General features: G+C 63.2%; 55 protein-coding genes, 7 pseudogenes and 1 riboswitch (2 of these 63 only partly in view). Of the genes and pseudogenes, 21 read left to right on the forward strand and 41 right to left on the reverse strand.

What is annotated here, in order from left to right; translation table 11 throughout:
- Both AC0V8S_RS30170 and AC0V8S_RS30175 read left to right on the forward strand, forming a co-directional pair.
- Positions 1-549 carry the 3' portion of a GNAT family N-acetyltransferase gene (locus tag AC0V8S_RS30170; protein WP_475435108.1) on the forward strand. Its footprint begins 48 nt before the window's first position, so 549 of the gene's 597 nt are visible here — the last part of the coding sequence; its start codon lies off the left edge, out of view; its stop codon occupies positions 547-549.
- Between the two features lie 3 nt (positions 550-552).
- On the forward strand, positions 553-3,441 hold the full coding sequence (locus AC0V8S_RS30175) for an EAL domain-containing protein (RefSeq protein WP_475435109.1): 2,889 nt from the start codon (positions 553-555) through the stop codon (positions 3,439-3,441).
- 21 nt (positions 3,442-3,462) lie between these two features.
- Here the strand turns inward: AC0V8S_RS30175 and AC0V8S_RS30180 are convergent, their stop codons facing one another.
- Positions 3,463-4,071, reverse strand: a complete 609-nt coding sequence (locus AC0V8S_RS30180; protein WP_027046619.1) for a YqgE/AlgH family protein — start codon at positions 4,069-4,071, stop codon at positions 3,463-3,465.
- A gap of 171 nt (positions 4,072-4,242) precedes the next feature.
- Here AC0V8S_RS30180 and AC0V8S_RS30185 point away from each other — a divergent pair.
- The 3 genes and pseudogenes from AC0V8S_RS30185 to AC0V8S_RS30195 all read left to right on the forward strand — a co-directional run bounded on the left by AC0V8S_RS30185 (position 4,243) and on the right by AC0V8S_RS30195 (position 6,183).
- Positions 4,243-5,048 (forward strand): annotated as a pseudogene (locus AC0V8S_RS30185) (protein-disulfide reductase DsbD domain-containing protein).
- An 83-nt stretch (positions 5,049-5,131) separates the two neighbouring features.
- A complete protein-coding gene (locus AC0V8S_RS30190; protein WP_183457475.1) occupies positions 5,132-5,614 on the forward strand; it encodes a peroxiredoxin in 483 nt (160 codons plus the stop codon).
- Between the two features lie 92 nt (positions 5,615-5,706).
- The gene (locus AC0V8S_RS30195) at positions 5,707-6,183 is read left to right on the forward strand and encodes a DUF2938 domain-containing protein (RefSeq protein ID WP_475435112.1); all 477 of its coding nucleotides are present in this window, start codon (positions 5,707-5,709) and stop codon (positions 6,181-6,183) included.
- Positions 6,184-6,290: 107 nt separating this feature from the next.
- Here the strand turns inward: AC0V8S_RS30195 and AC0V8S_RS30200 are convergent, their stop codons facing one another.
- The 15 genes from AC0V8S_RS30200 to coxB all read right to left on the reverse strand — a co-directional run bounded on the left by AC0V8S_RS30200 (position 6,291) and on the right by coxB (position 17,244).
- A complete protein-coding gene (locus AC0V8S_RS30200; protein ID WP_183457471.1) occupies positions 6,291-6,602 on the reverse strand; it encodes a type II toxin-antitoxin system RelE/ParE family toxin in 312 nt (103 codons plus the stop codon).
- Complete coding sequence (locus AC0V8S_RS30205; protein ID WP_183457469.1) at positions 6,592-6,873, reverse strand: ribbon-helix-helix domain-containing protein; 282 nt, start codon at positions 6,871-6,873, stop codon at positions 6,592-6,594. The genes AC0V8S_RS30200 and AC0V8S_RS30205 overlap by 11 nt, the downstream gene beginning before the upstream one ends.
- A 107-nt stretch (positions 6,874-6,980) precedes the next feature.
- Entirely contained in the window at positions 6,981-7,559 is a 579-nt protein-coding gene (locus tag AC0V8S_RS30210) for a histidine phosphatase family protein (protein ID WP_183457467.1), read from the reverse strand.
- 40 nt (positions 7,560-7,599) lie between these two features.
- The gene (gene rnhA / locus AC0V8S_RS30215) at positions 7,600-8,133 is read right to left on the reverse strand and encodes a ribonuclease HI (protein ID WP_475435115.1); all 534 of its coding nucleotides are present in this window, start codon (positions 8,131-8,133) and stop codon (positions 7,600-7,602) included.
- On the reverse strand, positions 8,130-9,107 hold the full coding sequence (locus AC0V8S_RS30220; protein ID WP_475435117.1) for a homoserine kinase: 978 nt from the start codon (positions 9,105-9,107) through the stop codon (positions 8,130-8,132). The genes rnhA and AC0V8S_RS30220 overlap by 4 nt, the downstream gene beginning before the upstream one ends.
- A 5-nt stretch (positions 9,108-9,112) precedes the next feature.
- A complete protein-coding gene (ispH, locus tag AC0V8S_RS30225; RefSeq protein ID WP_475435119.1) occupies positions 9,113-10,123 on the reverse strand; it encodes a 4-hydroxy-3-methylbut-2-enyl diphosphate reductase in 1,011 nt (336 codons plus the stop codon).
- Between the two features lie 104 nt (positions 10,124-10,227).
- Positions 10,228-10,983, reverse strand: coding sequence for an SURF1 family protein (locus AC0V8S_RS30230; RefSeq protein ID WP_475435121.1), 756 nt, complete (start codon positions 10,981-10,983; stop codon positions 10,228-10,230).
- Complete coding sequence (locus AC0V8S_RS30235; protein WP_183457457.1) at positions 10,980-11,366, reverse strand: DUF983 domain-containing protein; 387 nt, start codon at positions 11,364-11,366, stop codon at positions 10,980-10,982. The genes AC0V8S_RS30230 and AC0V8S_RS30235 overlap by 4 nt, the downstream gene beginning before the upstream one ends.
- Before the next feature lie 21 nt (positions 11,367-11,387).
- Positions 11,388-11,879 (reverse strand): L,D-transpeptidase family protein, encoded by a 492-nt coding sequence (locus tag AC0V8S_RS30240; RefSeq protein WP_183465203.1) that lies wholly within the window; start codon positions 11,877-11,879, stop codon positions 11,388-11,390.
- Between the two features lie 94 nt (positions 11,880-11,973).
- The gene (locus AC0V8S_RS30245) at positions 11,974-12,855 is read right to left on the reverse strand and encodes a cytochrome c oxidase subunit 3 (RefSeq protein ID WP_183457455.1); all 882 of its coding nucleotides are present in this window, start codon (positions 12,853-12,855) and stop codon (positions 11,974-11,976) included.
- 1 nt (position 12,856) lies between these two features.
- Positions 12,857-13,489, reverse strand: a complete 633-nt coding sequence (locus AC0V8S_RS30250; protein ID WP_475435123.1) for a cytochrome c oxidase assembly protein — start codon at positions 13,487-13,489, stop codon at positions 12,857-12,859.
- Complete coding sequence (locus AC0V8S_RS30255; RefSeq protein ID WP_096458982.1) at positions 13,489-13,647, reverse strand: hypothetical protein; 159 nt, start codon at positions 13,645-13,647, stop codon at positions 13,489-13,491. The genes AC0V8S_RS30250 and AC0V8S_RS30255 overlap by 1 nt, the downstream gene beginning before the upstream one ends.
- A 2-nt stretch (positions 13,648-13,649) precedes the next feature.
- A complete protein-coding gene (locus AC0V8S_RS30260; protein ID WP_475435125.1) occupies positions 13,650-14,594 on the reverse strand; it encodes a heme o synthase in 945 nt (314 codons plus the stop codon).
- 74 nt (positions 14,595-14,668) lie between these two features.
- Positions 14,669-16,321: a cytochrome c oxidase subunit I gene (gene ctaD, locus AC0V8S_RS30265; RefSeq protein WP_475435127.1), complete on the reverse strand. Its 1,653-nt coding sequence runs from the start codon at positions 16,319-16,321 to the stop codon at positions 14,669-14,671.
- A gap of 38 nt (positions 16,322-16,359) precedes the next feature.
- Positions 16,360-17,244: a cytochrome c oxidase subunit II gene (coxB, locus tag AC0V8S_RS30270; RefSeq protein WP_475435129.1), complete on the reverse strand. Its 885-nt coding sequence runs from the start codon at positions 17,242-17,244 to the stop codon at positions 16,360-16,362.
- 375 nt (positions 17,245-17,619) lie between these two features.
- Here coxB and AC0V8S_RS30275 point away from each other — a divergent pair, with 375 nt between their 5' ends.
- The 6 genes and pseudogenes from AC0V8S_RS30275 (at position 17,620) to AC0V8S_RS30300 (ending at position 22,119) form a co-directional block, all read left to right on the forward strand.
- Positions 17,620-18,180, forward strand: coding sequence for an invasion associated locus B family protein (locus AC0V8S_RS30275; protein ID WP_183457447.1), 561 nt, complete (start codon positions 17,620-17,622; stop codon positions 18,178-18,180).
- A gap of 162 nt (positions 18,181-18,342) precedes the next feature.
- Positions 18,343-19,754, forward strand: a pseudogene (tldD, locus tag AC0V8S_RS30280) (metalloprotease TldD).
- Positions 19,755-19,819: 65 nt separating this feature from the next.
- Positions 19,820-20,527, forward strand: coding sequence for an NAD-dependent deacylase (locus AC0V8S_RS30285; protein WP_475435131.1), 708 nt, complete (start codon positions 19,820-19,822; stop codon positions 20,525-20,527).
- An 84-nt stretch (positions 20,528-20,611) separates the two neighbouring features.
- Positions 20,612-20,887 (forward strand): AbrB/MazE/SpoVT family DNA-binding domain-containing protein, encoded by a 276-nt coding sequence (locus AC0V8S_RS30290; RefSeq protein WP_183457443.1) that lies wholly within the window; start codon positions 20,612-20,614, stop codon positions 20,885-20,887.
- Positions 20,874-21,263 (forward strand): type II toxin-antitoxin system VapC family toxin, encoded by a 390-nt coding sequence (locus tag AC0V8S_RS30295; protein WP_475438726.1) that lies wholly within the window; start codon positions 20,874-20,876, stop codon positions 21,261-21,263. The genes AC0V8S_RS30290 and AC0V8S_RS30295 overlap by 14 nt, the downstream gene beginning before the upstream one ends.
- Before the next feature lie 151 nt (positions 21,264-21,414).
- Complete coding sequence (locus tag AC0V8S_RS30300) at positions 21,415-22,119, forward strand: transglutaminase-like cysteine peptidase (RefSeq protein ID WP_475435133.1); 705 nt, start codon at positions 21,415-21,417, stop codon at positions 22,117-22,119.
- Between the two features lie 207 nt (positions 22,120-22,326).
- On the opposite strand, the gene AC0V8S_RS30305 is transcribed toward AC0V8S_RS30300, so the two are convergent.
- The 4 genes from AC0V8S_RS30305 to AC0V8S_RS30320 form a co-directional block, all read right to left on the reverse strand.
- Positions 22,327-22,596, reverse strand: coding sequence for a PsiF family protein (locus AC0V8S_RS30305; protein WP_475435135.1), 270 nt, complete (start codon positions 22,594-22,596; stop codon positions 22,327-22,329).
- Positions 22,597-22,834: 238 nt separating this feature from the next.
- Positions 22,835-25,309, reverse strand: coding sequence for a caspase family protein (locus tag AC0V8S_RS30310; RefSeq protein ID WP_475435137.1), 2,475 nt, complete (start codon positions 25,307-25,309; stop codon positions 22,835-22,837).
- A 191-nt stretch (positions 25,310-25,500) separates the two neighbouring features.
- On the reverse strand, positions 25,501-26,736 hold the full coding sequence (locus AC0V8S_RS30315) for a class I SAM-dependent RNA methyltransferase (protein ID WP_183457440.1): 1,236 nt from the start codon (positions 26,734-26,736) through the stop codon (positions 25,501-25,503).
- Positions 26,733-27,497 carry a TlyA family RNA methyltransferase gene (locus AC0V8S_RS30320; protein ID WP_183457438.1) on the reverse strand — a complete coding sequence of 255 codons (765 nt, stop codon included), beginning with the start codon at positions 27,495-27,497 and terminating at the stop codon, positions 26,733-26,735. Before AC0V8S_RS30320 ends, AC0V8S_RS30315 begins: the two co-directional genes overlap by 4 nt.
- A gap of 162 nt (positions 27,498-27,659) precedes the next feature.
- Here AC0V8S_RS30320 and AC0V8S_RS30325 point away from each other — a divergent pair, with 162 nt between their 5' ends.
- Positions 27,660-28,061 carry a GFA family protein gene (locus AC0V8S_RS30325; protein ID WP_183457436.1) on the forward strand — a complete coding sequence of 134 codons (402 nt, stop codon included), beginning with the start codon at positions 27,660-27,662 and terminating at the stop codon, positions 28,059-28,061.
- On the opposite strand, the gene AC0V8S_RS30330 is transcribed toward AC0V8S_RS30325, so the two are convergent.
- The 6 genes from AC0V8S_RS30330 to AC0V8S_RS30355 form a co-directional block, all read right to left on the reverse strand.
- A complete protein-coding gene (locus AC0V8S_RS30330; protein WP_183457434.1) occupies positions 28,058-28,345 on the reverse strand; it encodes a hypothetical protein in 288 nt (95 codons plus the stop codon). The genes AC0V8S_RS30325 and AC0V8S_RS30330 overlap by 4 nt on opposite strands.
- 149 nt (positions 28,346-28,494) lie before the next feature.
- Complete coding sequence (gene dxs / locus AC0V8S_RS30335) at positions 28,495-30,408, reverse strand: 1-deoxy-D-xylulose-5-phosphate synthase (protein WP_183457432.1); 1,914 nt, start codon at positions 30,406-30,408, stop codon at positions 28,495-28,497.
- Between the two features lie 184 nt (positions 30,409-30,592).
- A complete protein-coding gene (locus tag AC0V8S_RS30340; RefSeq protein WP_475435139.1) occupies positions 30,593-31,513 on the reverse strand; it encodes a pirin family protein in 921 nt (306 codons plus the stop codon).
- 40 nt (positions 31,514-31,553) lie between these two features.
- Positions 31,554-31,820 (reverse strand): DUF2277 domain-containing protein, encoded by a 267-nt coding sequence (locus AC0V8S_RS30345; RefSeq protein ID WP_027035955.1) that lies wholly within the window; start codon positions 31,818-31,820, stop codon positions 31,554-31,556.
- Between the two features lie 98 nt (positions 31,821-31,918).
- On the reverse strand, positions 31,919-32,170 hold the full coding sequence (locus tag AC0V8S_RS30350; RefSeq protein WP_183457428.1) for an exodeoxyribonuclease VII small subunit: 252 nt from the start codon (positions 32,168-32,170) through the stop codon (positions 31,919-31,921).
- Between the two features lie 3 nt (positions 32,171-32,173).
- Entirely contained in the window at positions 32,174-33,100 is a 927-nt protein-coding gene (locus AC0V8S_RS30355; RefSeq protein ID WP_475435141.1) for a histone deacetylase family protein, read from the reverse strand.
- 121 nt (positions 33,101-33,221) lie between these two features.
- Positions 33,222-33,401: riboswitch (cobalamin riboswitch) on the forward strand.
- A 120-nt stretch (positions 33,402-33,521) separates the two neighbouring features.
- Between AC0V8S_RS30355 and bluB the strand changes: the two are divergent.
- A pseudogene (gene bluB, locus AC0V8S_RS30360) lies at positions 33,522-34,031 on the forward strand (5,6-dimethylbenzimidazole synthase); the annotation flags it as partial.
- A 155-nt stretch (positions 34,032-34,186) separates the two neighbouring features.
- On the opposite strand, the gene AC0V8S_RS30365 reads toward bluB, so the two are convergent.
- Both AC0V8S_RS30365 and AC0V8S_RS30370 read right to left on the reverse strand, forming a co-directional pair.
- Positions 34,187-35,170 carry a hypothetical protein gene (locus AC0V8S_RS30365; protein ID WP_475435143.1) on the reverse strand — a complete coding sequence of 328 codons (984 nt, stop codon included), beginning with the start codon at positions 35,168-35,170 and terminating at the stop codon, positions 34,187-34,189.
- Positions 35,171-35,266: 96 nt separating this feature from the next.
- Positions 35,267-35,876: pseudogene (locus AC0V8S_RS30370) on the reverse strand (TetR/AcrR family transcriptional regulator).
- 120 nt (positions 35,877-35,996) lie between these two features.
- Between AC0V8S_RS30370 and AC0V8S_RS30375 the strand changes: the two are divergent.
- Positions 35,997-37,219, forward strand: a pseudogene (locus AC0V8S_RS30375) (MFS transporter).
- A gap of 25 nt (positions 37,220-37,244) precedes the next feature.
- On the opposite strand, the gene AC0V8S_RS30380 reads toward AC0V8S_RS30375, so the two are convergent.
- From AC0V8S_RS30380 to aroC, 3 genes are all read right to left on the reverse strand, one after another.
- Complete coding sequence (locus tag AC0V8S_RS30380; protein ID WP_475435145.1) at positions 37,245-37,787, reverse strand: GNAT family N-acetyltransferase; 543 nt, start codon at positions 37,785-37,787, stop codon at positions 37,245-37,247.
- Positions 37,788-37,821: 34 nt separating this feature from the next.
- Complete coding sequence (gene ribB / locus AC0V8S_RS30385) at positions 37,822-38,922, reverse strand: 3,4-dihydroxy-2-butanone-4-phosphate synthase (protein WP_475435147.1); 1,101 nt, start codon at positions 38,920-38,922, stop codon at positions 37,822-37,824.
- 110 nt (positions 38,923-39,032) lie between these two features.
- The gene (aroC, locus tag AC0V8S_RS30390) at positions 39,033-40,142 is read right to left on the reverse strand and encodes a chorismate synthase (protein ID WP_475435149.1); all 1,110 of its coding nucleotides are present in this window, start codon (positions 40,140-40,142) and stop codon (positions 39,033-39,035) included.
- A 184-nt stretch (positions 40,143-40,326) separates the two neighbouring features.
- Here aroC and AC0V8S_RS30395 point away from each other — a divergent pair, with 184 nt between their 5' ends.
- Entirely contained in the window at positions 40,327-40,587 is a 261-nt protein-coding gene (locus AC0V8S_RS30395; RefSeq protein ID WP_183457410.1) for a DUF1344 domain-containing protein, read from the forward strand.
- 120 nt (positions 40,588-40,707) lie between these two features.
- Here the strand turns inward: AC0V8S_RS30395 and AC0V8S_RS30400 are convergent, their stop codons facing one another.
- From AC0V8S_RS30400 to AC0V8S_RS30415, 4 genes are all read right to left on the reverse strand, one after another.
- Positions 40,708-41,295: a histidine phosphatase family protein gene (locus AC0V8S_RS30400; RefSeq protein WP_475435151.1), complete on the reverse strand. Its 588-nt coding sequence runs from the start codon at positions 41,293-41,295 to the stop codon at positions 40,708-40,710.
- 52 nt (positions 41,296-41,347) lie between these two features.
- Positions 41,348-42,169 (reverse strand): enoyl-ACP reductase FabI, encoded by an 822-nt coding sequence (gene fabI / locus AC0V8S_RS30405; protein WP_140768940.1) that lies wholly within the window; start codon positions 42,167-42,169, stop codon positions 41,348-41,350.
- A gap of 105 nt (positions 42,170-42,274) precedes the next feature.
- Positions 42,275-43,201, reverse strand: coding sequence for a DnaJ C-terminal domain-containing protein (locus tag AC0V8S_RS30410; protein WP_095198702.1), 927 nt, complete (start codon positions 43,199-43,201; stop codon positions 42,275-42,277).
- A 106-nt stretch (positions 43,202-43,307) separates the two neighbouring features.
- The gene (locus AC0V8S_RS30415; RefSeq protein ID WP_475435154.1) at positions 43,308-43,769 is read right to left on the reverse strand and encodes an RT0821/Lpp0805 family surface protein; all 462 of its coding nucleotides are present in this window, start codon (positions 43,767-43,769) and stop codon (positions 43,308-43,310) included.
- A 40-nt stretch (positions 43,770-43,809) separates the two neighbouring features.
- Here AC0V8S_RS30415 and pdxH point away from each other — a divergent pair, with 40 nt between their 5' ends.
- Positions 43,810-44,427 (forward strand): pyridoxamine 5'-phosphate oxidase, encoded by a 618-nt coding sequence (pdxH, locus tag AC0V8S_RS30420; RefSeq protein ID WP_475435156.1) that lies wholly within the window; start codon positions 43,810-43,812, stop codon positions 44,425-44,427.
- A gap of 12 nt (positions 44,428-44,439) precedes the next feature.
- Here the strand turns inward: pdxH and AC0V8S_RS30425 are convergent, their stop codons facing one another.
- Together AC0V8S_RS30425 and AC0V8S_RS30430 are read right to left on the reverse strand one after the other, a co-directional pair.
- Positions 44,440-45,192, reverse strand: a complete 753-nt coding sequence (locus tag AC0V8S_RS30425; RefSeq protein WP_475435158.1) for a crotonase/enoyl-CoA hydratase family protein — start codon at positions 45,190-45,192, stop codon at positions 44,440-44,442.
- Positions 45,193-45,223: 31 nt separating this feature from the next.
- Positions 45,224-46,993, reverse strand: a complete 1,770-nt coding sequence (locus AC0V8S_RS30430; RefSeq protein WP_475435160.1) for an acyl-CoA dehydrogenase — start codon at positions 46,991-46,993, stop codon at positions 45,224-45,226.
- A 214-nt stretch (positions 46,994-47,207) separates the two neighbouring features.
- Between AC0V8S_RS30430 and AC0V8S_RS30435 the strand changes: the two are divergent.
- From AC0V8S_RS30435 to AC0V8S_RS30445, 3 genes and pseudogenes are all read left to right on the forward strand, one after another.
- Positions 47,208-47,444: pseudogene (locus AC0V8S_RS30435) on the forward strand (hypothetical protein).
- Positions 47,445-47,448: 4 nt separating this feature from the next.
- Positions 47,449-47,655, forward strand: a complete 207-nt coding sequence (locus tag AC0V8S_RS30440) for a type II toxin -antitoxin system TacA 1-like antitoxin (protein ID WP_475435162.1) — start codon at positions 47,449-47,451, stop codon at positions 47,653-47,655.
- 165 nt (positions 47,656-47,820) lie between these two features.
- A complete protein-coding gene (locus tag AC0V8S_RS30445) occupies positions 47,821-48,933 on the forward strand; it encodes a glycoside hydrolase family 25 protein (protein WP_475438727.1) in 1,113 nt (370 codons plus the stop codon).
- A gap of 16 nt (positions 48,934-48,949) precedes the next feature.
- On the opposite strand, the gene purD is transcribed toward AC0V8S_RS30445, so the two are convergent.
- Together purD and AC0V8S_RS30455 are read right to left on the reverse strand one after the other, a co-directional pair.
- Positions 48,950-50,227 (reverse strand): phosphoribosylamine--glycine ligase, encoded by a 1,278-nt coding sequence (gene purD / locus AC0V8S_RS30450; RefSeq protein ID WP_475435164.1) that lies wholly within the window; start codon positions 50,225-50,227, stop codon positions 48,950-48,952.
- A gap of 307 nt (positions 50,228-50,534) precedes the next feature.
- On the reverse strand, positions 50,535-51,356 hold the full coding sequence (locus AC0V8S_RS30455; RefSeq protein ID WP_475435166.1) for a phytanoyl-CoA dioxygenase family protein: 822 nt from the start codon (positions 51,354-51,356) through the stop codon (positions 50,535-50,537).
- A gap of 90 nt (positions 51,357-51,446) precedes the next feature.
- On the opposite strand from AC0V8S_RS30455, the gene AC0V8S_RS30460 reads away from it, so the two are divergent.
- Complete coding sequence (locus tag AC0V8S_RS30460; protein WP_475435168.1) at positions 51,447-52,358, forward strand: LysR family transcriptional regulator; 912 nt, start codon at positions 51,447-51,449, stop codon at positions 52,356-52,358.
- Between the two features lie 68 nt (positions 52,359-52,426).
- On the forward strand, positions 52,427-53,410 hold the full coding sequence (gene ubiA, locus AC0V8S_RS30465) for a 4-hydroxybenzoate octaprenyltransferase (protein WP_183465199.1): 984 nt from the start codon (positions 52,427-52,429) through the stop codon (positions 53,408-53,410).
- A 261-nt stretch (positions 53,411-53,671) separates the two neighbouring features.
- Here the strand turns inward: ubiA and AC0V8S_RS30470 are convergent.
- Together AC0V8S_RS30470 and AC0V8S_RS30475 are read right to left on the reverse strand one after the other, a co-directional pair.
- Positions 53,672-54,237 (reverse strand): annotated as a pseudogene (locus tag AC0V8S_RS30470) (DUF6101 family protein).
- Positions 54,238-54,421: 184 nt separating this feature from the next.
- Positions 54,422-55,109, reverse strand: the end of a protein-coding gene (locus AC0V8S_RS30475; protein WP_475435170.1) for an FAD-binding oxidoreductase. The gene runs 743 nt beyond the window's last position; only the last 688 of its 1,431 coding nucleotides appear in the window; its start codon lies off the right edge, out of view — the gene reads right to left on this strand; its stop codon occupies positions 54,422-54,424.

Here is a 55,109-nt window from a genome sequence, read left to right on the forward strand (position 1 = left end):
GATCTCGTCACGCTGCGCGTGCCATTCACCAATGACTTCCGGGAATGGTCGATATTGCGCGGTGAAAGCCGCGCCTTTCTGGAGCCGTGGGAGCCACGCTGGACTCCCGACGAGCTCGACCGCGCGGCATGGCGCCTGCGCATCAGCCGCTACCGCGAGGACTATGCGCAGGGAACGGCGATCGCCTTCTTCATCTTCGAGAAGTCGAGCGGCAAGCTGGCCGGCGGTATCACGCTCGGCAACATACGCCACGGCGTCTCGCAAAGCGGCCATGTCGGCTACTGGATCGGCGAGCGCTTCGGCGGGCGCGGGCTGATGACCGACGCGGTCAAGGTCGTGGTGCGCTTCGCCTTCGATACGCTGAGGTTGCACCGGATCGAGGCGGCCTGTATTCCCGACAATATCCGGTCGATCCGCGTGCTTGAAAAAGCCGGATTCCGGCGCGAAGGACTGTTAAGATCCTATCTGAGGATCAACGGCATCTGGCAGGACCACTACCTCTACGCGCGGATCGCGGACGATCCGCTGGCCGCAGGAACGAAGGACTGATTTTTGACGAATTTCCTGCGAAACGGGCCGCTGTTCGCCTTTGTCCTCGCGGCAATCCTGACGCTGTGCGCGGCTTCGTCGGCCTTTGCCGTCGAACCGATCAAGATTGCCCGCGACGATGTCGCGCTCGACCTGTCGCGCGCCTTCGAAATCTACCGCAACCAGGGCGAAAACTTCCAGGTGTCGACCGCGCCGGGGCCGGACGGCATTGTGCGGCGCATCGAGGTCGAGGCCAAAGACGCCCGCTCGACCGGCGACTGGGCGGTGTTCGCGCTGGCCAACAGCACCGACCAGCAGATCGACAGGCTGATCGTGGCGCCGCATTTCCGATTGGTCAATTCCGGCATCTTCTGGCCCGATCTCGGCGCCACCCGCATTGCCGCGATCACGCCCAGCGAGGGCTTTGCGCTCGACCGCCAGACCAGCCCTGACGCTGATGTGTTCCGGGTGACGCTGAACCCGGGAACGGTGATCACCTTCATCGCCGAGCTCGCCTCGCCCAAGCTGCCACAGGTCTATCTCTGGGAGCCGGAGGCCTACAAGGACTCGGTCAATTCCTACACGCTGTTTCGCGGCATCGTTATCGGCATCGCAGGCCTTCTGGCGCTGTTCCTGACCATCCTTTTCGTGGTCAAGGGGACCTCGATGTTCCCGGCGACCGCGGCACTTGCCTGGGCGGTGCTTTCCTATATCTGCGTCGATTTCGGCTTCCTCAACAAGGTCATCGAGATCTCGCCCGGCAATGAGCAGATGTGGCGGGCGGGAACGGAGGTGGCGCTTGCGGCGACCTTCGTCGTCTTCCTGTTCGCCTACCTCAACCTCAACCGATGGCACGGCCATTTCAGCTATGGCGCGCTGGTCTGGATTCTCGGGCTGGTGCTGATTGCGGGCGTCGCCATCGTCGATCCGGCGGTCGCCGCCGGCATCGCCCGCATCTCCTTTGCCGCCACCGCGCTGACCGGGCTCGGCCTGATCATCTTCCTCGGGATTCGTGGTTATGACCGCGCCATCATGCTGGTGCCCAGTTGGGTCATGGTGCTGTTGTGGCTATGCGGGTCATGGATGGCGATCACCGGCATGCTCGACAATGACATCGCCCAGCCGGCGCTCGGCGGCGGGCTGATCCTGATCATCCTGTTGATCGGCTTCACCGTCATGCAGCACGCCTTTGCCGGGGGCGCGCTGCATCAGGGGCTGTTCTCCGACCTCGAACGCCAGGCGCTGGCGGTTGCCGGGTCGGGCGACACGGTGTGGGACTGGGACGTGCTGCGCGACCGCGTCGTCACCAAGCCCGACGTCAGCATCCAGCTCGGCCTCGCGCCCAACAGCCTTGGGGGTGCTGCACGCAACTGGCTGCCCGTGCTGCATGCCGACGACCGCGACACGTTCCGCACGACGCTCGACGTGGTGCTTGAACACAGGCGCGGCCGGGTGTCTCAGAACTTCCGCCTGCGCGGCGCCGATGGGCATTATCACTGGTTCAACTTGCGGGCGCGGCCGGTTATCGGATCGGACGGCGAGGTCATCCGCTGCGTCGGCACCATGGTCGACGTCACCGAGCAGAAGAAGTCCGAGGAGCGGCTGCTGCACGACGCCGTGCACGACAATCTGACAGGGTTGCCGAACCGCGAACTGTTCATGAACCGGCTGGAAGCGATCATCTCGATCGCCCGCACCGAAGAGAAGGTGCGCCCGACCGTCTTCGTCATCGACATCGACCGCTTCAAGCAGGTCAATGACGGGCTCGGCATCTCAGCCGGCGACACCATCCTGCTGACTATAGCGCGCCGCCTGCACCGGCTGTTGAAGCCGAAGGATCCGCTGTCGCGCTTTGCCGGCGACCAGTTCGCGCTGATGCTTTTGTCCGAACAGGACCCTGCCCGCATTGCCGGCGTGGCTGACGCCATCAAGCATGCGATCAACAATCCGATCACCTTTGCCAAGCGCGAGATCGTGCTGACCGCCTCGATCGGCCTGATCACCTGGACCTCGGCGCAGACCTCGGCCGAGGACATGGTCAAGGACGCCGAGCTTGCCATGCATCAGGCCAAGCGCTTTGGTGGCGACCGGATCGAGCCGTTCCGCCCGGCCTTCCGCACCGTCGGCACCGACCGGCTGCAGTTCGAATCCGACCTGCGGCGCGCCATCGAGCGGCGCGAATTCACCCTTGCCTACCAGCCGATCGTGCGGCTGGAAGACGGCAGCGTTGCCGGCTTCGAAGCCTTGCTGCGCTGGGACCATCCGCGCCGCGGCATGATCCCCCCGGCCGACTTCATCCCGGTCGCCGAAAGCTGCGGGCTGATCGTGCAGCTTGGGCTGTTTGCCATGCAGCAGGCGGCCGAGGACCTGGCCGGATGGCAAAAGCAGATCGGCGACGCACCGCTGTCGGTCTCGGTCAACCTGTCCAGCCGCCAGCTCATCCGCCGCGACCTGGTCAGCGATGTCCGCTCCGTCATAGCAAGGGCCAATCTGAAGCCGCGCTGCTTCCGGCTCGAACTCACCGAGTCCCTGGTGATGGATAACCCCGAGCAGACGGCGCATGTGCTGACCAAGCTGAAGCAGCTCGGCATCGGCCTGTCGCTGGACGATTTCGGCACCGGCTATTCCTCGCTCGCCTATCTGACGCGGTTCCCGTTCGACACGATCAAGATCGACAAGAGCTTTGTCGACGACAGCACGCCCAAACGCGCCGTGCTGCTCAAATCCATGGTCAACATGGCGCATGAGCTCGGCCTGTCGGTGGTCGCCGAAGGCATTTCGGACGAACGCGATGCGCTGGAATTGCGCCAGATGGGCTGCGAATATGTGCAGAGCTTCATGTTCGGCGCGCCGATGCCGGGCGACCAGGTGCTGAAGACGCTGAAGGAGCAGTATCCGCTGACGCAGGCTTAGAGGCTGTGTCGGCCTGATAGGTCAGGCGTGTCCGGCGGCCAGGCTGAGATGCGCCAGATCGATGCCGATCGAGGCGAGGATGCGATCGTATTTGCGCTCGATGTCGGCGTCGAACAGAAGCTCGGGGCTGGCCGGGCAGGTCAGCCAGCCATTTTCGGCGATTTCGGTTTCCAGCTGGCCGGCACCCCAGCCCGAATAGCCCAGCGCCATCAGCGCGTGACGCGGGCCGCGGCCCGACGATATGGCGCGCAGTATGTCGACCGTCGCGGTCAGGCAGATATCGTCGGAAACGGTCAGCGACGATTCCACGCGATAGTCGCCAGAATGCAGGACGAAGCCCCGGCTGCGATCGACAGGGCCGCCATTGCGCACGACGAAATCGCGCGCCTGCGCCGGCAGGCGGATCGCCTCCTGCTCGTTCATGATGCCAAGCTGCACCAGAAGATCCGGAAACAGCATCTGCTGTGTCTGGTTGATGATCAGGCCCATCGCGCCTTCATCTGAGTGCGCGCAGATGTAGATGACCGAGCGCGTGAAACGATCGTCCTTCATGCCGGGCATGGCAATCAGGAACTGATCGTCGAGAAAGCCGCGTCCAGCAGCCGTCTTTTTGTGGCGCAACAAATCCATGGCAGCGAGGGTACCGTGTTTCCCCGGCGCCGAAAAGATGCGCCGCGCCGGATTCGACCAAAGCCCATGGTGCCAGGCCGCCATGGCTTGCCCGCGAAGGTCACGCAAATATGATATCAACAAAGCCGTGAAAACATTGCGAAGCCACGAACGGACGATCAAATCACCGCCATGCAAAGCTTGAAAATCCTGCTGCTCGGCGCCGCCATCGGATCAGCGGCCGCTCTCCCCGCCTCCGCCTCCTCGTCCGCCTGGTACAACAGCGAAGGCGGCAAGGTGCGGTTGGTGACATCAGGCAAGCCCGACGAGGCCGGCCGCATCCAGGGCGTTCTCGACATCGCGCTCAAGCCAGGCTGGAAGACCTATTGGCGCGACCCGGGCGACGCCGGTGTGCCGCCGCAGCTCGATGTTTCGGCCAGCACCAACATCGCCGATGCCACACTCTCGTTTCCGGCACCGCAACGCCACGACGATGGTTATGGCAAATGGGCAGGCTACAACTATCCGATTTCGCTGCCTGTGACCTTTACGCTGGCAACCCCGAACCAGCCGGCTGTCATCGATGCCGATATCTTCTCGGCATTTGCGAGACGATCTGCATCCCCGTGCAGACACGGCTGACCGTCGATCCCACTTCCGATCCTGACAATGCCGACGACGCGGCCCTGGTGAAGGCGAGCTTCACGGCGTTGCCGGCGCCGGCAAAGCCTGATTTCGGCATCAACGTGCTGCCGGGCGATCATGAGACGCTGGTTGTCGAGGCGAGCTTTCCCGGTGACCCGGAGGCAGCGGATTTCTTCGTCGCCGGCGAGCGGGACTATATGTTCGGCACCCCTTCCCGCAGCGAAAAGGACGGCAAGCTGATCTTCACCGTTCCGATCCTCGATCGCCCTTCGACGACGCCCACGGATGGCGGGCTTCACTACACGCTGACGAGTTCGGCGGGCGCGGTCGAAGGGCTTTTGCCTTTCCCTTGATCCAGCTTGCCCGAATGGTTGCAGGACGCCGCTGAGTTCGCTACGCAAGCATGCATCCTTCCCATTCCCCAAGCGAGGAACTCATGACCATTTCCGTTGGCGACAAGCTGCCCGAGGTGACCTTCAAGACAATGACTGCCGACGGCGCCAAGGCGATCACGTCGGCCGAGATTTTCCCGGGCAAGAAGGTGGTCCTGTTCGGTGTTCCCGGCGCCTTCACGCCGACCTGCAGCAACAACCATCTGCCCGGCTATCTCGAAAACCATGACGCCATCCTGGCGCGTGGCGTCGACACCATCGCCGTCGTTTCGGTCAACGACGTTCATGTCATGGGCGCCTGGGCGCACTTCACCGGCGGCGAAGGCAAGATCTTGTTCCTCGCCGACGGCAGTGGTGATTTCGCCAGGGCGGTCGGGCTCGACAACGACCTTTCCGCCGCCGGCATGGGCCTGCGCTCGAAGCGGTTTTCGATGATCATCGACGACGGCAAGGTCACCGCGCTCAATGTCGAGACCAAGCCCGGCGTCGACGAGTCCGGCGCGGCTCATATTCTCGGACAGCTCTGAGCTTCAACGACGGCGTCGGGCGAGGCCGCAACAGTCGGCCTGACCGACAACCGCTTGCGCTTGAGAATTGCCGGCTTTCGGGGGATCCAGCAATGTTTGACGTCATCTGGCGCGCTATCGCGATCGGCATCGGCGCCACCATACTGATGGATCTCTGGGCCCTCTTCTTGCATAAGGCCTTCGGCCAGCCGCGGCCGAACTGGGGACCTGTCGGTCGCTGGGTCTGGCACCTCACCGACAAGGTCTTTCACGATGATATCGGCGAGGCCGAGCCTTACGCGCATGAAGTGGCGCTCGGCTGGGCCTTTCACTATTTCGTCGGCATCGTCTACGGCATCATCCTGGTCGTGCTGGCCGGAGCCGGCTGGCTTGCCGCGCCGACCTTCATGCCGGCCTTCATCCTCGGCATCGTCACCGTCGGCGCCGGCTGGTTCCTGCTGGCACCCGGCATGGGCGCCGGATGGGCAGCCTCGAAGCGGCCCAATCCGATGCAGATCCGGGCGCTCAACCTGGTCTCTCACACAGTGTTCGCGCTCGGGCTTTGGGGCACGGCGCTGGTGATCCGCTAGACACCTAAAGCGCGTCGCGTTGAAACGGATTCATGCGAAGCGCTTTAGGTGCATCTTTTTGTGCAGGTCGTTCTCCCAAAACCGAGGTCACTTTTGGGCGACATGCATTAGAACAGACGGTTCAGATCCCGCCGCCCGTCTACCACACGGACGATTTCAACCCACTCGACTGGGCCGTCGTCGGTGTCCGGAATCGTTTCGTAGAGCAGTACAAACGGCGCCTCCACCAGCATTCGTGCGGAAGGCCTGATGTCCGGTCGCCTAACACCCATTCGCGGCTGGTCTGCCAGTTGCATGGCCCGCGCTTCCAACCGATCATAATAGCGATCGGCCGCTCGTATGTTTTCACTGCCTACTATCACGTAGATATCGATCAGGTCCGCCCTGGCTGCGGGTGACCAGACCAGCCTAACGGCCATTCGGCGAGGCTTCCGTTAGCTTTTGCCGAGCTTCCTTTCGCAAAGCGTCGAAATCCACAGGCTCCGGTCTCCCGCTTGCCTTGCCTTCATCCCACAGCTGTCGCAGCCGGCGGATATCTTCGTGCCGCAGCTCGCGCTTGGCCAGCCAATCCCGCACTGCTTCACGCACAATCTCGCTTGCGGTGGCATACTCGCCCGCTTCCACAGCCTCTCGCATGAGGGCTGCCTGTTGTGGGGTCACAGCCACGCTCATTTTTTCAACATTTGCCATGCTGGGTCCTTATGGCATTGCTCCATGGTAGGAAATATTACTCCCATCCATGTCCTTGAGCAACGCCACCGGAAGAGCCTATCCTAACCTATGCGCACTCTCGCGGGTCAAGGCAGCCTGTCGATCGGCCGCCATCCATGCATGACACGGTGCGCGCCGATATCGTAGGCAAAATAGTTGCCGCCGCCGGCCGGCTGATCCGCTTCGCGGCTGATTTCCCGTCCGCTGAGAGACAGCAACAGGAGCGTTCCAACTCCTCCATGGCCAACGACAGCGATGTCGCCGGCCTCATCGCCGCCGAGCACGGCCTCGACCTCGCTGATAATGCGTTGCTGCGCATCGATCGCCCGCTCCCACTCGCGAATACTTTTGTGCGGATTGGCGAAGAACTGGTCGGCAACCGCTTCGAACTCCGGCGGCGGCAGAAAGCCCGTCGCGGACCGGTCGTTCTCATGCATCCGTTCCCTGACCTCCACGGCAAGGCGGAGATGGCCTGCGAGTATCTCAGCGGTTTCTATCGCCTTGCGCTCGCCCGACGACACGATACGCCTGATTGAACCGACCCATGGCTGATCAAGCATGGCAACGGCTCTCGCCCGCCCGACGTCCGATAGTCCCCATTCCGGCACGGGAATGGCGGCATCGATCTGCACCTGGGGATGCGTGACATAGTAGAGGATCGGCATGATCAAGGTTCCCGCCTGAGCGCCGACCAGCTGCTGGAACTCAATAGCTCTGGGTCGAACGACGAGCCTTCGTGGCTGCCGGCTGCTTCGGCAGGGCATCCGGCTTCGGCGCCGACACCGCTGGCTTGAAAGAGCCTTTCTTGAACGGCGCCATCCCTTCCCTGGCCAACTCGTCGGCGCGCTCGTTCTCGGTATGGCCGGCGTGGCCCTTGACCCAGTTCCAGGTGACCTTGTGGCGCCGATTGGCTTCATCCAGCGCCTGCCACAGCTCGCCGTTCTTGACCGGCTTCTTGTCGGCGGTCTTCCAGCCGTTCTTCTTCCAGCCATGGATCCACTTGGAAATGCCGTCCATGACATATTTGCTGTCGGTGTGAAGCTCGACGGTGCAAGGCTCCTTCAGCGCATTCAACGCCGAGATGGCGGCCAGCAACTCCATGCGGTTGTTGGTCGTTTCGGCCTCGCCGCCGGAAAGCTCCTTTGTGGTGCCGTTGAAGCGCAGGATGGCACCCCAGCCGCCAGGACCGGGATTGCCCGAGCAGGCGCCGTCGGTGAAGATCTCAACCTGTTTGCTCATGATACCCCGTATTCGGCCAATCCATATTCCGAAGCCGATTTGATTGCCCGATGGAATCGCATCCGCCTGATATATTCGGTCGGGTCGCGTTTCATCACCAGCCCGCCATCGGGAACGGTGAGCCAGTCGTAGAGCCGGGTCAGCATGAAACGCAACGCCGAACCGCGCGCCAGCATCGGCAATGCCGCCTTTTCCTGCCCGCTCAGGGAACGCACGCTCTGATAGCCGGCAAGCAGTGCCTTCCCCTTGGTGAGGTTGAAGGAAAAATCCTTCTCGAAACACCACGCGTTGAGGCAGGTGGCGACATCATAGGCGTAGAGGTCGTCGCAGGCGAAATAGAAGTCGATCAGGCCCGACAGCTTTTCGCCGAGGAAGAAGACATTGTCCGGAAAAAGATCGGCATGGATGATGCCTGCCGGAAGGTCCTTCGGCCAGTTGCGCTCGAAATCGGCGAAATCGGCGTCGACCTCGGCTGCGAGGCCCGGCTCGACCTCGTCGGCGCGGTCGCGGGCCGCGTTCCAAAGCTTGCGCCAACCGTCGATGGCGAGCGCGTTCGGGCGGGTCATCGGGAAATCGGCACCGGCCAGATGCAGGGCGGCCAGCGCCTTGCCGACCTCGGCACAGTGCGTTGCCGTCGGCCGCCGCAGCGAGAGCCCTTCGAGGAAGGTGATGATAACCGCCGGCCGGCCGGCCAGCGTGCCGATGACGCTGCTGTCATGCGCGATCACCGGCAGCGGACAGGACACACCCTTGTTGGCGAGATGACCCATCAGCCCAAGGAAAAACGGCAGATCCGCCTTCTCGACCCGCTTCTCATAGAGCGTCAGGATGTAGGAGCCGCTGGAGGTGTGGAGCAGAAAGTTGGAGTTTTCCGTGCCCTCCGCGATGCCCTTGTAGGACAGGAGATCGCCGACCGGATAGTGTTTCAGGAAAGCGCCGAGTTCGCCCTCCGCAACGTCGGTATAGACCGCCATCTGCCTTACGCGGCCCCATTGACGAAGGCCATGTCGGCCGGCGTCAGTTCGACATCGCGCAGTACCCGCATGACCGGAAAATCCTCTGTTTCGGTGGCCGTGATGGCCAGGTCGATGGTGACATCGAAGCGCTGGCGGAACGCGTCGATGATCTCGTCGACGATGATCTCCGGCGCCGATGCCCCGGCCGACAGGCCGAGCGTCGAAATGTTGCCGATGTCATTCCACGGAATCTCGGCGGCGCGCTGCACGAGAAGCGACATGGTGGCGCCGGCACGCTCCGCCACTTCGACAAGGCGGCGCGAATTGGAGGAATTGGGGGCGCCGACGATCAGATAGAGATCAGCGCCGGGGGCGGTATCCTTGACCGCCTCCTGGCGGTTGGTGGTGGCGTAGCATATCGATTCCGCCGCCGGCGCCTTCAGGTCGGGAAAGCGGTCCTGCAGCGCACGGATGATGCCGGCGGTGTCCTCGACCGACAGCGTGGTCTGGGTGACGAAGCCGAGCGCCTTCGGATCGGCGGGCACCAGCCTGGCGGGATCGGCCTCGGTCTCGATCAGCGTGACCGCGCCCTCCGGCAATTGTCCCATCGTGCCGATCACCTCGGGGTGTCCGGCATGGCCGATCAACAACACATGGCGGCCAAGCCGCTGATGGCGCATCGCCTGCTTGTGGACCTTCGAGACCAGCGGACAGGTGGCGTCGAGATAGAACAGGTTGCGCGCCTGGGCATCGGCCGGCACCGATTTCGGCACGCCATGCGCCGAAAAGACGACCGGCGACTGCCGGTGTTCGGCCGGGATTTCGGAAAGTTCCTCGATGAAGACCGCGCCAAGGCTTTGCAGTCCTTCGACGACGTAACGGTTGTGGACGATCTCGTGGCGGACATAGACCGGCTTGCCGTATTTCTTCAGCGCCAGCACGACGATTTGGATGGCACGGTCAACGCCGGCGCAAAAGCCGCGCGGCTGGCAGAGCCGGATCGTCAGCGGAGGCTTGGTGGTTGTCTGAAGCATTGAATCCTGGCCGGTTCGTCAGCGCCGAAATGAGGTGCCTACCCCTGTTCTGTCAAGAGCGGGCCCTGTCAAGGGTGTCGGTGGAAAGGGGGCGTCGCGCGTGTTCATTCCTCGTTCGCGGGACGGCGAAGCCGCAGGATGAGCACGGCGGCGAGTGCCGCGGCAAGTCCATACCAGGTGACAGCATATTGCAGATGGCTGTTCGGCAGGTCGATGATGGTGACGCCGCCGATCGGGAGACCGCCGGGATTGGGCGTCTTGTCGGCATCGATGAAGATCGGCGCCAGCGTGAAACCGGCCGGCAGGCCGGCGCTCGCCGCCATCACGTCGCGGTCCTTCCAGTAGAAGATGTTCTTCGCCACATCATTGTCGGGAAGCATCATCGACGGCTTTGCCGGCAGCGGGTTGCGGGCAAGCCCGGTGATTGTCACCTTGCCGGAGACCTGCCCCTTGGCGCGCTTGGCCGGGTCTTTCAGATCGTAGGGTATGAAGCCGCGATTGATCAGAACGAAGCGGCCGTCGTCGAGGGCCAGCGGCGTGTAGACGTTGAAGCCGGCGTCACCCTCCCAGGTCGCATAAAAATGCCGCTCGCCCGAATGCAGGAACGTGCCGGAGACCGTGACCGGCGTGTAGTCGACGTCGCCGGTCGAGGCGAATTGCTTCTCGACCTCGGCCAGCGGCAGCGGCGCGGAGTGGGTGCGCTGGTCGATGGTCTGCAGGAGACCTTCCTTCCAGTGCAGGCGCTGGACCTGCCAGGTGCCGAGCGCCAGCAGGATCAAGAGCAGCAACAGGCCAAGGCCGAGCAGCAACGCCGATCTTGGCCGCGAAGGGCCGCTGTCCTTGATGGATGCCTCGCTCATTCGCCGCGGTCCAACCGGCCTTCCGCCGCCTTGTTGGCATATTGGAGCGTGAGCAGCACACCCTTGATCAACCGCAGCGCCGTCAGGCACAGCACCAGGGCCAAGGGGATCCAGATCAGCAGATGCAGCCACAGCGGCGGGCTCAGTGTCACTTCGACCCAGAGCGCCAGACCGACGATGATGAAGCCGATGATCAGGATGACGAAGACCGCTGGCCCGTCGCCAGCATCGGCGAAGGAATAGTCGAGGCCGCAATTGACGCAGCGTTTGCCGACGGTGAGGAAGCCGGAAAACAGCCGCCCCTCGCCGCAGCGCGGGCAACGGCCATGCAGGCCGGCCGATATCGGATCGATCGGCGGCCAGATCGCCTTATCTTCAGTCATGGATAGGGCCTTCACTCATCGCTATTGCTCGATCTCGATCGGTGTCCCATCGGCCACCATTGCCCAGATTTCGTCCATGTCGGAGTCCGTAACGGCAATGCAGCCGTCGGTCCAGTCGACCAATTGAAGCAGCCAGCCCCACCAGCCGAAACCATTCGGCTGGCCATGGATCATGATCATGCCGCCGGCATCGACATTGCGCGCCTTCGCCGCCGCCAGATCGTCGGCATTGGGATAGGAGATGTGGATCGATCTGTGCGCGATGCTGTCGGGGTTGCGCCAGTCGAGCATGTAGCGCCCCTCGGGCGTGCGCTGATCACCCTCCTGGTGCTTGTGGCCGACGGGATCGCCGCCGAGCGCAATGCTGTAGCTGCGCAGCACCTTGCCGTCGCCGATCAGTTCCAGCCGCCGTCCCGCCTTGTGGACACGCACCAGATCGGCCTTCTCAGCCGCAAGCGCCGGGAATGCCAGGAAGATGAATGCGCAAATCGCCCAGGGAATTGTCAGCCGCATCGGCAATCGATCGGCGATCATTGCGCCGAAAACAAGAAGGCGGCCGCGTCGCCGCGGCCGCCCCTCCTTGAAATCAAAGTCCCCAAAGACTGGATCAGTGACCTTCGATCACCGCGCCGGCAGATCCCCAAACATAGATCGCCGAGAACAGGAACAGCCAGACCACGTCAACGAAGTGCCAGTACCAGGCGGCCGCCTCGAAGCCGAAATGCTGCTTGGGGGTGAAATCGCCCTTCATCGCCCTGACTAGGCAGACCAGCAGGAAGATGGTGCCGATGATGACATGGAAGCCGTGGAAGCCGGTCGCCATGAAGAAGGTGGCGCCGTAGATGGAATCCTTGAAGCCGAACGGAGCGTGGATGTACTCGTAGGCCTGCACCATGGTGAACAGCATGCCGAGGCCGACGGTCAGCACCAGGCCGTTGACCAGGCCCTTGCGGTCGCCATGGATGAGCGAATGGTGCGCCCAGGTGACCGTGGTGCCTGACAAGAGCAGGATGATGGTGTTGTAGAGCGGCAGGTGGAAGGGATCGAGAACCTCCATGCCCTTCGGCGGCCAGACACCACCGGTAAAGGTGTGGCGCGCGTAGTTCTGGACCTCACCGGCAAAAAGGCTGGCGTCGAAATAAGCCCAGAACCAAGCGACGAAGAACATCACCTCCGAGGCGATGAACATGATCATGCCGTAGCGCAGATGCAGCGACACGACCCGCGTATGATGGCCCTCATGCGCTTCCTTGATCGTGTCCGACCACCAGGCGAACATGGTGTAGAGGACGATCACGATGCCGATGAAGAACAGCCACGGATTGGCAATGTTGAAGCCGAAGATCGGGAAGGAACCACCCTTCAGGTACTCCATGAGGCAGACACCGCCAAAGGCGGTGACGAGCGCCCCCACCGACCCCAGGAAAGGCCACGGGCTTGGGTCGACGAGATGATAGTCATGCTGTGGTTTTGCGTGCGCGTCTGCCATGTCAACCCCCGAGATTTGCTTCGGTATTGGAAATTGTCTTGCTGTTGCCCTGGATCGGCTCCGAGGAGGCGACCGGCTTGGTCTTCTCGACTGGGAACATCGTGTAGGACAGGGTGATCGTCTTCACGTCCTTCAGTTCCGGCACATTGACGATATCGGGGTCCACATAGAACAGGACCGGCATGTCCAGCGTCTCGCCGGGCTTCAGCGACGTATCGGTGAAGCAGAAGCACTCGACCTTGTTGAAATACGGACCCGCCAGTTCCGGCTGCACGTTGAAGGTGGCGCGGCCGGTGACGGGGCGATCGAACTTGTTGGTCGCCTGATAATGCGCCTGCACGGTCTCGCCGATCTTCATGGTCATCGAGCGCTGGACCGGCTGAAATTCCCACGGCACGCCGGCAATATTGGCGTCGAAGCGCACGGTGATCTCGCGGTCAAGCACGCGGCCGGCATACTGCTTCTCGACGCGTTGCGTCTTGCCGCCATAGCCGGTTGCTTGGCAGAACATCTTGTAGAGCGGCACGGCGGCATAGGCCATGCCGATCATGCCGGTGAAGAAGGCGAGGCAGACCGCCGCGACGATCGCGTTGCTGTTCTTGCCGGCTGGCTTCTTGGAGATCTCGACGCTCATCACATCGTGCCTAGATTGTGGCCGAACTTGATGATCGTGGCGATGTAGAAAATGACGACCAGCACCGCCAGCGCCACGCCGATGGCAACCGAACGGCTGCGCTGGGCCTTCTTCTGGCGATCGGTCAGCGTGACCGTTTCAAGCTTTTCCTCGACCATGATCATGCCCCACCCATGGCAAGCGCGCGTTCGACAACGCTGTCGGCCAGATAGGCAGCGAAGATGGCGAAGAGATAAAGCAGCGAATAGGCAAACAGCGCCTTGGCCGGCTTCATGACGCGGTCATCGTCGGCCATGCCGAGCACTTTCCACGCATACCAGACAAAGCCAACGCCCAGCAGCACGGCGGCCACGCCATAGAAAGGCGTGGTGTAACCGAGCAGCCACGGCAGCACCCCGACCGGGGCCAGCGCCAGCGCATAGGCGAAGATCTGACGGCGCGTCGACGCATGGCCGGCGACATTGGGCATCATCGGGATGCCGGCGCGCTCATAGTCCTCGGACTTGAAGAGGGCCAGTGCCCAGAAATGCGGCGGCGTCCACAGGAAGATGATCAGAAACAGGACGATGCTTTCGAGGCTGACCGACCCGGTCACCGCGGCCCAGCCGATGACCGGCGGGATCGCACCGGCAGCGCCACCGATGACGATGTTCTGCGGCGTCCAGCGCTTCAGCCACATCGTGTAGACGACGGCATAGAAGAAGATGGTGAAGGCCAGCAGCGTCGCCGACAGCCAGTTGACCAGCACGCCGAGCGTCATCACCGACAGCACCGAGAGCACCAGGCCGAAGCTGAGCGCCTCGTGCGGCTGGATGCGACCGGACGGCACCGGACGGCTGGCCGTCCTGGTCATCACCGCGTCGATGTCGGCGTCGTACCACATGTTGAGCGCACCCGACGCGCCGGCGCCGATGGCAATGGACAATATGGCGATCACAGCCAGCAGCGGGTTGATGGTCACCGGGGCGGCGACCAGCCCGACAAAGGCGGTGAACACCACCAGCGACATGACGCGCGGCTTCAGCAGGGCGAAGAAATCGCCCGCCGTCGCTTCCGACATGCGGAAGCCCGCTTCGTCAATGCTGGTTTCGTCGACTAGGGCCATGCGTACTCAGTCCATCATTCCGTTGGCCAAAACCGCCGGCGGGCCGGCGGTTTTGTATTCGGGCGGGAAGCCGCTTACTTGATCTTCGGCAGCTGCTCCCACTGGTGGAACGGCGGCGGCGAAGGCAGCTGCCATTCGAGCGTGGTGGCGCCCTCACCCCATGGGTTGGCACCGGCGATCCGCTTCTTCTGGAAGGCTTCGAACACGCCATAGAGGAAGATCGCCACACCGACGGCCGAGATATAGGAGCCGATCGACGACACATAGTTCCAGCCGGCAAACGCGTCCGGATAGTCGATGGTGCGGCGCGGCATGCCGGCGAGGCCGAGGAAATGCTGAGGGAAGAAGATCAGGTTGACGCCGACGAAGGTGACCCAGAAATGGGTGTTGGCGATGACAGGGGAGTACATGTAACCGGTCATCTTCGGGAACCAGTAGTACCAGCCGGCGAAGATGGCGAACACCGCACCCAGCGACAGCACGTAGTGGAAGTGGGCGATGACGAAATAGGTGTCATGCAGCGAGCGGTCGAGGCCGGCATTGGCCAGCTGAACGCCGGTGACGCCACCGATGGTGAACAGGAAGATGAAGCCCAGCGCCCACAGCATCGGCGTCTTGAACGAGATCGACCCGCCCCACATCGTCGCAATCCAGGAGAAGATCTTCACGCCCGTCGGCACCGCGATGACCATGGTGGCGAAGACGAAGTAGCGCTGCGTGTCGAGCGACAGGCCGGTCGTATACATGTGGTGCGCCCACACGATGAAGCCTACAGCGCCGATCGCGACCATGGCGTAGGCCATGCCGAGATAGCCGAACACCGGCTTCTTCGAGAAGGTCGAGATGACGTGGCTGATGATGCCGAAGCCCGGCAGGATCAGGATGTAGACTTCCGGGTGACCGAAGAACCAGAACAGATGCTGGAACAAGATCGGATCGCCGCCGCCATCGGGAGCGAAGAAGGTGGTGCCGAAATTGCGGTCGGTGAGCAGCATGGTGATGCCGCCGGCCAGGACCGGCAACGACAACAGCAGCAGGAAGGCGGTGACCAGCACCGACCAGGCAAACAGCGGCATCTTGTGCAGCGTCATGCCCGGAGCGCGCATGTTGAAGATGGTCGTAATGAAGTTGATGGCACCGAGGATCGACGAGGCACCGGCGATGTGGATCGACAGGATCGCCAGATCCATGGCCGGACCAGGCTGACCCGAGGTCGACAGCGGCGGATAGAGCGTCCAGCCACCGCCGACACCGTAGGCGCCCGGCGCGCTCGGCACGAACATCGAGGTCAGCAGCAGGATGAAGGCCGGCGGCAGCAGCCAGAAGGAGATGTTGTTCATGCGCGGGAACGCCATGTCGGGAGCACCGATCATGATCGGCACCATCCAGTTGGCGAAGCCGCCGATCAGGGCCGGCATGACCATGAAGAAGATCATGATCAGCGCATGCGCGGTGGCGAAGGCATTGTACATGCTCTTGCCGCCGTCGACCGCGGCATCACCGTTCATGCCGTAGACCATCTGCGCCAGACCGCTGAAGATCTGGATGCCAGGCTCCTGCAATTCCATGCGGATGGCGACCGACAGCGCGCCGCCGATGATGCCGGCCATGATCGCGAAGATCAGGTAGAGCGTGCCGATATCCTTGTGGTTGGTCGAATAAACCCAGCGCACCCAACCGTGATAAGGTTTGTGGTTGTGCCCGTCGTGAGCTGCAGCGTCTGCCATATTCCGCTCCGTTCCCTAAATCTTGCTAACCCGCGGCATCAATTGCCGGCGGCCGCTACCTTGTTCTGGCCATCGACCTCGGCCATCAGCGTCTTGTTGGCGCCGGGCAGATTGGTCTTGGCTGCCGCCAGCCAGGTCTTGAACTGCGCGTCGGTGACGACGCGGATGGCAATCGGCATGAAGGCATGGTCCTTGCCGCAGAGCTGCGAGCACTGACCATAATAAAGGCCTTCCTTCTCCGCCTTGAACCAGGTCTCGTTGGTGCGCCCCGGAACGGCGTCGATCTTGATGCCGAAGGACGGCATGGCAAAGGAGTGGATCACATCGGTCGCGGTGACGAGCACGCGGGTCATCGTGTTGACCGGCACCACCAACTCATTGTCGACGGCGAGCAGCCGCGGATAGACCTTGCGATCCTCCTTGCCGGCGGCGGCACGGTCGCCCTCCTGGAGGATCGCGGAGTTGAAGGAGAGCGTGTTGTCGGTCTGGTATTCGTAATCCCAGTTCCACTGGTTGCCGGTCGCCTTGACGGTGAGCTTGGCTTCTTCCGGCGGGGTGTACTGCGCGGTCAGGAGCTGGAACGAGGGAATGGCGAGGCAGAGCAGGATCACGACCGGGCCGACAGTCCAGATCACCTCGATCAGCGTGTTGTGGCTGGTCTTGGAGGGAACCGGGTTCGCGCTCGCGCGGAATTTGACGATGCAGTAGGCGAGGAGGAGGAGCACCAGAATGGTGATCGGAACGATGAACCACATCGTGTAGTTTCCGAACCACTCGATCTGCCGCATCATGTCGGTCGCCGGCGCCTGGAAAGTCGTCTCCCAAGCCACGGGCTGATCGGCATGGGCGGACGTGCCGGCGAAAAACGCGGTGGCAGCCCCAGCACTGGCTAGAAACTTGGCGTCTGCTAGGAAATTTCTCATCGCCCTCTTCGTCTCCCAGTTCCTCGCGGCTGCGCCAACGAGAATAACGAACAATGCCAGGACGGGAATCCCGACAGTCTCAAGGTGGTTCAAACCATACTCTTTTTCCCTCCGCAAGAAAGGAGCGGAGGAAACTGTGCGGCATTTTTGCGCGCAAGCTGACACGGCTCTTCCGGGGCAGCGGCCGTGGCGGCGAATCGCGTATGTCCGGAAGGTTGCCTGCCTCATGCCGGCGGGGTTCGCGAAGCGTCGTAATTCAGGCGAATTTGGCAGGAAAAGCGCGGTATTGCCTGTTTCGGGACAGTTCGGCCGTGGTCTCGTCCTTTACTTGGCATTGGCGCGGCTTAAAGTGCCGTGATTCGCAATGGAGCCGTCATGAACTCTTGGCTTTCGAGACTGAGGCATACGAGACTGGGACGTTCGATCACCTTGGCGAAAGCCATTTTTGTGATTGCCCTGTCCGCGGCCGGTCTGCTGGTCGCCAGTCAGGCCAATGCCGCCCAGCCGAGCGGCACGGTGCGCTCGACGCATGGCGCCTGGTCGATCATTTGCGACACGCCGGCGGGTGCCACCTCCGAACAATGCGTGATGATGCAGAATGTCGTCGCCGAGGATCGTCCGGAGATGGGGCTGTCGGTCGTCGTGCTGCGCACCGCCGACAACAAGGCCGAGATCCTGCGCGTGCTGGCGCCGCTCGGCGTGCTTTTGCCGAACGGACTCGGACTCAATGTCGACGGCAAGGACATCGGCCGCGCCTATTTCGTGCGCTGCTTCCAGGATGGCTGCTATGCCGAAGTCATTCTCGAAAAGCCGCTGCTGGACACGCTGAAGACCGGCACGTCGGCGACGTTCATCGTCTTCCAGACGCCTGAAGAAGGCATCGGCATCCCTGTCGACCTCAAGGGTTTTGCCGACGGCTTTGCCGCCCTCCCCTGATCCCGAGCTTGGCGCAGAACCGGGTTCTGACGCAGAATTCCTGAATGCCGCATCAGCCGGCCGTTGCCATTCGCTGACGCCGATCCTCATTGCTGATTGTCTCGGCGCGGCTTCGCGCCTACATCGGGGGAAACGAGCTCTCTTCCCACGAACGGATGCGCCATGAACAGCCTGATCGGCCAATTCGACATTTCAGACGATCGTATCAAGCAGATCGTCGCCGACACCATCAACGGCGCCGATGACGGGGAACTGTTTCTCGAATACAGCGAGAGCGAAGCGCTGATGTTCGACAATGGTCGGCTGAAGACCGCCAATTTCAACACCGACCAGGGCTTTGGCCTGCGCGCGGTCGCCGGTGAAGCCAGCGGCTACGCCCATTCGAGCGACCTGTCCGAGGCCTCGCTGCTGCGCGCGGCGGCTGCCGTCTCGACCGTCAAGGGCGGCTATTCCGGTACGCTTGCCGCTGCACCTGCCCGCACCAACCGCCATCTCTACGGCGACGAGAATCCGATCCCCTCGCCCTCCTTCGAGGCCAAGGCAAAGCTGCTGCAGGAAATCGACGCCTGGCTGCGCGCCGAGGATCCGCGCGTGCGTCAGGTGACGGCCTCGCTCGCCGCGTCCTGGCAGCATGTCGAGATCGTGCGCGCCGATGGCCAGGTGGTGCGCGATATCCGGCCGCTGGTCCGCATCAACGTCTCGGTCGTCGTCGGCGATGGCGACCGCCAGGAAAGCGGCTCCTACGGCATGGGCGGACGCAAGGCCTTTGGCGAGTTCCTGATCGAGGACAGCTGGAAGCACGCGGCCAAGGAAGCGCTGCGGCAAGCTCTGGTCAATCTCGAGGCGATCCCCGCCCCGGCCGGCACATTCGACATCGTGCTGTCCAGCGGCTGGCCGGGGGTCATGCTGCACGAAGCCGTCGGACACGGGCTCGAAGGCGACTTCAACCGCAAGAAGACATCGGCCTTTGCCGGCCTGCTGGGCCAACAGGTCGCCGCCAAGGGCGTCACCGTCGTCGACGACGGCACCATCCCCGAGCGACGCGGCTCGCTCACCGTCGACGATGAAGGCACGCCTTCGGCCCGCAACGTGCTGATCGAGGACGGCAAACTGGTCGGCTACATGCAGGATCGGCAAAACGCCCGGCTGATGGGCATGAAAGCCACCGGCAACGGAAGGCGCGAAGGCTATGCGCACCAGCCGATGCCGCGCATGACCAACACCTATATGACGTCCGGCGACATGGAGCCGGATGAGATCATCGCTTCGGTCAAGAACGGCATCTACGCCGTCTCCTTCGGCGGCGGCCAGGTCGACATCACGTCGGGCAAATTCGTGTTCGGCTGCACCGAGGCCTACATGATCGAGAACGGCAAGGTGACGCAGCCGATCAAGGGGGCGATGCTGATCGGCAACGGCCGGATGCCATGCACCGCGTCTCGATGGTCGGCAACGACATGAAACTCGACAATGGCATCGGCATGTGCGGCAAGGCCGGACAGGGCGTACCGGTCGGCGTCGGCCAGCCGCATCTCCGGATGAACCAGATGACGGTCGGCGGCACACGGGTTTGAGGCTCGGGGCCGTTCCGGTATATCACCCGCCAAAGTGATGTTTCCGAATCCAAGCGGCCCCGACCATGCCCAGATCCAAGATCGTCATCCTGACAGGCGCTGGCATTTCGGCGGAATCGGGCGTCGCGACCTTTCGCGATCCCGATGGCGTCTGGGCGAAATTCGATCTCGAAGACGTTGCGACACCCGAAGGCTTTGCCCGCGATCCCGCCAAAGTGCAGGATTTCTACAATATGCGCCGGCGGCAGATGGACAGCGTCGAGCCGAACGCCGCCCATGCGGCACTGGCCAGGCTCGAGCGCGAAGTTCAGGGCGACATCCTCCTCGTCACCCAGAACATCGACGATCTGCATGAGCGCGCCGGCTCGCGGAAACTGATCCATATGCATGGCGAACTCGGCCGCGCGCTTTGCCAGGACTGTGGCGCAAGCAGCGCCTGGACAGGTGACATCACCGTTCAATCCGGATGCCCGGCCTGCGGCTCAAGAGGCAAGCTGCGGCCTGATGTGGTCTGGTTCGGCGAGATGCCTTACCGCATGGAAGAGATCGGCGAAGCGCTGACGCATTGCGACCTGTTCCTGGCGATCGGAACGAGCGGCAGCGTCTACCCGGCGGCCGGTTTCGTCGAGGAGGCCCGTGCCGCCGGCGCCTTGACGATCGAACTCAATTTGAAATGCGCAGGCTGGGCCTCGCGCTTCGACGAGCAGATGGAAGGACCGGCGACGCAGATAGTGCCTGCCTTCGTCGAGCGCATCCTTTCGGGAACAGGCTGACGCTGCCGCGTGCGGGATCTCGTGGATTGAATTCCAACCGCTAAGGATATATCTTACCTTTGTCTTACACTGAGGTAGGCTACAATGGCCGGCTCCGAAAAGCTCACCACCACCGTCTCGACCAAGGGGCAAGTGATCCTGCCGAGCGCGATCCGCAAACGCAGGGAATGGGGCGCCGGCACCCGCCTGGAGGTCGAAGACACGCCGGAGGGCGTTCTTTTGAAGCCAGCACCTGCCTTCGCCGCAACCCGGCCTCAAGACGTCTTTGGTTTCCTGCCCCATAACGGCAGGCCGAAGACACTTGAAGACATGGATGCGGGCGTTCTCGCCGAAGCACGGCGGCGGCATGCTCGCGATTGATACCAATATCGTCGTTCGGTACCTGACCAACGACCATCCCGAGCAATCCCCGCGCGCCCGGCGCGTCATCGATGACCGACAGGTATTTGTCGCTGTGACGGTTATCCTGGAAGCCGAGTGGGTGCTGCGCAGCGCCTACGGCTATGACCAGGCCACTGTCGTCAGAGCTTTGCGAGCGTTCGGCGGCCTTCCCACGGTTGAAATCGAAGACGCGGCGCTTGTCTCTTCCGCGCTCGATCTGGTCGAGGCCGGTGTGGATTTCGCGGATGCGCTACACCTCGGCAAGTCGGCGCATTGTACGGGATTCGTGACCTTCGACCGCAAATTGATCAAGGCGGCGCAAGCGGCGGGGCTTGGGGACGTGCAAGAAGCATAGTGATGACGCCGTGGGCAGTGCCTGGTGCTGGCGTCACGACGCGTTAGCAGGCCGCGAACACGAACATGTTAACGCCTTCTTAAATGTTTAATTGATCGTGCGCCGTCACCACATTACCGTTGATCGGTGCTCTCGTACGGTGGTGTTGCCAGTGCTGCGTTCCCTCGGCGTTCTGACTTCCTCGTTCCTGCTTGGCTGTGTTTCGCTGATTGGCGCAACTTCGTTGGATGTCGGTTCGGCTTCAGCGCAATCCACCTTACTCAAACAGTCGACATTGCTCAGGAAGACGCAACCATCCGCGGATGCCTTGCGCTTTGCCTCGGTTGGAGGACGCACCAGCGTTCCCCTACGGCTGGCTCGATTTCTGCCATCGCCGGCCAAAGAGTGCAAGGTGCCCGCTCTGCCGGCCACGAACGTCAAGCTGACCGCGCAGAACCTGCGCATCCTCAAGCGGATAAACCTCAAGGCAAATAACTACATCAAACCCGTCAGCAATTTCGAGCACTGGGGCAGGATGGTGGACCACTGGGATTACCCGGTTGACGGCAAGGGCGATTGCAAGATCTACGCACTCTACAAGCGCAAGCTTCTTCAGGAGGCTGGATTCCCCCGGCAGGCGCTGCTGATGACCGTGGTCCACGATCTTGACAATGAAGGCCACACCATCCTGACGGTGAAAACCGACAAGGGCGATCTCGTTCTCGACAATCTGGTCGACGAAATCAGGCCCTGGAACGCGACCGGATACTACTTCCTGAAACGCCAGTCGCAGCAGAACCCGAATATCTGGCTGTCGATCAACCAGCGGGGTGGCACGCCGAAGACCCTCACAAATGTTGCCGAACTCGTAGACTGAGAGGCTGTCAGGGCCACAGCGGTCCATGCACTGTTGGGCAAGTACCCAACCGTCAGGATGGCGAATGCCACCCGCGTACCTTTCGGTCCTGGTCCGGTCCATGTGGGAGCGGCTTCAAACGCTACCGGGCTCATATTTTTCCGAAATTGCCGCCAGCCACCCCGGCAGGGCGGGCTGGCAGCGAACCTCCGCCGCGACGGCGGTCGATCAGCTGGGTTTGCCGCCATTCTTCTTGCAGTCGGCCCGGAACTTCTCGCGCGCCTTGCCGTGCAGCTTCTGGGCATCGGCCAGTGCCGAACATTGCTTCGAAATCGCGGTTTTCTCCGGCGTCATGGCAGTGGTCTTTGCCTTCTTCGCGGGGGCGGTCGTGGTGGTGGCCGGGGCCGTCGTGGTCGCCGCTGTCGTCGCTGCCGCGGCAGTTCCCGTCGCAATGAACCCGGCCACGGCGATAGACGTCAGAACGCTTGCAATCCTCATTATGCTTGCTCCCTTGAGGCCCCCCCGGCACGGACTGGGTATCAGCGAGCCGGGGCGCCGCGCAATCTTGGCTGTGGCCAACCACGCAGTTGTGATCTGATCGCGGTTGCCGCAGCGGCCCGCCATGTTTTGCCCCCGGCCCGGCACAGCCGCCTCGCCTCACACAACGCGACCGGCGATGCGTTTCTAGCCTTACGCATGTCGCGACCCAACCCCGGCCACCTCCGCGCGACATGTCCTATTTCTTGCAAGCGGGCTCATTGGGATGCCCGCAAGACGGCTTCTTGACGGCTGGCGGCTGCGGCTTTGGCTGCGCCTGCGGCTGCCGGTGCACCTGCTGGATCTGCTGCTTCGGCTGGGCGTGGAACTCCGGCCTCTGCGGCTTGGGCTGACCCAGCACCTTCAACTGCGGATTGCCATTGTTGACCTTGAATTTCTGCTGGACATTGCCTCCACCGTTTCCGTTGGCGGGCAGCTTGTGGAATTTGGGACCGTTGCCATTGCCCTGGGCCCCACTGCCTTGCCCATTGGCCTGGCCGTTCGTCTGGCCACTGCCTTGGTTGTGAAGCTTCTTGAACTTGCCATTCGGCGGATTCTGGCCTGAATTCTGGCCATTGAGCGCCGATGCGTTGTTCGCTCCATTAGCCGCAGGCGTGCCGTTGGCGTCAGGGATCTTGCGGAGCTTCTTGCCAGTCTTGCCGGTACCGTTCTGGCCCTGCCCATTGCTTTGGCCATTGGCCCCGTTTTGCCCATTCACCACCGGGTTGCCGGTCACGGCGTTTCCAGCTGCCGTACCCTGCTTGTTCAAGAGCTTGTTGGACTTGTTGTTGGGCAGGTTCGGGTTGTTGGGCAGGTTCTGTCCATTCAGCACCGGGTTCCCGGTCACGGCGTTTCCACCTGCCGTGCCCTGCTTGTTCAACAGCTTCTTAGACTTGTTGTTGGGCAGGTTCGGGTTGTTGGGCAGGTTCTGTCCATTCAGCACCGGCTTGCCATTGACGAGCGGCAGCGTCTTGCCGTCGGCGCCGGGCAAGGCATGACCTGTCAGCTTGTCGGCAGGCAAGGTCTTCGACAGCGGCGTGGCACCTCCGGGCTGCTGGCCACCCTGCCCCGGCTTCAGCGGCAGGCCGCCCGGGTTCTGCTTGGACAGCACGGCTTCTTTCTTCTGCAGAAGAGCTGGCAGCGCCACCTTGGTCGCCAGTGCGGCCGCACCCAGGCCCACGGCGCCGGCGGTCAGTTTCTGGCCCGTGGTGAGGCCGCCGCCCTGGTTGTTGTTCTCGTTGACCGTCGTGTTGTTGATGATCGTGGTGTTGTGGATGTTGTTGAAGATGACATTGTCCGGCGGTGGGAAGATGTCATGCGGCGGGTTGACCCACGCCGGCACGGGCACAAAGACCGGTGTCGGCAGAAGGAAGACACCGACCGGCGGCGGCGGTGGCGGCAATTCGATGAAGTCGCGCGGCCGTGGCGGCAGGAAGATCACCGTCACGGGCGGCGGCGGATCGAAATCGAAATCGGAGTCGTCGAAATAGAGTACGGGACGGTCGACGTAGACGATTTCCTCCTCCGGCGGCGGCGGCACGTCATAGGCGTAGACGGTGAAATCTTCCGGGGGCTCCAGGGCCGCTTCGAAATGCTCGAGCCGGCGGCGGGCATCCCAGGCATGCGGGCCATGCGGGTAGCGCCGGAGATATGACCAGTAGGCTTCCGGCGTGTCCCGTAGCCAGGTTTCGCGCCAAGTGATCGCCTCGCGCCGCGCTGCGATGATGGCGCGCACGCGCTTGGCCATCGGATCGTGCGGATAGGCGCCGACGAAATCCTCATAACCGCGCAGCGTATCGCGATCGAGCGCCGCTACATAAGCGTCGTGGGCATCGAAGTCGCGGATTTCCCTGGTCCGGTTGGCCTGGGATTCGGCCTCCGAAACCTTCGGCGCGGGCGCATCCGGGGCACGATCGAAAAACACGAAGGGCGCGCTGATCTTCGAGGCGTTCCAAGGCACTTCGGCCCCTTGCGTCACTTCGTTGACGCGCAGGCGCGTGCGGTCGAACACATCGTCGAGCGACAGGCCGCCGTCGCGCATCATCTCGGCCAGCGCCTGGGCATAGGCGCCGTACGGGCCCTTGCCTTCCAGCGCGACGGTGCCCGGGGCGGCGTTGAAGGCGATCAGCATGTTCGGGTCGGGATCGACCAGTGCGAGGCCGCCGGCCAGCGGCTGGTTCGTTTGCGGGAATGCATTCGGTCGCGCCGCGTCGAGCACGACGATGTTGACCTTCGTCGGCAGGCCAGCCAGCGACTTGGTGACGTCGGAGAGCCGCATCGCCTGGAGCGGGACGTCGGCTGGATTGGCGATCTGGGCATCGACCGGCAGGAAGTAGTTCTCGCCTTCGAACTGCACACCTTGGCCGGCGAGGTAGACGAAGACGACCGCGTCGGGTCCGGCGGCGGAGACCTTGCCGAGGAAGTCGCGCAGCGCGCCGCGCAGCGACTCCTGATCTACATCACGGGCGCCGACCACATCGAAACCGGCAGCCTGCAAGGTCTGCGCGATCAGTCCGGCGTCGTTGGCGGGTATCACCAGCGCGCCGGACGGATAGGCAGCGTTGCCGATGACGAAAGCGAGGCGTTTTTGCTGTTGCGCGAGCGCGCCCGTCGCCGAGGCGGCGACGACAAGCAAGAGGACGAATAAACTGAGGAATTTCTGGAGCATCCGCATTTCAAGCCACCATGGGTAAAGAGCCGACGCTGTCGAGGCCCTTCCCCTCCTCCAGCGATCTGGACTAGATGGGCGCAAAGAGGCGGCTTTGCGGCGCGATCTCGGCAGGTTGGGATCGAGTATAGCCCAACTGGCGATTTCAAGGAAAAGTGATCGCTTTCTGTCCGCGCGGCAGTCGAACCGAGATCCGCCTACCGGCGCTTCTTGGGCTTTTCCAGTAGCGCGACAGCCTCGACATGGGGCGACCACAGGAACTGGTCGATCGGCGTCACGCTTTTCAGTTGATAGCCACCGTCGATGAGGATGCGCAGGTCGCGCGCCAGCGTCACCGGGTTGCAGGACACCGCGGCAACGAAGGGAACATCAGAGCGGGCGATCTGCTTCGACTGATCCTCGGCACCTGCCCGCGGCGGGTCGAAGACAAGGCCGTCGAAGGCATTCAATTCCTTGAACGTCAGCGGACGGCGAAACAGGTCGCGGCGTTCGCCCGTCACCCGCTTCAAGCCGGTGGCGAAACGTGCCCCCCGGTCGAGCGCTGAAAGTGCGGCCGCATCGCCTTCCACCGCATGGACTTCCGACTTCGCGGCCAACCGCAAGGCAAAGCTGCCGCAACCGGCGAAAAGATCGGCGACCTTCTTGGCGCGCTTCAGATGTGTGCCGACAATCTCGGCCATGGTCTGTTCGGCGGCCTCGGTCGCCTGCAGGAAGGCGCCAGGCGGCACGGCGACGGCAACGCTGCCGAACATCACCACGGGCTTCCTCGGTTCGATGACGATCTCGTCATCGATGGACAGTCTGGCAAAGCCTTGCGCAAGGACGAAGTTGGAGGCGATGCGGCGCTGGTGTTCGCCGAGCTTGCCGGACTCATGCACCGCAACGTCGAGGCCGGAACCGGTCACGGTGACCGCCATCCGGAACGATTTGGTGGTGGCGCATATCAAATCGGCGAGCGCCCTCAGCCGGTCGAGCGCGGCGACGATCTCGGGCAGCGAGATCGGGCATTCCGATATGGAAATGATTTCCGGCGACAGATGGCGGTTGAAGCCGAGCAGCATGCCCGTCTCGGCGCGCCGCGCGGCAAGCACGACACGGCGGCGCGTGTGCGGCGCGCAGGCGACCAGCGGATCGATGTCGCAATCGAAGCCCTTCAGGGCGTGCACCACCTTGTCGCGTTTCCACTGGCGATAGGCCTCGGTCTCGAAATGCTGGAGGGCACAGCCGCCGCATTCGGTGAAATGGCGGCAGGCCGGATCGATGCGCAGTGGTGAGGCTTCCAGCACCGCCATCAGCGTGGCGCGATCCCGTTCGCGCGCGGCGGTGACAACCTCGCCCGGCAGCGTGAAGGGAATGAACAGGTCGCCGCTTTCGGTCTCGGCAATGCCGTCGCCCTGGGCGCCCAGCTTTTTGATGGTGAAGCGCGCGCTCATCGATCCTTGATCCCACCGAGCAGGAATTCACGATTGCCGTCGCCGCCTTCGATCGGCGACAGATGCAGGCCGAGCGAGCGCCAGCCAGGAACGGCATCCAGCCAATCCTGCAGCAGGCCGGCGACACGGGCGGCATCGAAGGGATCTTTCAACAGACCACCCTTGCCGATCGCCTCGCGACCCGCCTCGAATTGCGGCTTGACCAGAAAGATCGCGGCGGCACCGGGCTTCGCAATCGCGAGCGCCGGCGGCAGCGCCAGTTTGAGCGAAATGAAGCTGACGTCGGAAACGATGAAATCCGGAATGCGGCCGGCAAGATCCGTAGCGGTGAGATCGCGGGCGTTCAGCCCCTCGATGACCGTCACGCGCGGGTCCTTGCCGACATCGGGATGCATCTGGCCATGACCGACATCGATTGCCGTGACATGGGACGCACCGCGTTCGAGCAGCACCTGGGTAAACCCGCCTGTCGAGGCACCAATATCTAGCGCCTCGCGGCCGGCCGGATCGAGGCTGAAATGGTCGAGCCCGCCGATCAGCTTCAGCGCCGCGCGCGACACATAGCCCTGCGCCGGATCATCGATGGCAACAAGGCATTGCGGCGAAACGTTCTGACCGGGCTTGCGGGCAATGGTGCCGTCAACCGTCACCGTGCCGCGCTCGACCGCGTCGCGGGCACGCGAGCGGCTGGCAAACAGGCCGCGCTGGACGAGCAGGTCGTCGAGCCGCTGGCGTGTGCTGGCTGGCAGAGGCGAGTTCATCGGCCTTCATGGCGAAAGCCGGCAGCGAAGGCAAGGACATTGGGACGGAACAAGGAAAGACCGTCGAGCACATCGGGCCGCGTAGCGGCTTGCGTGCATCGCATCGGGTCCGGCAAAATGGTAATAGGAGAACCTCCATCGTCGCAACTCGGGGGAGAATGAATGCTGACGGGAACCTGCCACTGCGGCGCGGCCCACTGGACCCTTGAAGGCGATCCCGGGCCGATCACAGCCTGCAACTGCACACTTTGCCGTCGCTATGGCGTGCTCTGGGCCTATGATTATATCGACGAACGCATACGCGTTTCCGGACCGATGACCAGCTATACGCGCGCCGGAAAGGATACGCCGTCGCTCGAAATCCTGTTCTGCCCGACCTGCGCCTGCGTGCTGGCCTGGCGCGGCTTGGGCGCCGGCGCGTCTGATCGAACACGCATCGCCGTCAATGTGCGGCTGGCGCCGCCCGAGGCCGTCGCCGATCTGCCAATCGACCATTTCGATGGCCTCGACACCTACGACGACTTGCCGCGTGATGGCCGCTGCGTGCGCGATATGTGGTTCTAGAAGATGGTGCGCGACACCTGGCGCTCGACGGCTGGAGACAAACCGTCGTCTCGCTCCCCCGAAGCTTGCTCACGTGGATGCTCAGCCGCAACCGGAGGCGCGGGGTCCGGCACGATCACGAGCTGCGGCACCTGCTTGTAGGAAAAGCCGCCCCTGATATTGCCCATCTTGCCGGCGACGATGCCCAGCGCTGCTTTTTCGAGATTGCGGTCATAGCGCGTCTCGGCGGCGACCGGCGCAATTATGATGGCCGATAGGGCCACGCCGCACAGAAGCGTCTTCATTCCAATTGTCTCCCTGCCTGACAACTGATCTAGCAGGGCGCCGTTGAAAAACGGCCAAGGGACACGGTAAGCAAAACGCCAAACGGCAGTGTTAACAATGCGTTACAAAATCAAGCCGGCAAACTGATTCAAGCGCTTGAGGTTCTGAATCAGGCGCGCTGGGCGCGGGCCGTATGCCCGAGCGCCGTGAATACGGTGCGCACGATGCCGGCGGCATCGAGGCCGGCATCGGCATACATCTTTTCCGGCTTGGCGTGGTCGGTGAAGACGTCGGGCAGCACCAGCGGGCGTACCTTCAGGCCGCTTTCCAGCAGTCCTTCATGGGCCAGAAACTGCAGCACATGGCTGGCGAAGCCGCCAATGGCGCCCTCTTCCACCGTCACCAGAACCTCATGCGAGCGGGCCAACCGCCGGATCAGATCCTGGTCGAGCGGCTTGGCGAAACGGGCATCGGCAACGGTGGTGGAAAGCCCGGCCGCGCCGAGTTCCTCGGCGGCGATCAGGCAATCCTGCAAGCGCGTGCCGAAGGACAGTAGCGCCACCTTTGTGCCTTCCCGCACGACGCGGCCTTTGCCGATTTCGAGAACCGAGCCACGCTCCGGCATGTCGACGCCGACGCCGTTGCCGCGCGGATAGCGGAAGGCGATCGGGCCATCATCATAGGCTGCCGCAGTGCGCACCATGTGGCGCAGCTCCGCTTCGTCGGCGGCCGCCATCACGACAAAGCCCGGCAGGCTTGCCAAGAAGGTGGTGTCGAACGCGCCGCAATGGGTGGCGCCATCGGCGCCGACGAAACCGGCGCGATCGATGGGAAAGCGCACCGGCAGTTTCTGGATCGCGACATCGTGCACGACCTGGTCATAGGCGCGCTGCAGGAAGGTCGAATAGATCGCCGCGAACGGCTTGTAGCCTTCGGTGGCGAGGCCGGCGGCGAAGGTCACCGCATGCTGTTCGGCAATGCCGACATCGAAGGTCCTGGACGGGAAGACCTCACCGAACAGGTCCAGCCCGGTGCCGCTCGGCATGGCGGCGGTGACGGCGACGATGCGGTCGTCCTCACGGGCCTCCTGGATCAGGCTTTCGGCGAACACCTTGGTGTAGGCCGGTGCGTTGGCCGGTGCCTTGGCCTGTGCGCCGGTGATGACGTCGAACTTGTTGACGCCGTGATATTTGTCGGCGGCGGCTTCCGCCGGCGCGTAGCCCTTGCCCTTCTGGGTGACGACATGGATCAGCACCGGGCCTTCGCCATTGTCGCGGACGTTTTTGAGCACCGGGATCAGATGTTCGAGATTGTGTCCGTCGATCGGGCCGATGTGATAGAAGCCGAGCTCCTCGAACAAAGTGCCGCCGGTGACATAGCCGCGTGCATGCTCGACCGCGCGGGTGATGGCACGATCGGCGCGCTTGCCGAGATAGGACGTCAACTTCTTGCCGAAGTCGCGCAGGCCGGCATAGGCCTTGCCCGAGGCGAGGCGCGCGAGATAGGCGCTCATGGCGCCGGTCGGCGGCGCAATCGACATGTCGTTGTCGTTGAGGATGACGATGAGCCGGGCGTCGAGCGCACCGGCATTGTTCATCGCCTCATAGGCCATGCCGGCCGACATGGCGCCGTCGCCGATGACGGCGATGACATTGTTGCGGCCGCCGGAGAGGTCGCGGGCGGCGGCCATGCCGAGGCCTGCCGAGATCGATGTCGAGGAGTGGGCCGCGCCGAAGGGATCGTACTCGCTCTCGGCACGGCGGGTGAAGCCGGACAGGCCGCCTTCCTGACGCAGCGTGCGGATGCGGTCACGCCGGCCGGTCAGGATCTTGTGCGGATAGGCCTGATGGCCGACGTCCCAGATCAGCCGATCATCCGGCGTGTTGAAGACATAATGCAGCGCCACCGTCAGCTCGACCACACCGAGGCCGGCGCCGAGATGGCCGCCGGTGCGGGACACCGCGTCGACCAGTTCGAGGCGAAGCTCGGACGCCAGTTGCGGCAGTTCGCTCTCGTCAAGCGCGCGCAAATCCGCCGGAATGCGGACCTTGTCGAGAAGCGGCGTATGCGGCGTTGCGTTCACGGGTGCTTAGGCTTTCTGTTCAACGGCGGGATAGGCCGCCGGCCTGTGAAAGTAAATGCGTGTCAGTGACGCGGGCCTGCTGCCAAAAGGTCAGCGCGTCGAAACAGTCTATGCCCGCGCTTTCAAGTCCTTGTTTTCATGCATATCGTGGTCCCGAAACCGGGCCGCTTTTGGGCGATATTCATTAGTTTTCCGGCAGCGGAATAAACTCTTCCTCATCTCCAGGAACGATATCGAAGCGGCCCGTCTTCCATTCTTGCTTGGCCTGTTCGATGCGCTCCTTGGACGAGGATACGAAATTCCACCAGATGTAGCGCTTCGAACCGAGCGAGGCGCCGCCGAACAGCATGAAATGCGCACCGGTTTGCGACGATATGACGATCTCGTCACCGGGCCGGAACACCAGCAGTCGCTCGGCCGGAAAGACGTCGCCTGAAATCGAAACCTCGCCTTCGAGCGTGTAGATAGCGCGCTCTTCGGCATCCGCCGGGATTTTCACGCTGGCGCCAGGCGTCAGCCTGAGATCGGCATAGAGCGTCTCGGTATCGGCCCGCACCGGGGAGCGCAGCCCCTGGAAATCGCCGATGACGATGCGGCTGCGGACGCCTTCGGCGTCGATTTCGGGGAGCCGCAAGGCCGCGGTGTTCTCGAACACCGGCGCCACTTCCTCCTTGCCGTCGGGCAGCGCCAGCCATGTCTGCAGGCCGGAGATCGACATCGGCGCGCCGCGCAACTCCTCGGGCGTGCGTTCGGAGTGGACGATGCCACGGCCGGCGGTCATCAGGTTAACGTCGCCGGGCTGGATCACCATTTCCGTGCCGAGCGAATCGCGATGCCTGATCTTGCCGTCGAACAGATAGGTCACCGTCGACAGGCCGATATGCGGATGCGGACGGACATCCATCGCCTGGCCGCCGCGCAGGATCGCCGGGCCCATCCGATCGAAAAAAATGAAGGGCCCGACCAGCCGCCTCTTGGCGGTCGGCAAAGCGCGACGGACCTCGAAGCCGCTAATGTCCTTGGCGTTCGGGATGACCATCAGCTCGATCTGGTCGCTGGTGAAGGCGTCGCCGGCTTCAGGGTCTTTCCCGGGAAAGAAGCTCATGAACTCTCCTTGTCAGCGGTCGTGGACCGCTTTGGCCGCATCAGGCAAAGCGGATCGCCGCCTTTGCCCGCAGTTTGGCCGCCACCTCTTCGCGATTGCGCGGATGCTGATGGGTTTCGAGTGAATCGAGAAGTTCGCGCGCCGATGCCGCGATGGCCTCGACGGCGTGGTCGAACGCATGCTGGTTCTGTTTCGACGGGCGTGTCGTTCCGCTCAGCTTGCGGACGAACTGAAGGGCCGCGTCGCGCACTTCGTCATTGGTTGCCGGGGGATCAAAATTGAACAGGGTCTTGATGTTTCTGCACATCGCTTCCGTATCTCCTCTTGTCCAAGGCGCCATATCAACGGCGACGAACTCTATCCTCAAACACGATGATGTCCAAAACTCGGTGAACGGCTTGCGCCTCATTCCGCGTCGAGCGGCTCGGTTCCGACCGGCTTGCCGTCGCGCGACAGCCTGATCTTCTCGACCTTGTCCTCGGCGGCCTTCAGCAGCCGATCGCAATGCGCCTTCAGCGCCTCGCCGCGCTCATAGATCTTGATCGACTGGTCGAGCGGCACGTCGCCACGCTCCAGATCATCGACGATCTTTTCCAGTGCGTCGAGTGCCTGCTCGAAGCTCATCGCCTTGACGTCTTCGTTGGTCTCAGCAGCCATCATTCATCCTTTCATCAGTCGCCCGACATGGGCGGCGACCGAAAATGCCAGTCCCTGCAGATCGTAGCCGCCCTCGAGCAGGCTGACGAGCCGGTTGCCGCTGTGGCGCGCGGCGCGCTGCATCAGCTGGCCGGTCGCCCAGTCGAAGTCATCCTCGGTCAGATTGATCTCGGCCAGCGGGTCACGGTGATGCGCGTCGAAACCGGCCGAAATGATGATCAAATCGGGCGCGAAATTGTCGAGCGCCGGCAGCACCCGCGACAGGAAGGCATCGCGAAACACCTCGCCGCCGGTCTGTGGCGCCAGAGGCGCGTTGACGATGTTGCCGGCGCCGGTCTCGTTCTTCGCGCCGGTGCCGGGATAGAGCGGCATCTGGTGCGTCGAGCAATAGAGCACCGAAGGATCGTCCCAGAAGATATCCTGCGTGCCGTTGCCGTGATGGACATCCCAGTCGACGACAGCGACGCGCTCGGCGCCATGCTTCTTCTGCGCATAGCGGGCGGCAATCGCCGCTGTGTTGAAGAAGCAGAAGCCCATCGCAGTGGTCTTCTCGGCATGGTGGCCGGGCGGACGGGCGGCGACGAAGACATTGTCGGCGCGGCCGGCAAAGACGTCGTCGACGGCAGCGTTGGCGGCGCCGATCGCGGTGATCACCGCTTGCCAGCTCTTTGGGCTCGCGGTGGTGTCGGCATCGATACGGGCAAGGCCCTCTTCGGGAATGGCGGCGCGCACGCGGGCGACGAAATCGGCGGGATGCGCGTAGAGGATGGTCGCTTCATCGCCCTCCGGCGCCTTGACGCGATCAAGCGCAGCAAAGGTCTCGTCATCGAGCACGCGCTCGATGGCGCGCAAGCGGTCCGGCCGCTCGGGGTGACCGGGCGGGGTGATGTGTTCGAGGAAGATCGGATGGGTGTAGAGACGGGTTGTCATGCTCCCTATCTAGTGCCCCGGCGCTGCGATGGCCATGCATTGCGGCTCGATCGCTGGGGAAAATCGCGCCTGCGTCCATTGGCGTCGCTGCGGGGATTGGCGCCGCCAGCGCTTCAGCGTAAGGTCGCAGACACTGCCTGGTGCCCGCTGTAAGCGGGAGAATCGGGAACACGGTTGAATTCCGTGGCGTGCCCAACGCTGTGAGGGGGACCGCGCCGGTAAATGCCACTGTCGATGACGGGAAGGCACCGGACGCGGGTTGATCCCGAGCCAGAAGACCGGCCTGGCAGGCATCGTCATCCGCATGGTCAGGCGGAGGACATGGATTGCAATCGCAAGGGGACACGCGATGCCGGAAACCATGACCGCTCCTATGGGCGACGGATTTGACCAGGTTGCGCGCGATGCCGTCTACCGCGCCATGTTCACGCGGCGCGACGTGCGTAGCCATTTCCTGCCCACAGGGCTCGACGACGAGGTGCTGGCACGGCTGCTGCTTGCCGCGCACCATGCGCCATCGGTCGGCTTCATGCAGCCGTGGAATTTCATCGTCATCCGCGACGTCGCGCGACGGGCGGAGGTGCGCGACCTGTTCCTGGCCGCGCGCGAACAGGAACTGCCGGCGATCGAGGCGGAAAGACAGGCGCTCTACCGCAAGCTCAAACTCGAAGGCATCTGCGAAAGCGCCCTCAATGTCTGCATCACCTGCGACCGCCAGCGATCGCAAGGCTCGCCACTGGGGCGTTGGCACAATCCGGAAATGGATCTCTACAGCACGGTCTGCGCGGTGCAGAATTTCTGGCTGGCGGCGCGCGCCGAAGGCATCGGCGTCGGCTGGGTCAGCATCATCGAGCCGCAAGCGCTGAAAAGCCTGCTGTCCATTCCCGAGCATGTAACGCCGATCGCCTATCTCTGTGTCGGCCGGGTTTCCGAGTTCGCGCCGAAACCCGACCTTGAGACACATGGCTGGGGCCGGCGGCTGCCGCTGCCCGAACTGATCATGAGCGAGACCTTTTGCGGGCAAGGCGAGGCACCGCTCAAGTCAGCTGTGGCGCACCTCAACACAGTCGCCTGCGCGCCCGCCGATCAGCGCGTTGCGCCGGCCGTGCCCCAGCGCGAGCCGCCGAAGGAGGCCAGTGCCTTGTCCTTCAACTCCCTGAACTTCGACGACGCCTCGGCCAGCCGGGCGTCCCAGGCCGGATCAGGCACCTGGCCGGCGATAGTCTTGAAATAGACCTGCATCAGGCAAGCAATCGCGAAAGGCTCGATGAACGCTGCCTTGAAGGCCCAGGCGAAGACGATGGCCAGCACGAAGGCCCAGCCGGCCAGTTGCCCAGGCATCAGGAACAGAATGGCGGCGGCCGGAGCCAGCATCAGCAGGAAGATGACGAACGACACGCCCCACATGATGACCGCCAGCCAGACGGCGTTCTTGACCATGGTCTTGCCGTTCTGGGCGTAGAGCACGACGCCTTGGCGCGCCGTCTCGAAGGGCGAGGACGAATTGATGCGGATGTTGTAGCCGAGGATAATCTCGTCGACATAGGTGAGCGACAGGCGGATCACCGTGTTGATGAAGGAAACAAGGCCGCTCAGGCCCGGAATGGGCAGGAAGGCGGCGATGCCGCCGAGCAGTCCGGTGATGGCGCGGATGGCGCCCTTGACCAGTTGGTCGACGACGAAAAGGATGTTGGCCTCGGCGAAACGCTCCGTCACGACCTGCCTGGCATAGGCGATCTGGTTCTGGCCGTCGGGAACATCCCGGCCATCGATCAGATGGACCATGACGGCAATGTGGCCGGCCTTGACGACGTAGAGGATGTATTCGCGGATCCAGTAGACGGCGATCGAGACGATGCCGAAGCCGACCACCCCGCCCCACAGGGCGAAGGACATCGGTCCATCGGGATCGGTGGAGATATGGCCGACGCCATAGCCGACGGAGGCGCCGGCGCCGGTCGCCACGATATAGGCCAGCGTGATGCCGAAATAGATGATCATGCGAAAGACAATGAAAGGCCAGGTCCGCATCATGATGGACACCGACCTGCCGATATCGAAATCCCACATGCTCCGAATCTCCCCTCAGAGATGGCTGCTGAGGATGCGCTCACCCCGAAGATTGTCAATCGTAAGCAGTGGCCAGCGGAGCGCCCGACAGGGATTTCAGTTCTGTTGCGAAGCTGGTTTTCTGAGCAGACCTTCCAGCAGTTGCTTGAACGCCGCCACCACTTTTCTCGACGTCGCTTCGGGGTCGTTCGAATTGGCGATCCGCTGCGCTGCCTGGCTGCTCGCCCCGTTGATCAGCCGTGCCGCGGTCTCGGGGTCGACGCCCGGGACGACCACCCCTTCCCCCTGCAGCGCGGTCAGATGACCGGTCATTGAGCCAACGCAGGCGCTGGCATTCGGCCATTGTGCCGGATCGCCCAGCACGGCCGGACCATCCCGGAACATGATACGCTGGATTTCTGGCTCTAGCGCCATTTCGATATAGGTCGTGCATTCGTCGACGAAGTGTTGCCAGCGGGTCGGCGCTCTCGACGCAACCTCATTCACCCGGGCCGCCATTTCCGCGTCGATTTTCAGCGATAACCGCCTCCAGCAGCCCCTTCTTGTCGCCGAAGTGGTGATAGAGCGCGCCGCGTGTCAGTCCGGCGGATGCGGTGAAATCATCCATCGACGCTTCAGCATAACCAATCGTGCCAAAGGCCTGGCGGGCCGCGGCGATCAGCTTGGCGCGCGTCTCGGCAATCATTTCCTTGCGGGGTCTGTGCATTTCCGTCTGGCCCTATCCACATACGTCTCGTATGCCAATTGACATACGCCACGTATGATCTATCTATTTCTCATACGCTTCGTATGTAATTGTCAGATCGCCCTTTGTCGAGGAACTGCCATGCAAAACCCCTATTCGGAAATCTTCCGCGCCCCTGGAGCCAAGGGCTTTGCAGCCGCCGGCTTCATGGCGCGCCTGCCGATCGCCATGGCTCCGATCGGCATCGTGGCGATGCTGTCGCAGACGCGCGGCGAATACTGGCTGGCGGGCGCTGTCTCGGCGACATTCGCGTTGGCCAACGCTTTCCTGGCGCCGCAAATATCAAGGCTGGTCGACCGCCTGGGCCAGACGCGGGTTGTCGTGCCCACGACAATCATCTCCGTGCTCGCGTTCATCACGCTGATTGCCGCGGCCAATCAGGACTGGCCGACTTGGACATTGTTCGTGTCGGCGCTGCTGGCGGCGGCCATGCCCAGCATGCCGGCCATGGTGCGCGCGCGCTGGACCGAGCTCTTCCGGGGCCGACCGGAGATGAACACCTCATTCGCCTTCGAATCGGCGGCGGACGAACTGGTCTACATCGCCGGAGCATCGCTGTCGGTGGGCCTGAGTGCCGCCCTGTTTCCCGAAGCGGGCATGCTGGCGAGCACGCTGTTCCTGGCCTTGGGCTCGACGGCGTTCATCCTGCAGCGATCGACCGAGCCGCAAGTGCGCCCGGCGGGCCATGGCTCGGGCGGTTCGGCGATCCGCCTCCGGCCGGTGCAGATCATCACCTTCGCCCTGATCTTCATCGGCGCGACCTTTGCGACGACAGAAGTGAGCACCGTGGCGATCACCAAGGAACTCGGCCAGCCCGGCGCCGCCAGCCTCGTCATCGGCGTCTACGCGCTGGGGTCCTTCGTGCTCGGCATCATTGTCGGCGCGCTCAACCTGAAAGCGCCGCTGCAGCGCCAGTTGGCCATCGCGGTCGCCCTGGTCGCGCTCGGCACGCTGCTGCCGCTCACCGCCAGCAGCGTGCCGCTTCTGGCGCTGACCGTCTTCATCAGCGGCGTGGCGATCTCGCCGACCTTCATCACGGCCTTCGGCCTGATCGAACGGCATGTGCCGGAAGCGATGCTGACCGAGGGCATCACCTGGGTCACCGCCGGGATCGGCATTGGCATGGCGCTGGGCTCTTCGCCGCCGGCGCGGTGGTGGATACGTTCGGCGCCCAGAACGGGTTCTGGGTTTCTGTGGCATCAGGCACGATTGCGCTCGCCACCGTGCTGCTCGGCCAGCGCATCCTGGTTACCCATAAATGCGACCTGGACGGCTGCGAGGCGGCTGCCGTTCCCGCGGAATAGCGCGCTCGGGGCCGGGCGTGCCGCCCTATGCGGCAGGATCGGAAATCCGCATCCAGTGCGGTCGTGCCAGCGCAAAAAGCATTGTTGGCGCGTCGTGCAACATCACCTCCCGCTCGAAGGCGAAGCCGCATTTCTCCAACACCCGACGTGATGCGGGGTTGGCAGGACGGGCGAGGCCAACAACCCGGTCGGCATGCAGAGGACCGAACGCTGCACGCAGCGCCGCCCTGACCAGTTCCGTGGCATAGCCATGTCCCCAGCTCTCCGGATGGAGATGGTAGGACAGGTTCAGGCCGTCGAAATCCGCCGATACGGTGACGCCGCCGAAGCCGACCGGCTTTCCATCGGCCTCGACCGCCCAGCGGCCGAAGCCATGCTTGTCCCAATGGCCGATGTCGCGGGCCAGTCGCGCGGCGCTCTGCTGAGGCGTGTCCGCAACAGGATCGGGTCGATGGGCGACAAGTTCATGACGCGAGAAGAGGTCGACCAGGAAATCCAGATCGGCCTCCACCGGCCGGCGCAGCAAAAGCCGTCCCCTTTGCTGGCTCAGAGGCAATGACGCGTTCATGCCGTCATCTCCCGGCAAAGAACCAGTCACCCCTTCAGAGGATCTCGGTCTTGGCGATGTGGATGCCGAACCCTTCAAGGCCGACATAATGGCGCTCGCGCGAGGCGATCAGGTTGATCGAGGAAATGCCGAGATCCTTCAGGATCTGCGCGCCGAGGCCGATTTCGCGCCATTCATTCTCACGCCGGCGGGCCTCTTCATGATCCTCGCGGTCGCCGCTCAGCGGGCGCTTGCGCTCCTGATGCGCGACACCGACCGAGCCTTCTCTGAGATAGACGATGACGCCGCGCTTGCGCTCGCCCATCGCCTTCATGATGCCGTCCAGCCGATGGCTGGTGCCGAAGACGTCGGTCACCACATCCTCGGAATGCAGCCGCACCGGCACCTCCTCACCGTCGCGGATGTCGCCGAAGACGACGGCGACGTGATGCATCGTGTCCCACGGCAGCGTGTAGGTGAAGACCTGCGCCTTGCCGCCAAGCGTGTCGATATCGGAGCAGGCGACGCGCTCGACCAGCGTCTCCTTGCGCTGGCGGTAGGCGATGAGGTCGGCGACCGAAACCTGCTTCAGGCCATGCTCTTCGGCGAAAGCCTGCACTTGCGGGCCCCGCTTGACGGTGCCGTCGTCGTTGACAAGCTCGGAAATGACGCCGATCGGCGGCAGGCCGGCGAGCTTGCAAAGGTCGACCGCCGCTTCGGTATGGCCCGAACGCATCAGCACGCCGCCTTCGCGCGCGATCAGCGGGAAGATATGGCCTGGGCGGACGAAATCGGAGGCACCGACATTGCCGTTGGCGAGGTTGCGCACGGTCAGCGTGCGGTCGTCGGCCGAAATGCCTGTCGTCGTGCCATGCTTGAAATCGACGCTGACGGTGAAGGCGGTGGTGTGGGCGGAATCATTGTCGGCGACCATCGGCTGCAGGTTGAGCCGCTTGGCTTCTTCGCGCGGCATCGGCGTGCAGACGATGCCCGAGGTGTTGCGGATGATGAAGGCCATCTTTTCCGGCGTGCAGTGGACGGCGGCGACGATCAGGTCGCCCTCATTCTCGCGCCCGTCATCGTCCATGACGACGACGATCTCGCCGCGTTCGAAAGCGCGGATGGCTTCGACAATCTTCTTCTGGTCGTAAGGCATGGGCGGCTCGCTTCGCTCGCAGGGCAGTAGGGGAATAGGGCAGTAAGGCAGTAGGGGAAAGCAAAAAATTGGCTGTCTGAGCGCAGGGCGTAACATACTGCCCTACTGCCCTACTGCCCTATTCCCTTCCCCGTCTGTCCCCTATGGCGCAGATAATGATCGGCGATGGCGCAGGCAACCATCGCCTCGCCGATCGGCACGGCGCGGATGCCGACGCAGGGGTCGTGCCGGCCCTTCGTCATCACCTCGACATCGTGGCCATCCTTGTCGATCGACTTTCGCGGCGTCAGGATCGACGAGGTCGGCTTGACGGCGAAGCGGGCGATGATCGCCTGGCCGGTCGAGATGCCGCCGAGGATACCACCGGCATTGTTGGACAGGAACACCGGCTTGCCGTCATTGCCCATGCGCATCTCGTCGGCATTCTGTTCGCCGGTGATGCGCGCGGCCTCGAAGCCGTTGCCGATCTCGACGCCCTTGACGGCGTTGATCGACATCAAGCCCGACGCAATGTCCTGGTCGAGCTTGGCGTAGATCGGCGCGCCAAGCCCCGGCGGAACACCGTCGGCGACGATCTCGATCACCGCGCCGACCGAAGAACCGGCCTTGCGGATGCCGTCGAGATACTGGGTGAAGACGGGAACCGAAGCGGGATCGGGGGTGAAGAACGGGTTTTCTGCGTCGCCTATGAAATTCCAGTTCCAGTTGGCGCGGTCGATCGACTTTTCGCCCATCGACACCAGCGCGCCGCGCACCACCATGCCCGGCACCACCTTGCGGGCAAGCGCGCCCGCGGCGACCCTGGCCGCGGTCTCGCGAGCCGAGGAGCGGCCGCCGCCACGATAGTCGCGTATGCCGTATTTGACGTCATAGGTGTAGTCGGCATGGCCTGGCCGGTACTGGCGGGCGATCTCGCCATAGTCCTTCGAACGCTGGTCGACATTCTCGATCAGCATCGAGACCGGCGTGCCGGTGGTGATCATCGTCTCACCGTCCTCGTCAAGCACGAAGCCCGACAGCACCTTCACTTCGTCCGGCTCGCGGCGCTGCGTGACGAAACGCGACTGGCCCGGCCGGCGCTTGTCGAGTTCGGCCTGGATCTCGTCACGCGTGAAGCGGATGCCGGGCGGGCAGCCGTCGACCACGCAGCCAAGCGCTGCGCCATGGCTTTCGCCCCAGGTGGTGACGCGGAAAAGGTGGCCGAACGTGTTGTGAGACATGGAAAAGTGCCCTGCCCGGCAGCGGAGCCGGTTGAAGCCTGCCTTCTATTGGCGTTTTTTGCGGTGGTCAAACTGTCATCCCTGCCGTTTAAGTTTTGACACATTCGGCTGGTTTCTGCTTTCTTCCATCCGCCGTTGAGGATCCGCCGCCACAGAGCCGGCGCAATGACCAAAGAGGACGAATATGCGTACCCTGATTGGCGCTGTTGCCGCCACCCTGTTGCTTTCCACCGCCGCTTTCGCCGGCCAGACCGAAGGCCTGATCAAGAAGATCGACAAGGACGCGCTGACCCTGACGCTGGACGACGGCAAATCCTACAAGCTGAACGCCGAAACCGATCTCGACGCGCTCAAGCCAGGCATGGACATCGTCATCGCTTTTGATGTGACCAATGGCGAGAACGTGATCACTGACATGCAGTTGCCGGACGGCGACACGAACTAAAGCTTCCGACCCAATTGGATACGTGCCGTCGGTTCGACATTCCGCCGAGCCGGCCCAGCCGTCTCTTACGCGATTACGGCCGCAAACTGCCGTGTCATTTCCTGGGCCATTGCAGGCGGCCTACAGCCACTCCAGGCTCTTGCCTTCAAGTTTGAGCACGCGATCCTGCGGTATCTCCAGGTTTGCGGCCTCGTCCTCGGCCATATCGAGCACGAAGCGAAACAGGGTGCGCATGACGCCGCCATGTGTCACACAGACCGTCCTGCGGTCGATCCCGTCGAAGTAGGGTTTCACCCGTTCGAGCAGCATCTGGTAGCTCTCCGCACCGTCTCCGGGCGGCTGGAAGTTCCATTTGTCCCGTGCGCGTGACCGCTTTGCTCCGGGAGACTGCGTCTCCAACTCGGCAAAGGTAAAGCTCTGCCAGTCACCGAAATTGACTTCAATCAGTCTGGGATCGGTTCGATAGGCGAGCGGATCGAGCTTCATTGCGGCGCGGATGCGTTCCATCGTTTCGCGCGTCCGCCGCATCGGGCTGGCGACGAAATCGAAATCCTCGGGATCGCCGACAAGCTCGGCCAGCCGATGCCCGTTTTCGCTCGCCTGATCACGGCCAAGAGCATTGAGATCGGTGTCGGCCTGCCCCTGAAGCCGGGCCTCGGCGTTCCACGCGGTCTGGCCGTGGCGCACGATATAAACCAGCGGATACATCAGGTCTTCCGGAGGTCGGGCCTGGGCCTGGGCTGAGGATAGGCGGAGGGAATTAATCCTTGACCGTCGAAATATCGGGCGCGTCGACCGCCTTCATGCCGACGACGTGATAGCCGGAATCGACATGATGCACTTCGCCGGTGACGCCACGCGACAGGTCGGACAGGAAATAGACGCCGGAATCGCCGACCTCTTCCTGTGTGACCGTCTGCTTCAGCGGCGAATTGTATTCGTTCCACTTCAGGATGTAGCGGAAATCGCCAATGCCGGAGGCTGCGAGCGTCTTGATCGGGCCGGCGGAGATCGCATTGACGCGGATCTTCTTGGCGCCGAGGTCGACGGCGAGGTAACGCACGCTGGCCTCGAGCGCTGCCTTGGCGACGCCCATGACGTTGTAGTGCGGCATCACCTTCTCGGCGCCGTAGTAGGTCAGCGTCAGCAGCGAACCGCCATCGGTCATCAGCGCCTCGGCGCGCTTGGCAATGGTGGTGAAGGAATAGACCGAAATGTCCATGGTGCGCAGGAAATTGTCGCGCGTCGTCTCGACATAGCGGCCGGTCAGCTCGTCCTTGTCCGAGAAGGCGATGGCATGGACGAGGAAGTCGAGCTTGCCGCCCCAATGCTTGGCGACATTGGCGAAAACCTCGTCGAGGCTCGCCGGATCGGTGACGTCGCAATGGCCGGCGACAAAGGCGCCCAGTTCCGCCGCCAGCGGCTCGACGCGCTTCTTGAACGCCTCGCCCTGATAGGTCAGCGCAATCTCGGCGCCATGATCGACGCATGCCTTGGCGATGCCGTAGGCAATCGACCTGTTGTTCGCGACGCCAAGAATCAGGCCGCGCTTGCCGGCCATCAGGCCCTGTCCACCCGCCATGTGAGCGCTCTCCGCAAGGTTTCTGCTTTGTGGAGTGCCTATCGCACAGGCACAGAGCCCCTTCAAGCGCTCAAACCGGACAGTTCGGGGGACAAAGGCGCTGGATCAGCCTTTTTGGCCACGCAGCAACGCTTCGAGCGCGCTGTCGCCGCCTTCCGGCAGCATGATGCGGACATGGGCATAGAGGTCGCCATGGCCGCCAGCCTTTTCCGGCAGGCCTCTGCCCTTGAGCCGCAGAACCTTGTCCGAACTCGACCAGGCGGGAACATTGACGGCGAGCCTGCCGGTCGGCGTCTCGACAGGCACCTTGGCGCCCAGCACCGCATCCGCCAGCGACACCGGCAGATCGGCATGCAGGTCGCGGCCCTCGATGCGGTAGCGCGGATGCCGGCGTATATGGATCTTGACCAGCGCGTCACCAGGCTGCCCTGGGCCCTGCTCGCCCTGTCCCTTCAACCGGATGGTCTGGCCATCCTCGACAAAGGCCGGCAGCTTGACCGCCACCTTGCGGCCATCCGGGAACATCGCCGTCACCTTTTCGGCGGTCGCCGCTTCCTCGATGGTGACATCGAGCGTGACGTTCAGATCGGCTGCGGTCGCCGGCTGGCGGCGGTCGCCAGCACCGGCACCGCGCGCGCCCGAAAAGGCGTCGCCGAAAATCTGGCTGAAAATATCGCTGTTGCCATCGAACGGATCACCGCCCGGGCGACCCGACCGGAATTCGAATCGCGAGCCGCCGGCGCCTTGCTGGCGGCGAAACCCGCCAAAGGGGTCGCCACCGGCAGCGCCTTCAAATCCCTGGAAGCGAGGCTTGCCGTCAGCGTCGATCTCGCCGCGATCGAAAGCGGCACGGTTCTTCTCGTCGCCGACGATCTCATAGGCCTGGTTGGCCGCGGCAAAACGGTCCTTCGCTTTGGGATCATTCGGATTCTGGTCCGGATGATGTTTCTTGGCGAGTTTCCGGTATGCCGATTTTATGTCCTTGGCCGATGCATTCTTTGCAACGCCCAGCACCTCATACGGGTCGCGCATCAATTCTGCCCTGAAGAAGGAGTGAGTCCATACTTGCCCCCTATATGCGCTCGCATAGGAAGAAATTCCAGTAGCGGAGCGTCATATCAAGGGCGGAAAATCAGGCTCAGAGCGCCTTGAAGCCCTGCATGCGCCAACCGCCGGCGCTGGCCAGGCACAGTTCGCCCTCGAACATGGCAACGCCATCAAAGCTCTCGCGCGAGGCCCTGAAGCGGCGGCAGGTCTGGCCCCTGTCCTTCAATTCCGCCAGTTCAGTGATGGAGCCGCGCGACCCGGTGCCGGCATTGGCCCAAGGCACGGCCTGGCCACCGAGTTGCTCGATATCGGCGGAGGACACCGCATTGCCGATCGTCGTCTGATCGGAATCACGATCCGAATCGGCAGGTGCGGCTGAAGTTGCCGTGCTGCTGGTCAGGATCGAGCGGTCGACTTCGGCCTTTTCCAGGCTGAAGCCACCCGCGCCGCAGCCAACGAGCGGCAGAGCGATTGACACGATCGCCGCTTTCGCGCTGGCCGAAGCGATAACGCTCCATTGCCTGCTGTCAAAAGCTTGCGCGATACGCGACAATCAGCAACCTCCCTGATTTCGTGACAATTTGAGAAAAACTATGAGTGACACAGAGTTAACAACCGGTGACTTTACCGAAGCGGCCGAGCCGTTTCGCCTCTTTGCCGCATGGCTTGATGACGCCACCAAGAGCGAAATCAATGACGCCAATGGCGTCGCGCTGGCGACCGTCGATGCCGAAGGCATGCCGGATGTGCGGATGGTGCTGCTCAAGGGGTTCGATGAAGGCGGCTTTGTTTTCTACACGAATTTTGAAAGCGCGAAGGGCCAGGAGATTCTTGGCAGCATGAAGGCGGCGATGTGTTTCCACTGGAAATCGCTGCGCCGCCAGGTGCGCATTCGCGGTCCGGTGGAGATCGTCAGCGACGCCGAAGCCGACGCCTATTATGCGACACGGCCGCGCGGCAGCCGTATCGGCGCCTGGGCCTCGAAACAATCACGGCCGCTGGAAAGCCGCTTCGCGCTGGAGAAGGCGGTCGCCGAATACACGGCGCGTTACGCCATCGGCGACATTCCGCGGCCAAAGCACTGGTCGGGCTTCCGCATCGTGCCGAAGACGATCGAGTTCTGGCACGACCGTCCGTTCCGGCTGCATGACCGGGTGGTCTTTTCCCGCGACGCGAAAGGCGGCTGGGGCAAGACGCGGCTTTATCCCTGAAAGGGCGAGGCCTCAGCTCTTCTTTCTGGTCATGAATGCGGTGAGCGCCGCGCGCGCCTCGTCCGACTTCAGCCGCTCGCGGAAATGCGCGCTTTCCTCGCCAATGCGGGCGACGAGGTCGTCGCGCGAGCCACGCATGAGGTCGCGCGCGATCTTCAGCGCCTGCGGCGGCTTAGCAGCGATCTGGCCGGCCGCCGCCAGGACCGAGGCCTCCAGCGCCCCTTCCTCGACCACGTCATAAATCAGGCCGGCAGCCTTGGCGCGCTCGGCGGAAAAACCCTCGCCAAGGCCGAGCAGCGCGAAAGCACCTTGTTGCCCCAGAACGCGCGGCGCCAACAGGCTCGATCCCGCCTCAGGCACAAGGCCGAGGTCGACGAAAGGCGTCCTGAAGACGGTGCGCGGCGTGGCGAAGGTCAGGTCGCAATGCAGGTTGATCGTCGTGCCGATGCCGACCGCGATGCCGTCGACGCCGGAGACGATGGGTTTTTCGACCCTGGCCAGCGCCATCAGGAAATCCCAGACTTCCGTGCCGCCGTCACCGCCGGTGGCGACAACCATAAAATCGGCAAGGTCGTTGCCGGAGGAGAAGGCGCCGGGCACGCCGAGGACGACATGGACGCGGATCGCCGGATCGGCGTCGCCTTCGGCAAGCGCCGCCGACATCTTTGCATACATGGCACGCGTCAACGCGTTCTTCTTGTCCGGGCGGTTCATGCGGATGATCTGGATGGCGCCCTGGCGCTCGACGAGGATATGGTCTGTCACGGTCTTCTTCCCTGATGAGCGCTGTGAGAATTCAAGCTGATATCAGCGTCTTGCCGGCCGCAGCGAGGCTCTCCGCGCCGTCGATGACGCGTTCCTTCAAGGTGCGTGCCTCACCAAGCAGGTTCTCGGCGAAGAAGCGGCACAGCGCGATGCGGCCCCGATCGGCAAGACCGCCGCGCGCCAGATAGGCGCCGCCGGCGGCAAGCGAGATCAGCCTGAGATACGGCGTCGCTCCCGCCAGCGCCTGATCCACCCGGCCGTCGGCCGACAGTTTCTGCAGGAAGCGTGTCGCTTGCGTCAGGTCGCCAAGGGCTGCTTCGAGCGCATCGGCGGTGCGGCCGAAACCCTGCAGGTTGGAGGTGCGCACGGTGTTGGCGATCGCGGCCAGTTCGCCAATGAAGCCATGCACATGCTCGCCGCCGCCAAGCGGCAGCTTGCGGGTGACCAGATCGATCGCCTGAATGCCGTTGGTGCCCTCGTAGATCGGCGCGATGCGGGCGTCGCGGTAAAAGGCTGCAGCACCGGTCTCCTCGATGAAGCCCATGCCGCCATGCACCTGCACGCCGAGCGAAGCCACTTCGACGCCGACATCGGTTGAAAACGCCTTGGCGAGTGGCGTCAACAGGTTGGCGCGGTCGCGCCAATGCGCGGCCTGATCACCATCCGAGACCCGCGCCATGTCGATGGCGTGGGCACAGGAATAGCTGATCGCCCGCGCCGTCTGCGTCAGCGCCTTCATGGTGAGGAGATTGCGCTGCACGTCGGGGTGATGGACGATCGGCGCCATGCCAGCGCCGGCGTAATCCGCCGCCTTGCCCTGGCGACGCTCATTGGCGTAGGCGATCGCCTTCTGGGTGGCGGCTTCCGCAACCGCGACACCCTGCATGCCGACGCAAAGCCGGGCATTGTTCATCATGGTGAACATGCAGGCGAGGCCCTTGTTCTCCTCGCCGATCAGCCAGCCGATGGCGCCGGGCCTGGCGCCCTGGAACCCATCGCCATAGATCATGGTGCAGGTCGGCGAGGCATGGATGCCGAGCTTGTGTTCGAGGCCGGAACAGAAGACGTCGTTGCGGGCACCGAGCGAGCCATCGTCGTTGACGAAAAACTTCGGCACCAGGAACAGCGAGATGCCGCGCGTGCCGGCCGGCGCATCCGGCAGCCGCGCCAGCACCAGATGGATGATGTTGTCGGTAAAGTCGTGCTCGCCATAGGTGATGAAAATCTTCTGGCCGAAGATGCGGTAGGTGCCGTCGCCGGCGGGCTCTGCGCGGCTGCGCAAGGCGGCGAGATCGGAACCGGCCTGCGGTTCGGTCAGGTTCATTGTGCCCATCCACTCGCCGGACACGAGCTTGGCGAGGTACTTCGCCTTGAGGTCTTCGGAAGCATGCTTGTCGAGCGCTTCGACCGCGCCCATGGTCAGGGTCGGGCCGATGCCGAAGGCCATGGCGGCCGAGTTCCACATTTCGAGCGCGGCGACACCGAGCATGGTCGGCAGTGCCTGGCCGCCATACTCTTCCGGCCCGGAGAGCGCGTTCCAGCCGCCATCGATCCAGCGGCGATAGAGGTCCTTCCAGCCCGGCGGCGTTGTGACGGCAGCATCCCTGAGCACGGCACCGTGTTCATCGCCGATCTTGTAGAGCGGTGCCACCTCCTCGGTGGCGAAACGGCCGGCCTCGCCGAGGACGGCATCGACCAGATCCTCGCCGAGATCACCGAAGGTGCCGGCATCGAGGGCGGATTTCATGCCGGCAACGTGCTTCAGCGTGAATGCGATATCCTCGACCGGTGCCCGATACATGCCGCTCGATCCTCCTGATGCATCGGCCTCGCCAACCCTAGAGCCGGTGCGACCGCAAAACCATCCGCCTTTGGGCGGTCTCCCATCTTCTTTTTACGTAAACGTCAAATTTTGTCACGTGGATTTTGCAATCGCGCCGGCCTGTATTAAATTTGACAAACGCCGCATCAAGTCGACCGGCGACAGACCAGAACCAGCCGACCGGAACCAGCCCATGCTCGCCAGACCCGACGCCTATCGCTGCATCGAATGCGGCTTGCCCTATCGCGCAACGGGGTTCTGGTATCATGGCGGCCAGTTGGAACACGGTGCGGCCTACTGGTCGGATCGTGGCATATTGTGCTCGCCGTAATGCTCGCTTGCCCACCACCGCAAGCGCGCCGCCGAAGGCACGCTGCAGCAGGAGCCCGCGCCCGACCCGTTTGATTTTCAGCCGTTCAACCGGCGGTGAGCGCTTGACCAAAGGTATCATGATGCCAAACGAACAGGCCGACATTGCCCATACCGACGCAGTGCAACCCTCCATTGAGGCCGCCGTCATCCGCCTTTCGATCGAAGATCAGGTCGCCTTGGTGGAAATGATCATGAACCCGCCGGAACCGAATGAGGCGCTACGCAAAGCCGTGGACGCTTACAAACGGCTTGTCGTTGAGTCCCGGTAGCTCGCGCCCTCATTGTCGATCCGCTAAATACTGCTCAACCGTGGCTCCCAGGCCGAAGCATTTCCTTAACCATACCGGTTCACCATCGGTGTTTGATCAACGGGGACCCCTTGTTTGAAAACGCCGGCGCATCTTCTTCGCCGCTCAGCGATCGCTCTCGCGGCGATGATGGCGCTGATATCGGCGGCAAAGGCCTCGGACTTTTCCGAGCCGTGGAAGAGTGCCGACCGCGCGCTGGTCATCGACGCCTACGAGTACAATTCCATCGACTGGGCGCAACTCGCCACCGACAAGCGCATCGTTGCCTTCATCAACAAGGCCTCCGACGGCATGCCGCCGCCCTATTTCTGTTTCGGCAGCGACACTGACGTGAAGCTCTGCAAGGCGCTGTGGAAGCGCCATGCGGTGACGCGCGAACTGTTTCAGACGCGCCGGGTCGTTGCCAAGGCGCTCGGCATGAAATGGGGCGCCTATCATCTTGCCCGCCCCGGCAATCCGGTCGAGCAGGCCAACAATTTTCTCGATTTCGCTGATCCCGCGCCGGACGATCTCATGGTGCTCGATATCGAAGGCATCGATCCCTCGCAATGGATGTCGCTCGACGATGCCGAGGAGTTCGTGCGCCAGGTGCATCGGCGCGTCGGCCGCTTCCCGGTGCTCTACACCAACGGCAAGACCGCCCAGTACATCGCCGACAACCGCTACAAATACCGGCTCTTGTCGCGGCTACCGCTTTGGTACGCACGCTACAAGCCTGACATCGACGTGCATTTTCCGATGGGCAACTGGCGGAGCTACGCACTTTGGCAATTCTCGGCGCAGGCCAATTGCGGCCGTTTCCGTTGCCCCTACAGGGTTGCCGGCACGCCTAACGATATCGACGTTAACGTCGCGCCGGCAGATGCCGCCACACTGCGCCAGCAATGGCCCTTTGGCGGGCTGATCGATGTGCCGTCCGACTATCTTGCCAGCGTACCGGTGCCGCTGTCGCGCGAAGCAGCGCTCGCCGGCAAGGCCACTCTCATCTATGCCGATGTGGCAACGCCACCGACCGTCGAGGAAATGGTCGCCGTGCTCGGCTCGCGCTGGTCCAAATTCCGCGACGGGTTCCGCATGCCTGTGGTGAAGACGGTGCCACGACGGCCGGGCTTCGGCATCGTGCAATATGTCGCCTGGAAGCGGACCGGGCAACGCTCGCCCGAGCAGTTGGACGCCGCCTTTGCCGCTGCCGACCCCGTCAGCACCGGCTCGACCGAAATCGATCGCGGTCAGCCGTAAACGCCGCTCCGAAATCTCAGCTCGCCCGCTCGCGCGCCACAGCCTGCCAGCCGATGTCACGGCGGCAGAATCCGTCCGGCCAGTCGATCCGGTCGAGCGCGGCATAAGCCCGCTTCTGCGCCTCGCCGACCGTGGCGCCGGTCGCGGTGACATTGAGGACGCGGCCGCCATTGGCGACCAGCGCGCCGCCATTGATGGCGGTGCCGGCGTGGAAGATCTGGACGCCGTCGCCCGTCGCATCCTCGACGCCGCGGATGACAGAACCTTTTTCCGGCGTGCCGGGATAGCCCCGTGCGGCCATCACCACGGTGAGCGCCGCCTCGTCGCGCCAGCGTATGGACGTGTGCGCCAGTTGACCGTCGACGGCGGCGTTGAGCAGGACCAGCAGATCGTCCTTCAGCCGCATCATCAGCACCTGGCATTCCGGATCGCCGAAGCGGGTGTTGTATTCGATCAGTTTCGGCCCCTTGTCGGTGATCATCAGCCCGGCGAACAGAATGCCGGCAAAGGGTGCGCCAAGCTCTGACATGCCGCGCATGGTCGGCTCGATGATCTCGCGCATGGTGCGCTCGACCATTTCCGGCGTCATCACCGCCGCCGGCGAATAGGCGCCCATGCCGCCGGTGTTGGGGCCGGTGTCGCCATCGCCGACGCGTTTGTGGTCCTGTGCCGTGCCGAAGGGCAACGCGGTGGTGCCGTCGCAGAGGCAGAAGAAGCTCGCCTCCTCGCCGGTCATGAATTCCTCGACCACCACTTCCGCTCCGGCAGTGCCGAAGGAGCCCTCGAAACAGGCATCGAGTGCTGCCCGCGCCTCGTCCAGCGTCATGGCGACGGTGACACCCTTGCCGGCGGCGAGCCCGTCGGCCTTGATGACGATCGGTGCACCCGTCTTTTCGACATAGGCTTTGGCCGAGGCCAGATCGCTGAAACGACCATAGGCGGCAGTGGGGATGTTGTATCGAGCGCAGAGATCCTTGGTGAACCCCTTAGAGCCTTCCAACCGCGCGGCGGCCTTGGAAGGGCCGAAGACGCGGATGTTTTCGGCGCGCAGATCGTCGGCAATGCCGGCGACCAGCGGCCCTTCCGGACCGACGACGACGAGGTCGACTTTCTTCTCCCGGCAGAAGGCGGCAACAGTAGCGTGATCGGTAATATCCAGCTTAACCAGCTCAGCCTCAGCGCCAATGCCCGGATTGCCGGGGGCCGCGTAGAGTTTGGTCAGCACGGGAGATGCCGCGATCTTCCAGGCAAGCGCATGTTCGCGGCCGCCGGAGCCTAGAAGAAGAACGTTCATGGCCACCTCTTGATGCCGAAGATTCTGCTCTGGCGGCCATCTGATGGCGTTTTCTGCGCTTCCGCGTTCTACTGCGTCGCAGTAGAACTGAGCTCACGGACCAAATGTCCGCTGCGCTACGGTTCTCGAAACCACCACCATATGACTCGCCAGAGCGAATTTCGAAACAGTCTCTTGCAGCACCCGCTATTGCTCTCCGGGCGACGGGTCAAGGCATCAGGGTGTTTTGATCGAAATTGCGCACGGGAACGTTATCCCAGCCGAAAATCGGCGGCGACCATCGCCGCCGATTTTCTGGCAATTCGATTTAGGCGGGAAAGACCACCGGGAACCAGTCCTCGCGCAATTTCTGGCCCGGCCGCATGCCGTGGCCATGATAGGGCGGCGAGGTGCGGCCCGGCCGCTCGAGATAGTGGGCATCGTCGCCCACCCAGCGCAGTGACAGCGCCCGGCGCCGTGCCGCGGTCAGGTTGCCGCGCGCGCCGTGCGCTGTGCGGAAGTCGAACAGGATGGCGTCGCCCGGCTCCATCTCCCATTCGAGCACCTTCAACGACGGATCGTTATCGGGATCGGGCACCGGCAGATAGTCGCCCTCGCCGGCATAAAAATTGCTGTCGTCGAGCCAGCGCACCGGCAGGATCATCTTGTCCCATTTGTGCGAGCCGGCGATCAGCCGCAGCGTCGCCTCCTTCACCGGGTCGATGGGAATCCAGAAGCTCACCGTCTGCTGGCCATCGACGAAGTAATAGGGGATGTCCTGATGCCAGGGCGTCGGCTTCTGCGTGCCGGGTTCCTTGACCAGCACGTGATCGTGGAAGAACTGCGCGGTGCGCGACTGCATCACCGCCGCCGCGATTTGCGCGGCCGGCGATTTCCGCACCACCTCGACGAATTCGGGAATGCGCTCCCAATTGCAGTAATCGTCGAAGAAACTGCCGCGGCCATTGGCGATGTCGGACGCGGTGGTGCTGCGGTTCTGCATGTTGCGCTCGATGCCCGCGGCAATCGTATCGACCCAGCCCTTGAAGGCGCCACGGATGCAAACCGCGCCGTCACGCTGGTAGTCGGCAATAGTTTGCGCATCGATCAGGTCAGTGTCGATGGCGCGGGTAGCAGTCTGGGAAGCCATGGTGTCCTCCTTTCAGGATCGGGACGACTATCGCAACCCGCATTCATTCAGTAAAATAATAACTTCTCATCCGACACATAGATTTTGACTATGAGCCTCACCCTGACACAACTGCGCTACCTGGTCGCCGTCGCCCGCCACGGCAGCGTCACCGGTGCGGCCAGAACTCTGAACATCTCGCAGCCGTCGATTTCGGTGGCGATCGACGCCATCGAAAAGGATTTCGGCCAAAAACTGTTCGTGCGCCAGCGCGGAAGCGGTGTTTCGCTGACCTCGTTCGGCCGTATCGTCGTGGCCAAGGCAAAACAGGTTCTTACCGAGGCGGATGAACTGATGAGCCTGAGTTCAGGCAGTTCAGTTGTCGGCGGCGAGCTGGTGCTTGGATGTTTCGAGGATTTGGCGCCCTACTTCGCACCGGGTCTCATCCGCGCCTTCTCCGAGCGCCATCCAAGCGTCGCGGTGATCGTTCGCGATGAAACGTTCGAGACGCTCGGGCGGCGTCTGGCGGACGCCGCCATCGATCTCGGCCTGAGTTACGATCTCGGCCTGCCGTCGCATTTCGCCCGCATCCTGCTGCACGAGCTGCGGCCGCATGCGCTGTTGCCGGCAGGCCATAAGCTGGCGGACCGCCTTGAGGTCAGCCTGGCCGATCTGGCCGCCTATCCGCTGATCACGACGGACCAGCCGCAGAGCTGGCAGCACATGCTCGACCTGTTCCGCGGCCGCGGTCTCTCACCGGTGGCCGATAGGGCGACGAGTTCGTTCGAACTCCAGCGCAGCATGGTGGCGAACGGTTTTGGTGTCGCGGTCAGCTACACCCGGCCGCACGGCGACCGCAGCTATGACGGACTGCCGCTGATCTGCAAGCCGTTGTCGGATCCGCTGCCGATGCAGCGGATCATCCTCACCTATGACACGCATCAGCGCGTGTCGAATGCAGCGCTGGCATTCGTCGAGACGGCGAAAGACTGGTTTTCCACGCGCGACATCTTCACCGCCTGACGGGTTGGCGGCAGCCCCGCATCCGCTTGCCGCTTGACGGTTTCCGCGGCTGCTGCCACTCCATGGATATGGAACCTATCCAGTCGAAAGTGGCCCAGGGCCGTGTCGCCGATGCACCGAACGGCCATTGGGTCTACCGCGTGCTGCCGCGCGCGATTTGGCCCTATGCGCAGCTTGCGCGGTGGGACAGGCCGATAGGCTGGCAGTTGCTCTTGTGGCCATGCTGGTGGTCGGCGGCGCTCGCCGCGAGCGCCTATCCGCGCCCCGGCGACCCGCTGCTCTCGCTGCTGCCGGCACCATTGTATCTCGTGCTGTTCCTGGTCGGCGCCATCGCCATGCGCGGCGCCGGCTGCACCTACAACGACATCGTCGACGAGAACATCGACAACCAGGTCGAGCGCACCCGCTCGCGTCCGCTGCCGTCGGGCCAGACCACGCGCCGGCGGGCCTGGCTGTTCCTTGTGCTGCAAGCCCTGGTCGGCCTTGCCGTGCTCCTGCAGTTCAACAGCTTCGCCATCCTGCTCGGCATCTGCTCGCTGGCGATCGTCGCCATCTATCCATTCATGAAGCGGATAACCAACTGGCCGCAATTGTTTCTCGGCCTTGCCTTTTCCTGGGGCGCGCTGATGGGATGGGCGGTCGAGTTCGGCGATCTCGATGGCCCCGCCATCATGCTCTATATCGGCTCGATCCTGTGGGTGATCGGCTACGACACGATCTATGCGCATCAGGACAAGGAAGACGACGCCATTGTCGGAGTGCGCTCGACGGCACGGCTGTTCGGCGACAACACCAAGTCATGGCTGGTCGGGCTTTACGGCGGCACGCTGATCTGCTTCGCCATCGCCTTCGCCTCGGCGCAGGCGCCGGTGGTGGCGCTCGCCGGATTGATTGCCGCCGGCGCCCATATGGCCCGGCAGATCGCGGTTCTGGATATCAACGATCCGGACCAATGCCTGCGGCTGTTCCGGTCGAACAACCAGGTCGGCTGGCTGATCTTCCTCGGCCTGATCGGCGGCGCATTGTGGGTGGCGCTGAAACCGCTGGTGTAGTCTTCCTTCTCCCCGTCACTATACGGGGAGAAGGTGGCGGCAGCCGGATGAGGGGCAGCGCCGACCTTGGAGGCTAGGCGAGAGGTTCAGCGGCGGACCAGCGCACACTCAATTAAGTCTTAAGTGATGGCCGAACACTTAGGTCAGCGCCGCCCCTCATCGCCCTGCCGGGCGTTCGTCACTCGAAAAGCCAAGCAGTTGGCTTTTCGTCCGCTTTGCGGACCGCTCCTCAACTCCCGTAAACGGGGAGAAGGACGCTAGCTAGTCTCTTGAAATGATCTCCTGGCCGTCGATGACCAGCCTGAGACCGAGGTTGCCGGCCCTGCGGCGGGCGAGGAAGCGCGGGCGGCGCGTGTGCGAAACGCGGCCCTTACGGCGATCCTGCGGCGGCAGCGTCTTGATGGCGGCACCGGCGATTCTTCCAGGGTGCGGGCAACACCGTCCGATTCGATCAGCAGCATCGGCAGGCGGTAGGCATCGGCCCAGGCGCGCCAGTCGGCGGCGACATCGTCGAGATCGTCGGCCACCAAAAGCGGCACCGACAGCATCGGATCGTTGTGCAGGAGTTCCAGGGTCACCGTGACATTGCCTTCCGGATCCTCCATGGCGCGGGCGGCAACACCGCGGAACGCATTGGCCGGGAGAGCGATGATCGCCGGCACGCCGCTCATCTCGAGCATGCGGCGGATCACGGCGCCACGCTGGTCGATGGTGAACGTCACGTCGCCATAGTCGTCGCGCGTGGCGTAGCTGACCATCTGGGGCAGTCGGAATGGGTCGAGGCGCATGTTGCGTCCCGCCCAGACTGGCTTCAGTCCGGTGTTCATAGAGTGCCTTCCTGTCTGTCTCCTGAGAGCCGGTGTCCGGTTCTCTCCGGGCCAGTTTTCCCGGCCTCGTTATGGGGAAACAGTAGCGTGGGCTCCTTACCGCCGCGCTTAAGAAAGTCGGTTAAATTTTGCTGATCTCGGGGATGGTTATCGGAATGCCACCGACCACTAGATGTTGAAAGGATCAGATAACCTTACCGGGATTCATGATGCCGGCTGGATCGAAGGCGGCTTTCACCCGGCGCATCAGATCGATGGCCATCGGCGGCGCCGTGGCGATCAGTTCGTCGCGCTTCAACTGGCCGATGCCGTGCTCGGCCGAGATCGAACCGTGGAAGGAGCGCACGACATCGTGCACGGCATGGTTCATGGGATGGTAGAGGTCGAGGAACGCCTCATCCTGCCAGTCCACGGGGCGCGAGATGTTGTAATGCAGATTGCCGTCGCCCATGTGGCCGAAGCAGACCACGCGCGCGCCGGGGCAGACCCCTTCCACCACGCCGGCCGCCTTGTCGATGAACTCCGGGATCGCGGCTGTCGGCACCGAGATGTCGTGCTTGATCGAAGCGCCCTCGGGCTTCTGGCACTCTGGCAGCGTCTCGCGGAAATTCCAGAAGGCATCGCCCTGGGCAAGGCTTGCCGAGACCACTGCGTCGCCGATGATGCCTTGCTCGAGCGCTTCGGCCAGGATCTCCTCGATCAGCGCCCTGCCGTCTTCCTCGGAACGTCCTGAAGAGACCTGCATCAGCACATACCAAGGCCAATCATCGGCCAGCGGCCGCGTGATGCCTTGGCCATGCTTCAGCGTGAAGTCGTAAGGCCTTTTGCCGATCAGCTCGAAAGCGGTGAGCGAGGCGCCGGCCCGGTCCATC

Source organism: Mesorhizobium oxytropidicola, assembly GCF_056174625.1.

Bases quoted from the DNA above. Each gene is read 5' to 3' on its own strand.
- AC0V8S_RS30380 (WP_475435145.1), bottom strand. From the start codon at position 37,787: ATGAACGCGTCATTGCCTCTGAGCCAGCAAAGGGGACGGCTTTTGCTG.
- AC0V8S_RS30290 (WP_183457443.1), top strand. From the start codon at position 20,612: ATGGCCGGCTCCGAAAAGCTCACCACCACCGTCTCGACCAAGGGGCAA.
- AC0V8S_RS30330 (WP_183457434.1), bottom strand. From the start codon at position 28,345: ATGAAGACGCTTCTGTGCGGCGTGGCCCTATCGGCCATCATAATTGCG.
- AC0V8S_RS30180 (WP_027046619.1), bottom strand. From the start codon at position 4,071: ATGGATTTGTTGCGCCACAAAAAGACGGCTGCTGGACGCGGCTTTCTC.
- ctaD (WP_475435127.1), bottom strand. From the start codon at position 16,321: ATGGCAGACGCTGCAGCTCACGACGGGCACAACCACAAACCTTATCAC.
- AC0V8S_RS30250 (WP_475435123.1), bottom strand. From the start codon at position 13,489: ATGAGCGTCGAGATCTCCAAGAAGCCAGCCGGCAAGAACAGCAACGCG.
- AC0V8S_RS30460 (WP_475435168.1), top strand. From the start codon at position 51,447: ATGAGCCTCACCCTGACACAACTGCGCTACCTGGTCGCCGTCGCCCGC.
- AC0V8S_RS30320 (WP_183457438.1), bottom strand. From the start codon at position 27,497: ATGAACTCGCCTCTGCCAGCCAGCACACGCCAGCGGCTCGACGACCTG.
- AC0V8S_RS30275 (WP_183457447.1), top strand. From the start codon at position 17,620: ATGAACTCTTGGCTTTCGAGACTGAGGCATACGAGACTGGGACGTTCG.
- aroC (WP_475435149.1), bottom strand. From the start codon at position 40,142: ATGTCTCACAACACGTTCGGCCACCTTTTCCGCGTCACCACCTGGGGC.
- AC0V8S_RS30400 (WP_475435151.1), bottom strand. From the start codon at position 41,295: ATGTATCCGCTGGTTTATATCGTGCGCCACGGCCAGACCGCGTGGAAC.
- AC0V8S_RS30195 (WP_475435112.1), top strand. From the start codon at position 5,707: ATGTTTGACGTCATCTGGCGCGCTATCGCGATCGGCATCGGCGCCACC.
- AC0V8S_RS30430 (WP_475435160.1), bottom strand. From the start codon at position 46,993: ATGTATCGGGCACCGGTCGAGGATATCGCATTCACGCTGAAGCACGTT.
- purD (WP_475435164.1), bottom strand. From the start codon at position 50,227: ATGAACGTTCTTCTTCTAGGCTCCGGCGGCCGCGAACATGCGCTTGCC.
- AC0V8S_RS30220 (WP_475435117.1), bottom strand. From the start codon at position 9,107: ATGGCGGTCTATACCGACGTTGCGGAGGGCGAACTCGGCGCTTTCCTG.
- ribB (WP_475435147.1), bottom strand. From the start codon at position 38,922: ATGCCTTACGACCAGAAGAAGATTGTCGAAGCCATCCGCGCTTTCGAA.
- AC0V8S_RS30245 (WP_183457455.1), bottom strand. From the start codon at position 12,855: ATGGCAGACGCGCACGCAAAACCACAGCATGACTATCATCTCGTCGAC.
- AC0V8S_RS30305 (WP_475435135.1), bottom strand. From the start codon at position 22,596: ATGAGGATTGCAAGCGTTCTGACGTCTATCGCCGTGGCCGGGTTCATT.
- AC0V8S_RS30325 (WP_183457436.1), top strand. From the start codon at position 27,660: ATGCTGACGGGAACCTGCCACTGCGGCGCGGCCCACTGGACCCTTGAA.
- AC0V8S_RS30350 (WP_183457428.1), bottom strand. From the start codon at position 32,170: ATGGCTGCTGAGACCAACGAAGACGTCAAGGCGATGAGCTTCGAGCAG.
- AC0V8S_RS30310 (WP_475435137.1), bottom strand. From the start codon at position 25,309: ATGCGGATGCTCCAGAAATTCCTCAGTTTATTCGTCCTCTTGCTTGTC.
- rnhA (WP_475435115.1), bottom strand. From the start codon at position 8,133: ATGAGCAAACAGGTTGAGATCTTCACCGACGGCGCCTGCTCGGGCAAT.
- AC0V8S_RS30200 (WP_183457471.1), bottom strand. From the start codon at position 6,602: ATGGCCGTTAGGCTGGTCTGGTCACCCGCAGCCAGGGCGGACCTGATC.
- AC0V8S_RS30205 (WP_183457469.1), bottom strand. From the start codon at position 6,873: ATGGCAAATGTTGAAAAAATGAGCGTGGCTGTGACCCCACAACAGGCA.
- AC0V8S_RS30345 (WP_027035955.1), bottom strand. From the start codon at position 31,820: ATGTGCAGAAACATCAAGACCCTGTTCAATTTTGATCCCCCGGCAACC.
- AC0V8S_RS30230 (WP_475435121.1), bottom strand. From the start codon at position 10,983: ATGAGCGAGGCATCCATCAAGGACAGCGGCCCTTCGCGGCCAAGATCG.
- AC0V8S_RS30190 (WP_183457475.1), top strand. From the start codon at position 5,132: ATGACCATTTCCGTTGGCGACAAGCTGCCCGAGGTGACCTTCAAGACA.
- pdxH (WP_475435156.1), top strand. From the start codon at position 43,810: ATGAGTGACACAGAGTTAACAACCGGTGACTTTACCGAAGCGGCCGAG.
- AC0V8S_RS30285 (WP_475435131.1), top strand. From the start codon at position 19,820: ATGCCCAGATCCAAGATCGTCATCCTGACAGGCGCTGGCATTTCGGCG.
- AC0V8S_RS30255 (WP_096458982.1), bottom strand. From the start codon at position 13,647: ATGGTCGAGGAAAAGCTTGAAACGGTCACGCTGACCGATCGCCAGAAG.
- AC0V8S_RS30240 (WP_183465203.1), bottom strand. From the start codon at position 11,879: ATGCGGCTGACAATTCCCTGGGCGATTTGCGCATTCATCTTCCTGGCA.
- AC0V8S_RS30315 (WP_183457440.1), bottom strand. From the start codon at position 26,736: ATGAGCGCGCGCTTCACCATCAAAAAGCTGGGCGCCCAGGGCGACGGC.
- AC0V8S_RS30235 (WP_183457457.1), bottom strand. From the start codon at position 11,366: ATGACTGAAGATAAGGCGATCTGGCCGCCGATCGATCCGATATCGGCC.
- AC0V8S_RS30410 (WP_095198702.1), bottom strand. From the start codon at position 43,201: ATGCGCGACCCGTATGAGGTGCTGGGCGTTGCAAAGAATGCATCGGCC.
- AC0V8S_RS30355 (WP_475435141.1), bottom strand. From the start codon at position 33,100: ATGACAACCCGTCTCTACACCCATCCGATCTTCCTCGAACACATCACC.
- coxB (WP_475435129.1), bottom strand. From the start codon at position 17,244: ATGAGAAATTTCCTAGCAGACGCCAAGTTTCTAGCCAGTGCTGGGGCT.
- fabI (WP_140768940.1), bottom strand. From the start codon at position 42,169: ATGGCGGGTGGACAGGGCCTGATGGCCGGCAAGCGCGGCCTGATTCTT.
- AC0V8S_RS30445 (WP_475438727.1), top strand. From the start codon at position 47,821: ATGATGGCGCTGATATCGGCGGCAAAGGCCTCGGACTTTTCCGAGCCG.
- AC0V8S_RS30455 (WP_475435166.1), bottom strand. From the start codon at position 51,356: ATGGCTTCCCAGACTGCTACCCGCGCCATCGACACTGACCTGATCGAT.
- AC0V8S_RS30365 (WP_475435143.1), bottom strand. From the start codon at position 35,170: ATGTGGGATTTCGATATCGGCAGGTCGGTGTCCATCATGATGCGGACC.
- ubiA (WP_183465199.1), top strand. From the start codon at position 52,427: ATGGAACCTATCCAGTCGAAAGTGGCCCAGGGCCGTGTCGCCGATGCA.
- AC0V8S_RS30260 (WP_475435125.1), bottom strand. From the start codon at position 14,594: ATGGCCCTAGTCGACGAAACCAGCATTGACGAAGCGGGCTTCCGCATG.
- AC0V8S_RS30210 (WP_183457467.1), bottom strand. From the start codon at position 7,559: ATGCCGATCCTCTACTATGTCACGCATCCCCAGGTGCAGATCGATGCC.
- ispH (WP_475435119.1), bottom strand. From the start codon at position 10,123: ATGCTTCAGACAACCACCAAGCCTCCGCTGACGATCCGGCTCTGCCAG.
- AC0V8S_RS30295 (WP_475438726.1), top strand. From the start codon at position 20,874: ATGCTCGCGATTGATACCAATATCGTCGTTCGGTACCTGACCAACGAC.
- AC0V8S_RS30395 (WP_183457410.1), top strand. From the start codon at position 40,327: ATGCGTACCCTGATTGGCGCTGTTGCCGCCACCCTGTTGCTTTCCACC.
- AC0V8S_RS30340 (WP_475435139.1), bottom strand. From the start codon at position 31,513: ATGAGCTTCTTTCCCGGGAAAGACCCTGAAGCCGGCGACGCCTTCACC.